A 54,126-nucleotide genomic window follows, 5' to 3' on the forward strand; every position below is an offset into this window, starting at 1 on the left:
GCGGGCGGTCCACGGACATCAGTTTAATCCCTGAGATATGCGCGGAGATGCACCAGTGGGCAGTGGCCTGCGCCTGAAGAAGGGGGGTGAACTTGAGGCACTCCGCAACGACGGCTGGTCCATCTCCGTCACCGACAGCGTCATGACCGTGACCGCCCCACGCCATGCGGAGTACAGGTATGAGATTCCGGTCATCGTCTCGTACCCCGATGGAACCCACGAAGCCACGGTGGTGGTGATGGATGTTGATTTTCTGGCGGACACCAGCCTCATCCTCCTGAGCGCCCGCGGACTCGGAAAGCTGTCTGCCTAACCGCTTTCCGCCAGGCAGACGTCATCGCAGTTTCCGCTGAGAAATCCCTCCGGAACGCACCTATCCTGGGTGATGCTGGCACCCGACCGGGCGCCCTACGCACATATCTGAAGGAGCATCGCCCATGAAGGCTGTCGTCCACACCGGTTACCACACGTTCCCCTCCCTCAAGGAAGTGGAGAAGCCGACTCCCGGGCCCGGTGAGGTGCTGCTCAAGGTCGCCGGTGCCGGCGCCTGCCACTCAGATGTGGCGATCTTCCATGAGTTCGACGAGGGCCTGAACCCGCAGATGGATCCGGAGTTCATCCTGGGCCATGAGAACTCCGGCTGGATCGAGGAGCTCGGCCCGGGTGTGCAGGGTTTCGAGATCGGCTCCGCCCACCTCGTCTACGGTCCCGTCGGCTGCGGCCACTGCCGCGCCTGCACCCGCGGCCAGGACACCTACTGCGAGAACGCCGCGAAGATGCCCTACGCCGGTATCGGCCTGGGGCGTGATGGCGGCATGGCCGAGTACGTGGTCGTCCCGGCCCGCAACCTCATTCCGCTGGGTGACGCCGATCCGATCAACGCCGCCCCGCTCGCCGACGCCGGCCTGACCCCGTACCACGCCATCAAGCTGGCCCTTCCCAAGCTCAACGGCGGCGGGAAGACTGCCCTGGTCATCGGCCTTGGCGGTCTCGGGTTGGTCGGTGTGCAGATCCTCAAGGCGTTGACCGGCGCCACCATCATCGCCACCGACATGAAGGAGGAGGCGATGGCTGAGGCCGAGAAGCTCGGCGCCGTTACCGTCCCGGGTGGCGAGGGCCAGGTCGAGCGCATCCGCGAGATCACCGGCGGCAAGGGCGTGGACGCCATCTTCGATTTCGTGGGCATCGGTGCCACCGTGTCCACCGCCATGAAGTCCGTGGCGCGTCAGGGCCGGGTGACCATCGTGGGCATCGGCAACCTCTCCCCCTACGAGTGGGCCTTCCTGACCACCCCCTATGAGGCCGAGCTGGTCAACACCTACTGGGGCACCGTCGAGGAGCTCCACGAGGTCGTCGACATGTACAAGGCCGGCCAGATCGTCCCGCAGGTCGCGACCTACTCCCTGGATGAGGCGCTGGAGGCCTACCAGCTGCTCGTCGACGGCAAGATCGCCGGCCGCGCCGTCATCGTGCCGCACCAGTAGAAGCGCGCCCATCGGGTCCCGGAATATCGCCCCCGGAACAGTCCCCTGGAGACGTCTCGGGAAACGACTTCGGGGACGGTTTTCCATCGCCCTCCCCCGCGCCTTCCCGCCTTCACAGACCGGGGAGGCGCGGTTGTTCGTCCTCACCGAGGACCAGGTCGAACGCGTCGGTGACGATGTGCTCCCGCAGATAATCCCTCATGTAGGGAAGCTCGAAATCAACGTAACCGGTCTTGACCGGCCGGATCATTTCGGCGTCCATCAGCCGCCGTCGGTACTGGTTGGCGTACTGCGGACTCACCCTGAGCCGCTCCGCGATGTCAGCGGTCCGGGATGGACCATCGTCCCTGGCCATGGCTGCCAGATACGTCCGGTCCACATCGGAGAGGTCCGCCAGTGCCGGTTCGTGCACGAGCTGGCCGAGCTTGCGTTGTGCCTTCGCGATTCCCCGCTCCGCGGCAGCAAGGTCAATCACGTCGCCCTGCGCGTAGTGGAAGGACCACTGCCCCACCAGCTGGATCATGAAGGGATAGCCGCCACATGCGGCCACCGCCGCAGCAACTGCCTCCGGCTCCCACGAACGTCCGGCATCTTCCACCGGTTTCACCAGGCCGATCGCCACGTCCTCATCCGATACGGCCCCGAGTTCCACCCGGTTCGCCCGGCGGAGGAAGGTGACCGGGTTCTGGGCCTCATTGCTGGCAAGCAGCGGTTTGATCGCCGCAGGAATCCCCGCCATCGCGACCGCAATGTTGGCGTTTTCACGCACCAGATGCTGAATCACGGTGCCGAAATCGATCACCTCATCACTGACTGAATAATGCAGTTCATCGAGGGTGATGAGCAGTCCGACAGGCTCCTGGTGGAAACGTTCATCCAACTGGTGCTGAAGATCGAGAAATTCTGTCAGCACATCACGCAGGGTCGTAGTGGGACGGTGAACTTCCGTGTCCTCCCAGTTCAACGCATAGCCTCCCAGGGTGATCGCGCTGAGCCGCTGCCGGTTCTCGCGGAGGTGACCAACCATGCGTCGATAAGCGGTGTCCCGGATGCGGTTGACGAAACCGGGCGTGGCGGTCTCGCTGATCACCCACCACACCCGTTCCTCCGCGGCATCCTCCAGTGCATTGAGCAGTACCGTCTTGCCGACGCCCCGGGCCCCGGTGACGAGGGTGACCCGTTCATGGAAACCCGGCCCCTCATCGAGCGCCAGAGCGAAATCCTCAATGACGTCAGAGCGGCCCACGAGTACCGGCGGGGTGGCGCCCAGCGTGGCGCGGAACGGATTCCTCCTGCGGTTCATGCCACCGATCCTAACCCGCTGAGGGTTTTATCATTTTATATCTTTTTTATTCTTTTTTAAAACACTCCTGCCTGCACTCCAGGTCCCGGAATATCGTCCCCGGAGTCGCTCCCTGCAGGCGCCGTAGGAGGCGACTCCGGGGACGATTTTCCACCGTTCGGCCCCACCATCCACCACGCATTAATGTATGACATATGAACCAGAAGGAACGTCAGGCCGCCGAGACCCGCCAGCGGTTCGTCGACGCCGCCTTCGAGCTGTTCTCCGGGCAGGGTTACGGGGCGAGCAGCATGAACCAGATCGCCAAGGCCGCCGGCGGCAGCCGGGCGAACCTCTACCTGCACTTCCGCAACAAACCCGACCTGGTGCTGACGAAGATGCGCGCCATCGAGCCGGAGATCATCGGACCCTTCCGCGAGCTTTTCGACGCCGCGCCGCACGACGCAGCGTCCATACGCGTCTGGCTGGAGCGCATGCGCGACCTGTGGCTGGAGATGCGCGTGGAGTTTTCCGCGATGGAACAGGCGATGTCCGAGGACAAGGAGGTCGCCACAGAGTGGCTCGGCATGATCCGACGGATGAGCCAGACCCTGCCCGGCCTGGCGGACAACCGGCAGCACCTGCAGGATTTCATCGCGCTGGTGATGAGCCTGGACCGCAACTACTACTTCCTCTACGTCCGCGGCCTGCGGGACCATGAGGACCTTGTGCTTGCGGCCCTCACCCGCCAGTGGCTGACGCTGTTCACTGATTAACGCGCCAGCGCCAGCTTCGGGCAGCCGCGGGAGGCACGGGAGACGCAGATCATCATGGTCTCGTTGGCCGCCTGCTCGTCCTCGGTGAGGATGGAGTCGCGGTGGTCGGCCGAACCGGAGACGATCGGGGTCTCACAGGTGCCGCAGGTCCCCTCCGAGCAGGAGGAGATCACCGGCAGGCCGGCCCGGTTTGCAGCGTCGAGAATGGTCTCCTCGGCACTGACGGTCAGAGTGACACCGGACTCGGTGAACTCCACCTCGAAAGGCTCATCGTCATAGTCGCGGATGATCTCCTTCGGGGAGAAACGCTCCAGACGCAGGGAGTTCTTCGGCCAGTGGGCGCTGCTGGATTCCACCGCCTGCAGGAGGCCCTCGGGGCCGCAGGTGTAGATGAGGGTGTCGGCGGGGGCGTCGATAAGCAGGCCGGCCAGGTCGATGTGGCCGAATTCGTCCTGCGGGACGATCTGGACCTTGTCGCCGTACTGCGCCAGCTCCTCGAGGAAGGCCATGGAGCCGCGGGTGCGGCCACCGTAGATGAGCTTCCAGGTGCGCCCGGCGCGCTCGGCCTCGCGGACCATCGCCAGGATCGGGGTGATGCCGATGCCGCCGGCGATGAACAGGTACTCCGGGGAGTCCACGAAGCGGAAGTTGTTGCGCGGCCAGGACACGGTGATGGTGTCACCCTGCTTGATCAGGTCGTGCGCCGCAGCGGAACCACCACGGCCGTCGACCTCCCGCAGGATGCCCACGCGGTAGGAATCCGGGTCCCGGTCATCGCCGGCCAGGGAGTACTGGCGGACCAGCTCCCCGCCGTCGGCGGTGGGGATATGCAGGTCGATGTGCGCGCCGGGCTTCCACTTCGGCAGCTCACCGCCGTCCGGGTGGACCAGGGTCAGGGAGATGACGCCCTCGGATTCGACGGTGCGCTGGGCCACGGTGAGGTTGAGGGTGCGCACGACCTGCTGCTTGGAGCGCTCGATGTCGGCCAGGTCCCAGGTCACCCAGAGGGAGCGGCGGGCCGGCAGGAGGGCGAAGCGGACGAAGTCGATGGCCTCCGGATCGTCGACGGTGACAGAGGGCAGGCGCTCGAAGAGCACCTTGAGGCCGGCGGCACCCTGGACACGCGCCAGCGGGTTGCCGAGGCACTTGTGGCGGCCCGTGGAGAAGGAGAGGTGGTCCTCCGGATCAGGGCGGTGGATGTCGAAGGCGAAGGGCTCCTCGACGTGCTCCGGGTCGGTGTTGGTGGAGGCCAGGGCGATCCAGACCATGTCGCCCTTCTTGATCTGTGCGCCGGAGAGCTCGATGTCGATCATGGACATCCGCGAGGCGAAGGTCGAGGAGGGGCGGCGGCGGACGGTCTCCTCGAAGACGCGGGCCCACAGCTCCGGTTCGAGGAGGGCGTCCTCCTTGGCCTCCGGGTTCTCCTGCAGGAAGAGCAGGGCGTTGGCCATGGCCTGGGCGGTGGTGTCGGTGCCGGCGGCGGCGAACTCGGTGAGGTGGATGGCGATCTGGTCCGCACCCAGGATGTACTGACCGTCCTCGTTCTTCTGGGAGGCCATGATGGAGATCAGGTCGCGGGCATCCGACTCGCGGCGGGACTCGATGATCCCGCGCAGGGTGAGGTTGGACTCGGTGTAGCGCTGCCACACGATGGAGCGCATCGGCTCCTCGAAGGGTTCCTGCGCGGAGGCCAGGACTTGGAAGAAGTCGTCGCGCAGCTGCTTGATGAAGTCGGCGTACTCGTAGCCCAGGCCCATGTGCGCCAGCAGCGTCTGGGTGGTCAGCTCCAGGCAGTAGTCCTCGAGCAGGTTGCCCTTGCCGTTGGCCTCGAAGGAGTCGATGATGCGGTGGGCGCGGGCCTCGATCTCCGGCTCGAGGGCGTCCATGTCCTCCTGGAGGAAGCCGAGCTGGGCGACGCCGCGGGCGATGGTGTGGCCCTGCGGGTCGGAGCCAACGAGCACCCGGGAGATCAGGTCCTGGGAGATGATGTGCTGGTACTCCTCCGGGACCTCGATCATGGCGGAGTTCGCGGCGGAGGAGAACTTCTTCCAGTCGCCGAGCACGGTCAGGGCGTCCTCGCGGCGGGTGATGATCCAGGCGTTGAGGTGCGGGTAGAAGAAGGTCGGGGTCTCGTCGCGGACGGAGGCGAAGTGGGCGGCCGGGTCGGCGAAGTAGTCATCGCCCATGGCGTCGAAGCCGTGGTTGAAGGGGCACCGGCCCGCGGGGCCTCCGGGGGTGGCGGCGGCAGCGGCGTTGACGGCCTTGATGGCTGCGGCGGTACCGATCTCGTGCTTGGTGGAGGAGCTCATGTCTCTCACTGCTTTCAGGTCTCAGGGGTTCAGGTCGGTCAGACGGCTGCGGCGACGGCCAGGGTGGAGAGTTTCTGGAAGCGGGCGACGTTGTCGCCCTCGTCCATCACGCCGGAGGACAGGAAGACGAAGGTGAGGTCGCGCTCCGGGTCGACCCAGAACAGGGTGGAGCCCGCGCCGTAGTTGCCGAAGGTGCGCGGGGAGGTGAAGGGGCCGAAGAAGTTGGGGGCGGTGCCGGTGCCCGACAGGGAGAAGCCGAGGCCGAAGTTGCCGGCCGGGGCCTCCCAGCCGCGCATGGCGGCGATGCCGGAGTAGAGATCGTTCGGCATGTCACCGGTCTGCAGGCTGGTGGCTGCGTCGATGACGGCCGGGGCGACGAGGCGGTCGCCGCCCAGCTCACCCTTGCGGCGGAAGAGCTCGGCGAAGCGGAAGATGTCGTCCACGGTGGAGGTGCCACCCACCCAGGGCATCTCGGCGTCCTCGGTGATGTGGTCGTTGAGGCACTCGATGTCCTCCGGGGCCAGCCAGCCGTCCTCGGGCACGTAGACCTTGAGCGGGACCGCGCGGTCGCGGCGGGACTCCGGGAGGCCGAAGGCGGTGTCCTTCATGCCCAGCGGCTCGAAGACCAGCTCGCGGGCCAGGTCGCGGAAGTGCTCGTAACCGTAGGCGCGGCGGACCATCTCACCCATCAGGGCGTGGTTGATGGAGGGGGCGTAGTTGAGGTTGGTGCCCGGCTCATTGACCACGTCCACGGCACCCAGTGCCTCGATGACATCGGCCAGGACGCCGAACTTGTCGGCCGGCAGGCCCGGGTCCGGGGTGGCCGGCATGCCGGAGCGGTGGGTGAGCAGGTGGGCCAGGTTGATCCTGTCCTTGCGCACCGCGCGGAAGCGGTCCCGGCCGAAGAACTCCGGGATGAGGTCGACGACGCGGGTGGACAGCGCCAGCTTCCCCTCGCCCAGGGCCCGGTAGGCCAGGGTGTTGGTGAAGGCCTTGGACATGGACAGGATGCGGTAGACGTCGTCCTGCGCGGTGGGGCGGCCGGTGGCGCGCTCGGCGAAACCGTAGGAACCCTGCAGGGCGATCTCGCCGTGGCGGGCGAGGATGAGGTTGACGCCGTCGTAGGCACCGCGCTCGATGTCGGCGGTGATCTCGTCTTCCAGGCGCTTGAGGGCGGTCGGGTTCATGGACATGCGGGGTTTCTCTTTCCGGGATGTGTGGATAGGAACTGGAGGTCGGGGCCTGGACGATTGATTCCTGGGGGAACGTCGGGTGGCCGACCTCCCGGCATGGCTGCGGGGAAATGTCACACGGGTGGAGGAAGCGAAGATGAGCGACCTGCGGAAAGCGCTCGCCTCCTACTGACCCCGTGTGGCACTTCCCTGCGTCTGATGTACCGCAGGAATCCATCACCTAGGTCAGCAGCGCGCCACCGGAGGGTGAGAAGATCTGGCCGGTGTAGTGGGCGCCGGCGTCGGAGGAGAGGAAGACCAGGGTCTCGGCGATCTCCTCCGGTTCGGCCAGGCGCTTGAGCGGCTGCATGGCCAGCAGGGCCTGGACATGGTCATCACCGGACTGGGTGAGCAGCGCGGTGTTGATGCCGGCCGGGGCCAGGGCGTTGACGCGGATGTTGAAGGGCGCCAGTTCACCGGCGACCGAGCGGGTCATGCCGACGACCGCGGCCTTGGAGGCCGGGTAGTAGGCGGGCATGGGCAGGGCGACCTGACCGGCGACGGAGGCGAAGTTGACCACTGCTCCCCCACCGGCGGCCTTGAGCAGCGGGGCGGCCGCGCGGATGGCGTAGAAGGTGCCGTGCACGTTGATCTTCATCACGCGGTCGAAGTCCGTGTCCGGGGTCTCCTCGAGGAACTCCGGGGCGAAGGGCTGGCCGGCCTTCATGTGCTCGATCATCGTGTGGTTGATGGAGTCGAGCCATTCGGTGGCGCGGCGGTTGGGGGTGTTCACGCCGGCGGCGTTGATGAGGATGTCGAGCCTGCCGTGCTCTTTCCTGACCTGGTCGAAGACCGCGGACACAGCCGCGGAGTCGGAGATGTCGACGGCAAGCGGGGTGACGGCTGTCTCCGAGCCGAGCTCACGGTCGAGGTTGTCCTGCGAGATGTCGAGCGCGTAGACGGTGGCGCCCTCGCGGACGAAAGCCTGCACGGTGGCCAGGCCCATGCCGGAGCCTGCACCGGTGACGACGGCGATCTTGTCCTGGAGAGCGGATCCTGCGGGGAGAGTCATGCCATACCCTTCGATTGATGTGTGATGAGACACATCATGCCCTTTCGGTAGACACCTGTCTAGTCACACCCCCGACTCCCCTCCCCGGGTGCCCTCAGAAAGCCAGGTCGGGAAGGGTTCCGGCCTGATAAAACTTCGGCCAAAACACCGGCGTCTCTTTGTTCCCCGGGGGTGGAGGGGCACAATTATCTCCATGACAACCGCATCCTCCACGACGCTCCCCTCCAGAGAGCGCACTTTCTTCGGCCAACCGTGGGGTCTGGCCAACCTGTTCGGGATCGAACTGTGGGAGCGCTTCAGCTTCTACGGCATGCAGTCGCTGCTGGCCTTCTACCTGTACTACTCCGTCACTGACGGTGGCCTCGGGATGGACCAGGGCGCCGCGCTGTCGATCGTCGGCGCCTACGGCGGTTTCGTCTACATGACGGCCCTGATCGCCTCCTTCGTCGCAGACCGTCTCCTGGGCTCCGAGCGCACCCTGTTCTACTCGGCGATCCTGGTCATGTTCGGCCACATCGCCCTCGCCGTCCTCCCGGGATACGCCGGGCTGGCGGTCGGTCTGGTGTCCATCGCAGTGGGCTCCGGCGGAGTGAAGACCGCTTCGCAGGTGGTCCTCGGCCAGCTGTACTCCAAACAGGATCCACGTCGTGACGCCGGGTTCTCCATCTTCTACATGGCCGTCAACATCGGTGGCCTGCTCGGCCCGATCACCACCGGCTGGTTGTGGGGATGGCAGGGCTTCCACTGGGGCTTCGGCGCGGCAGCCGTGGGCATGGCCCTCGGCCTGATCCAGTACACCGCCGGGCGCAGGACCACGATCGCGGCCGCGGGCCACCAGGTGCCCAACCCGCTGCCCCGCTCGCAGTACCTGCGGTGGGTGATCGGCGCAGTCATCGTGGTCGCCGTCGCCGTCGCGCTGATCGCCACCGGTGTGGTGCGGCTGGAATGGTTGTCGACGATCATCGCCGTCATCGCTCTCCTCGCCGCCGTGACCCTGCTGTGGCAGATGCACTCCTCGTCGCTGACCTCCGCCACAGAGAAGTCCCGCATCATCGGTTACATCCCGATGCTGCTGGTCTCCGTCGTGTTCTTCGCCATCTTCCAGTCGCAGTTCACCGTCCTGGCCGTCTACGCCGACCAGCGCACCAACCTCAACCTCTTCGGCCTCACCCTCACCCCGGGCCAGGTGACCTCCTTCAACCCGGTGTTCATCATCATCTTCTCCGGTGTGTTCGCCGCGCTGTGGACCAAGCTGGGCAAGCGCCAGCCGTCATCACCGGTGAAGTTCGGCATCGCCAGCATCATCATCGGTATCTCCCTGTTCTTCTTCCTGCCCTTCGCCGGCGGCGGAGCAAGCTCCACGCCACTGTTCGTGATCGTCTGGATCCTGTTCCTGTTCACGATGGGTGAACTGCTGCTCTCCCCGGTGGGCAACTCCCTGGCCACCAAGGTCGCCCCGGATGCCTTCCAGTCGCGCATGATGGCCGTGTGGCTGATGTCGTTGTCGATGGGCACGGCACTGTCCGGCACGCTCGGTGGTTTCTACGATCCCACCAGCGCCGACGCTGAGCGCATCTTCTTCATCACGGTCGGTGTCGCCGCCATCGTCGTGGGCGTGATCATCATGCTGCTGAAGAACTGGGTGCTGAAAAGGTTCGTCGACGTCCGCTGACCGGCTCCACCGATTCGACGCCTTGTGCGGTACACGATCCAGGAGGGGTGCTCCCGGCATCCGCGGATCGAGGGGGCGCTGAAGGGGCATGAGCATCACTGTGACCCCCAGTCAGTTCCGCAGCGAGCAGAGCCACTACCTTGAGGCCGCGCAGCGTGAACCAGTGGTTATTCTCAGCGGCGGGACCAGACGCCGTGCAGTGATCGTCTCCCCGGACTTCTATGACCGGGCGGTCCAGGCACTGGAGGACATCGAGGACATTCGTGCCGCCGCAGCTGCCCGTCAAGAGGCCGGTCAGATCTCCCATGAAGACCTCAAGGCCGAGCGCGGACTTTCCTGACCTGCTCGTTCATGTCGGCCTCATCATATTTGATCTCGCAAGAGCTTTCGGCTGCGAAAACGCTGCGCAAGCTGGATCGACAGCATCAGCGCACGATTGTCGACACCATCGACGCCCTGACCCATGATCCGCGCCCTGAGGGTGTGAAAAGCTGCAGGGTGGGGACAGAGAATACCGCATCCAGGTGGGGTCCTACCGGGTGATCTCCGATGACGTCAATGACGGCGAACTCATCATTCTCGTTCTCCATCTCGGTCACCGGAGAGACATCTATCGAACTCGCTGCCCATGGCCACAAGTGGGGTCCAAAAAGACCTGCCACATGATGGTGGTGCGTTGCTGGAATCTGCGCGCAGAGGCGGGTTTCTCTGCCCGGCGGTAGTTCCCGGCGTCGGGGGCTGGCACCGAATCCGGGCCAATCCTTGACGCCAGTCAACCTTCCGTTGTGCCGGCAGTCAGAAACCCCGCTCCCCCCAGGACCATCCCCACAGTTCCCGACAGAACTGCGCCGAAGCCACGACACAATCAGAGACACCTCAGGACTATGGGAGAATATCCCCATGCCAGCACCATCACGCCTTGCGGCCGAGAGCCTCTCCGGAAAGGTCAAACAGATCATCGTCGACCGCGTCATCGAAGGGGTCTACCCACCCGGCACCCACCTGGTCGAGCTCCAGCTCGCCGAGGAATTCGGGGTCAGCCAGGCACCGGTACGAGAAGCCCTCCGAGAGCTGTCCTCAACCAGACTGGTGGAAAACAGACCCCGTCGAGGGACGTACGTGCGCAGCATTTCTTCCGACGAGCTCGCCGAGATCTACATGGTCCGGGTAGCGCTCGAAGGAACGGCCGCCTTCCACGCTTTTCCGGCCCTCCACAAAGACCCCACCCCGCTGCGCGAAGCCCTGGCCGGAATGCGTGAAGCCGTCGCCCAGGGAAGCTCCCGGGGACTGGCCAAGTACAGCACCCAGTTTCACCGGGTGATTATCGAGGCCTCCGGCAACCGGCTCATGCTCGAGATCTGGGACTCGTTGTTTGTGGAGGTACGCACCATGGCCACGATCGTGCGCGGCCAGGTGGAACCCCGTGCCGCGGCGGAGGCTCACGCCCCCATTCTCGAGGCCTTCGAGACCGGGGACGCGCAGCTGTGCCAGAAACTGGTGGCCGAGCACCAGCAGGAGTACTCGCTCCTCCCCCACCAGTGATTTTCCCCGGCTCCCGGATGCTCCCCACCGGAGCAGCCAGGCGCCCAGTGCCAACCCTGCCGTCAGTGGCTACTGTCTTTTAGCTGCAGTTTTCTGAAGTGATCTAACTTACTTTTCCCAACCCCTTGTGGTCCATGTCGCCGTGGCCTAGGCTCCTAGATTATCGATAATCGTTAATCGATCTAAGGAGTCAGTTTGAAGTTCGTCACTTTCCGTCATGAAGGCACCACCCGTACCGGTGTCCTGGACGCGGATAACGCACAGATCACCCCCCTGGCCAACGGCGAGGGCCTGGTTGATGTCATCGAAACCTGGGACAACCACTCCCCGGAGTTCTCAAACTCCACCTTGTCGCTGGAGGAAGTGGAGCTGCTTGCCCCGATCCCGCGCCCGCGCCGCAACATCTTCTGCATCGGCCGCAACTACCTTGAGCACGCCAAGGAGTTCGCCGACTCCGGTTTCGACGCCACCGCCAGCGCCAGCCACATCCCCGACTACCCGGTGGTCTTTACCAAGGCCCCCTCGACCGTGATCGGCACCGAGGCCGAGATCGACCCCCACCTGCAGCTGACTGACGGGCTGGACTACGAGGCGGAGCTCGGCGTGATCATCGGCACCGGTGGGCGCAACATCACCAAGGAGGAGGCGATGAACCACGTCTGGGGCTACACCAACATCAACGACGTCACCGCCCGGGACATGCAGAAAAAACACGCCCAGTGGTTCCTCGGCAAGAGCCTGGACACCCACTGCCCGATGGGCCCGTGGGCCGTGACCCGCGACGAGGTCGGCGATGAGCCCCTCGACCTGCTGTGCACCGTCAACGGTGAGACCCGCCAGCAGGCCAACACCGCCGATCTGATCTTCGACATCCCCACCATCATCGAGACCATCAGCGCCGGCATCACCCTTGAGCCCGGTGATGTCATCGCCACCGGCACCCCGGTCGGTGTGGGCATCGGCTTCAAGCCGCCGAAGTTCCTGGCACCCGGTGACGTCGTCGAAGTGTCCTTCAGCAAGCTCGGCACGCTGCGCAACCAGGTCGGCCACGGCCAGTAACCACTGCTCAACCACCACTCATCTACCGACAGGGAGAACACATGACTGTCACCACCAGCCTGGCCCAGCCGACTGAGCTGACCAGCATCGGCACCAAGGATCTCTTCCTCGAAACCACCGGCACCGGCCCGGACGTCGTCCTGGTCCACGGCCTGGGAGGAGCGACCCCCTTCTACGATCCGCTGGTCACCGACCTGGCCGGCAATTTCCGGTTCATCCGCTACGACTTCAACGGCCACGGCCGCTCACCGCTGTCCGGCGAGCTGAGCATCGAGACCCTCGCGGAGGAGCTGGCCGAGGTCATCCGGACCCAGACCACCTCCAGCAAGGCCCACGTCGTCGGGCATTCCATGGGCACCCTGATCGTCCAGCAACTGGCAGCCACCCACCCGGAGCTGGTGGACAAGATCGTCCTGCTCGGACCCGTGCGGGCACAACCCGATCAGGCCAAGGCCGCCACCCGGGCCCGTGCTGCTCTCGTTCGGGAGCAGGGCATGTCGGCAGTCGCCGACGCTATCTCCTGTGGGGCGACCTCCGACCAGGCCGCCGGGCACAACCGGTTGCTTCGCCCCCTGGTCCGCGAACTCCTCCTCGGCCAGGACGCCGAGGCCTACGCCCAGGCCTGTGAAGCCCTGGCCGCAGCCACCAACCCCGAGCTTTCCGCCATCACATCCCCAGTCCTGCTGATCACCGGCGACGAGGACGGGGTCAGTCCCCCGTCCCTCAACGAAACCATCGCCGGGGAACTGAAAAACGCCCAACGCCACACCATCACCGACATCGGCCACTGGACACTGCTCGAGGCCCCCGACTTCGTCGCCGACTACCTCACCACCTTCCTCCAGGACACCTAAACCCCCTCCACCATTCAGGCTCGGACCTTTGGCTGTCCTCCAACCCCAGAACTTGCACCACCTGACCACGAGAAGCAATGCCACCACTGCCCCACACACCCACTCCCCGCGATGGGATGTGTTGACCCGACCCATCCACCTTCCCCTCCAGGGAACACACTGCAAGGAGCACGATCATGTCGAAGACCATCTTCAAAAACGTCCAGATTCTTGACAGCACCGGAAACCAGCCCTACCTCGGGGAAGTCCTCGTCATCGACGAACGCATCGTCGAGGTCAGCGCCGGTGTCGGCAAGATCAACGACCCCAACGCGCTAGTCATTGACGGCCGCGGCCAGACCCTCATGTCGGGGCTGACGGATGCCCACACCCACTTCACCTGGGACAACCGTCCCTTCGACAAGCTGGGTAACACCCCGGTTGAAGAGCACCTGCTCTCCACCATCGAATCCGCCAAGACCTACCTCGACTACGGTTACACCATGTGTTTTGGTGCTGCCAGCGCCAAGGCACGCCTGGATGTCGTTGTCCGCGACGCCATCAACGCCGGTAAAGTCCCCGGTCCGCGCTACCGGGCCAACGGCATGGAGATTGCCACCACCTCCGGTGACCTCGTCGACAGCATCACCCAGACCGCCGACGGTGTGGAAGGCATGCGTAAGATCGTGCGTCACACCATCGGCTTGGGCGTAGACAACATCAAGATGAGTATCTCCGGTGAGGAGGTCACCGGCACCCGCGCCGCCGAGGACACCTACATCACCGAGGAGGAACTGCAGGTCGCCGTCGATGAGGCCCACCGCCGCGGCGTCAAGGTCTGCACGCATGCGCGTAGCCGCGACTCGGTTTCTCTCTCCTTGAAAACCGGGGTGGACATGATCTACCACGCCTCCTACATCGACGATCACGGTATGGACATGCTGGAAGAGGCCAAGGACCGTGTCTTTGTCGCCCCGGCCGTCAACTGGCTGGTCGCCACCCTCTACGAAGCGGGCGAGTTCGGCTACTCCCAGGAGACGGCAGAAATGGCCGGCTACGCCAAGGAACTCGAGGTCGCTGTCAAGGGTGTTCAGGAGATGCGTCGTCGCGGCATCCGGGTGCTGCCCGGTGGTGACTACGGTTTTGCATGGACCCCGCACGGCACCTACGCCCGGGATCTTGCGCACTTCGTCAACCTCTTCGGCTACACCGAGATGGAGGCGATCATCGCCGCCACCGCCCTCGGCGGAGAGCTCTTCGACCAGGCCGATGAGCTGGGCAAGGTCCAGCCCGGCTACTACGCCGATATGATCCTTGTCGACGGCAATCCCCTGGAGGACATCACCATCCTGCAGGACATCGAGAAGATCACCGCGGTGATGAAAAACGGCGAGTTCCACCGCCGACCGCACGAGGACATGATCATCCCCAAGGAGGCCCACGAACCCGCAATGGCAACTGTGTAAGTCAATGAGGGAGGGCTCCGGCCGCCATGTATTCGGAGCCCTCACTGCGTTTTTCGCAGGATAAAACAAATGCCTGACGCAAGTTTCCTCATCACCTCCCCACAGAAATCCCTACCCTGGGAACCATGAAGAAACTCGGCCTCATCGGTGGCACCGGTCCGGAATCGACACTCATCTACTACAGGCGCCTGCATGAGAGCGTGCAGGCGGCCGCCGGGGAGACGGTCATCCCGCCGATGACCATCGAGAACCTCAGCGCCTTCACGGTCTTCGAGTACCTGGGGGACGGGGGCGTCGACAAGCTGCACGACTACCTGCTCGAGGGGATCAACAACCTCGCGGCCGCGGGGGCGGAGTTCGCGGCGCTGAGCGCGAACACCACGCACATCGTCATCGACCGGCTGCGGGAGACCTCCCCCCTGCCGCTGGCCAGCTCCATCGACTCCACCCGGCGCGCAGTCGCGGACGCGGGCGTGGAGTCCGTCGCGCTGCTGGGCACGGAGTTCACGATGGTCAATGATTTCCTCGCCGGGCCGTTGCGCGAGGACGGCGTGCACGTGGCGATCCCCGACCCCGACGAGGTCGCCTACATCCAGGACAAGATCGCCACCGAGCTTGAGCTGGGGATTATCCGGGAGGAGACGCAGGAGGGATTCCTGGGGATCATCAACCGTCTCATCGCCGATGATGGGGTGGAACTGATCATTCTGGCCTGCACGGAACTGCCGCTGCTCTTTCCGCAGGGCACCCTGCCGGTTCCGGGCCTGGACACCATCGACCCGCATGTCGAGGATCTCACCCGCGCGATCCTGGCGGACTGATCCTGACGGGGTAGCCAGGAGCGGCAACCGTGACAAAGATGTAGAACATGACCACGTTGACCGTCACCTGCCCGGTCACCGGATCCCACATCGGTGATGTCCCGGCCCACTCCCCCGCCGCCACCCGCGACGCCTTCTCCCGCGCCCGCCTCGCCCAGCAGAGTTGGGCCACCACGCCGGTGGCCGAGCGGAAACAGATCATGCTGCGCCTGCACGATCTGCTGCTGGAACGCCAGGCCGAGTTCCTGGACATCATCCAGGACGAGACGGGCAAGAACCGGGGCAGCGCCTTCGATGAGATTCTCGACGTCGCCGTCACCGCCCGCCACTACGCCCACGCCGCCCCGCGCCTGCTCCGCCCGCGCCAGGTCCGGGGTGCGGTGCCGCTGCTCACCCGCACCCACATCGAGCGCGCGCCTGTGGGCGTGGTGGGTATCATCTCGCCGTGGAACTACCCCCTCTCCCTGGCGCTTTCCGACGCCATCCCCGCCCTGCTCGCCGGCAACGCCGTCGTACTCAAGCCGGACGAGAAGACACCGTTCACGGCTCTGCGCGCCGCCGCCCTCCTGCAGGAGGCGGGACTGCCCAAGGACGTGCTGCAGGTGCTCACCGGCACCGGACCGGTGGTCGGTGACACCATCGCCCGGGAATGCGATTACCTCATGTTCACCGGTTCCAACGCAGTGGGCCGGGAGCTGGGTGCCGTCGCTGGGGAACGGCTCATCGGCTTCTCCGCCGAGCTCGGCGGCAAGAACCCGCTCATCGTCCTGCCCTCAGCGGATGTGGAGCGCACCGCCCGTGGGGCTGTGGCGGCGTGCTTCGCCAACTCCGGTCAGCTGTGCATCTCCATCGAGCGGATCTACGTGCACCAGGACATCGCCGGGGAATTCATCCCCGCCTTCATCGAGGCCACCGAGGCCATGCGCATCGGAACGGGCAGAGAGTGGACCACCGACATGGGCTCACTCATCTCACCGGAGCACCGCCTCAAGGTCACCGAGCTTGTTAGCGACGCCCTCTCCCGCGGCGCCACCCTCCTCACCGGCGGGCGCGCGCTCGATGAGCTGGGTCCTGCCTTCTACTCCCCCACCATCCTCACGGACGTGCCCACCGATGCCCGCCTCTTCGACGAGGAGACCTTCGGCCCGGTCGTGGCGCTGACCATCGTCGACACCGTCGACGAAGCCGTGGCCAGGGCGAACGAATCGGATTACGGCCTCAACGCCTCCGTGTGGGGTGCGGTGGCGGAGGCCCGCCGGGTGGCTTCCCGCCTGAACGTGGGAACCGTCAACATCAACGAGGGTTTCGCCGCCACCTGGGCCTCCCTCGACGCGCCCATGGGTGGCTGGCGGCAGTCCGGGGTGGGCCGGCGCCACGGTGATGCCGGTCTGCTCAAGTACACCGAGGCACGTACCGTCGCGGTCCAGCGCGGCGTGGCGCTCAGCGGTTCCCCGGGTGTGCCGCGGGAGCGCTACGCACAGATGGTGTCCACGGCCCTGCGCTACGGACGGGCGCTGCTGCGTTAGGTGACAGGGGCCTCCCGGCGCAGCAGGAAGAAGAAGGGTTCAGCCAGTCCCCGGAGGTCCATCACGCCGAGGAGGGTGTCGCCATCGAGGCGGCGGAAGTGGTCGTTGATGGGCTGGGCGTCGTAGACCATCGTCGCCGTGGATGCCCCGCGGTGGTCGACCATGCGCAACCGCGCCCCGGGCCGGCGGGTCCGTAGCAGGGACAGAACCTGCCGGGCCACGGCGGCGAGCACCGGATTGCGGGCGAGGCAGGGAAACCTCACCGCCAGCCCGACGGGAAGCAGAGCCGGGTTCACGGCGAACAGTGATCCGGGGCGCCCGAAGACGAGCGGATCCACCTCCTCCGCCGAGACGAAGCGCTTCCCGTACCAGCCGTAGGCCCCCAGCAACCCGTCGAGGGGGCTGCCGGTGGGCACTTCCGTACCGGCCCAGCGGCCGCTCAGCTCCTCGACCGCCACTGCCGGGAGGGCATCGAAGATCTCCAGAGCGCGGGCCAGGCCCACGCCCCGTCCCAGTTCAGCGGTGAGGTCGGCCGTCATGGGGGGATCCTGCGGGCTCAGCGCTCGAGCACCGCATGGTCGATCCGGGAGAGTCCCTCGTTGACCTGGTAGGAGGTGGCGGTAATGTCGGTGATGCCGAAGCCTGTCAGGCGGGCGGTGTGCTTCTCCACGTAGACCGCAGCACTCGCCGCATCCGCGAACAGGTAGACGCCGCCGGCGACCTGGCGCTGCGGATCCTCCGTCCACACCTTCCAGATCAGACCTTCCTGGCCGGCGATGTCGGCGGCCAGGTCGGCATAGGCGGCCTCGGCCTCGGCGCCGAAGGGTCCGGTGGAGGGGAACTCGAAAACCAGGAGCTGTGCCATGTGCCCAGGCTACGGGAAAATCAGCGTGCCAGACCCGGCGCGTCGACCGCCTCGACGATGCTGGCCGTCACCTCCCCGAGGGCGTCGATCTGCTGCGGGGAAAGGTGGTCGAAGACGTAACGGCGCACCGCCTCGACATGGCCGGGGGCGGCTGCGGCCACCTTCGCGATCCCGTCCTCGGTGAGCTGGGCGAGGGTGTAGCGGCCGTCGGCGGGGTCGGGGATGCGGCGGACCCAGCCGGCCTTCTCCAGGCGGGTGATCACCCGCGAGAGGTGCGGCAGTTTCATGTTGGCCACCACCGCCAGTTCACTGAGGCGGATGGAGGCGTCCGGTGCCTGGGAGATCTGGGAGAGGGCGTTGTACTCGGCCAGGGAGAGGCCAGCGTCCTCCCGCAGCTGCGCGTCGAGGCGGCCCGGCAGCCATTCCAGGACGGACCAGAGGGAGAGCCAGGTGTCCATCTCCTTCGGGTTCAGCCAGCGTGCGGTGTCAGCGGAGTTCATGGATGCCATCATAGTAGTCACTTTACACGTCAACTTGACGTGTAAAGTCATTCACCCTAGAGTGGGGTTTACACGTCAAGCCATAACAAACCTTTAACCCATAGGAGCCCCTGTGACTCTCAACGAGAACACCCCCGGCCTCGGCCTCACCGAACTTCCCGCCCCGGACGGCACCGTCCTCGTCGTCGGTGACGGCGGCCTGATCGGCAGCTACGCCGCCCGCCAGTACAGCCAGCTGGGCTGGCCGGTGCACGGCATCAGCCGTCGCGAGCTTGCCGACGCCGAGTGGACCCACCACAGCGCCGACCTCCTCGACACCGAGGCCCTCACCGAGCTCATCTCCTCCACCGAGGGCCTGAAGGACACCACCCACCTGGTCTTCGGCGCGTACATCGAGAAGCCGACCGACCCGGAGCTCATCGAGATCAATGACGCCCTGCTCATCAGCACCCTCGACGCCCTCAAGAACGCCGGTGTCCCGCTGCGTCATGTCACCATCTACCAGGGCGGCAAGGCCTACGGCCACCACCTCGGCTTCTTCAACACCCCGGCCAAGGAATCCGACCCGCGCCTGCTCGCCCCGCACTTCTATGACACCCAGGAGGACATCCTCCGCGAGCGGGCCGAAGAGGGCGGTTTCTCCTTCACCGCGCTGCGCCCCGAGGGGGTCACCGGCTACGCCACCGGCAACCCGATGAACCTGCTGCTGGTCATCGGCGTCTACGCCGCGATCTCCAAGGAGCTCGGCCTGCCCATGCGCTTCCCGGGTACCCGCGAGGCCTATGACGTCCTCTACCAGACCACCGACGCCGAGCTGCTGGCCCGCGCGACCGTCTGGGCCGGTTCCGCCGAGAAGGCGAAGAACGAGATCTTCAACGTCAACAACGGCGACCAGTTCCGCTGGGCCCAGCTGTGGCCGCGCTTCGCCGAGCACTTCGGCATGGACTACGCCCCGACCCAGCAGATGTCCCTGTCCGAGACCATACCGCAGCTCGCCCACGTGTGGGAGCGCCTCGTCGAGCGCCACGGCCTGGTGGACACCCCCTTCGACAAGCTTGTCGGCTGGGGTGTGGGTGACTTCCTCTTCCACCACGAGGCCGACAACATCACCTCCACCGTGAAGGTGAGGCAGGCCGGCTTCGCCGATGTGCTGGACACCGAGACCCGCCTGCTGCAGCTCTTCGACCGTCTCGTCGAGGACAAGGTGCTGCCGCCGTTCCGGGGCTAGAACGCACCCGCCAAAAAGTAGCCGCCGTCCCCTCGCTGGAACGGCGGCTCCGGCATTTCTAAGCCGACGGCCCCGGGTCCGCCTGCGGGTCGTCGCCGGCCTCGGCATCGGCCCGGTTGTCATCTCCGCTGCCGACGCGCTTGTCGGCGGCGTCCCGGATACCGGAGATGTGCCCGGCCTTGTCCTCCCCGAGGCGCCTGGTGGCCTGCTCCTCCGCCTTGTCCAGCAGGGCGTCGGTCTTCCCCTCGTCCTTGAGGAACTCGCCCGCCTTACCCTTGGCTTTATCCATGAAACCCATTTCCATCGGTCCTTCCGGTCGTTGATCACTGGTGCCTCCGACGGTACGCACGGTCGGGCCGACGCGCCGCCCGCGGGCGCAGGCGTGACCGGATCTTGACCCCTCAGCGATCGAAGAGCACCGAATCCAGCTCTCCGTGCCGGGAGCATTCGGCCAGCCAGCCGGTCGGCCGGACCTGGACCTTCATGCGTCGGCCGCAGAGCTGGCACCAGCGCGGCGGCTCCAGGCCCGCGGCGGCGCCGATCGACAGCATGCGCTCCGCGTCGACACCGATCCGCGCGCCGGTGTTGGGATGGAAGATGGGCCCCTCCCCCGCCACACACGCCGCAGCCAGTTCGCCCACCCTAGATCACCTGGCCGACGGCCTTGATCGGGATGCGCAGACCCTCGAGCATGTCGAGGTCCTTCTCCAGCGGGCGGCCCAGGGTGGTGAGGTAGTTGCCCACGATCAGGGCATTCGCACCACCGTTGAGGCCCTGCTCGACGCCGAGGTCACCCAGCGTCAGCTCGCGGCCACCGCCGAAGCGGAGGGTGACCTTCGGCATGGCCAGCCGCAGCATGGCGGTGGCTTTGAGGGCCTCGGCGGCGTCGATAAGCGGACGTCGTTCGAAGGGGGTGCCGGGGCGGGGGTCGAGGAAGTTGATGGGGACCTCCTCGGGGGCGAAGGCGGCGAGCTGGACGGCGAACTCGGCGCGCTGGGCCAGTGATTCGCCCATGCCGAGGATGCCGCCGGAGCAGACCTCGATGCCGGCGTCGCGGATCATCTCCAGGGTGCGGTGACGGTCGTCCCAGGTGTGGGTGGTGGCCACGCGCGGGAAGAAGGATCGGGCGGACTCGAGGTTGTGGTTGTAGCGTTTGACGCCGGCGGCCTTGAGGCGGTCGACCTGTTCCTGGGTGAGGATGCCCACCGAGACGGAGATGTTGATGTCCACCTCGGCCTGGACGGCGGTGATGGCCTCCTCGAGCTGGACCATGAGACGCTCGTCCGGGCCCTTGACGGCGGCGACAATGCAGAATTCGGTGGCGCCGGATTTCTGGGTCTGTTTGGCGGCCTCGACGAGCTCGGCGACGTCAAGCTGGATGGAACGCACCGGGGACTCGAAGAGCCCGGACTGGGAGCAGAAGTGGCAGTCCTCGGGGCAGCCGCCGGTCTTCAGCGAGATGATGCCTTCGATCTCGACCTCCTCGCCGCACCAGCGCAGGCGGACCTGGTGGGCGAGTTCGAGGAGTTCGGGGAGGTGGGTGTCGTCGAGTTCGAGGATCTCCAGGAGCTCGGGCTCGGTCAGACCTTCTCCCTGTTCGAGGACGGTCTGGCGGGCACGGTTGAGGATGTCGGGCATGTCGGCTCCTGTTATTGAACGGTGTTTAACGGAGCCAAGCCTAATGCGCCCCCTTGAACATCGTTCAAGGGGGCGGGGAACGGGGGTGGGGTCAGTAGCGGAAGATCGCGCCCGAGGCGTGGTTGCCCGGCAGTACAGTGACCACATCGATGCGGCCGCGGTTGGCCAGGGTGTTGGCGATGGCGGCGTCGAGCTCATCAGCCCGCGCGTCCTCGGTCAGCGCGCGCTCAGCCAGGACGAGGGTGTCCACACGGCCTGCGGCCGAATCGCTGCCGATCAGGCTGGTGTCATTGGTGGCCAGGCCGGTACCCAGCGCCTCGCCGAGACGATCCAGGGTGGCAGCGTGGCGGCGGCGCCCCTCATCGACCGCGATCGGCCAGGCCTTCTCGTGCAGCTGCTTCGGGCTGCGCTCAGTCGGGGAACCGGGTACGACCTCGGCCATCACCTTGATGGTCTTCATGTGCTCGGCCAGTGCTCCGCGGTACTCCTCGAGCGTGGCCAGGATCAGCGGGCGGCGGTCGTTGGTGAAGCGGGCCTCGACGGCCTTGCTCACCTGCTGGAGAAAACCGTTGAGCACGTTGTAGTCCCGCGGACCGTGGCCGTGGGCACCGGCGTGCACCGAGGACTGGTGCTGGAGCTGCGGCTCGCGGGTGTTCACACCCTCGGCCTCCTCATCCGAGGCAGGGATGGCACCCAGCGGGAGTTCCGTGATGGTGGCCCGGTCTCCCTCGAAGAGGCGGACCTTGTCGCGGCCGACGGCCAGGAGCAGGAACTCCTGGTCCTCGGTGAACAGCGGCAGGATGGGGCGCAGGTTGGGGTGGTCACCGACGATGACGCCGGGGGTGAAGTCGCGGTCGGTGCGGAAATGGCGGCCACCGCCCGGATAGGCGTAGATGGCCAGGCCGTCAGCCTGCTCCTGCCAGAAGCGGCGGGAGTCGGCGAGTGACTGGATGGGGGCGAGCAGCGAGTCGGCGTCGACATCCGGGTAGCGTTCTGCAAGCTCCTTGCGGGCCTGCTCGAGCAGCGGACGCAGGCGCTGGGAATCGGTGAGAGTCTCGGCGCCGCCACGGTGAGTGGGGATCACGATGGAGACCGTGGGGCCGGGCCGCGTGGCCAGGTCACGGAGATCATCATGACGGACAGGGTCTGAGGCAGTGATGATGTTCCGGGTATTCATGATTCCACCTTACGGATGAAACCTATCGGTCGCCGTGAGTTTCCCAATCCGTGACCTGCCGTTCTCCGGCAATCACCGGGTGCGCGCACATGACTAGATAGGTTGGAGTCCATGTCCCTCTACGACGAGACCCTCTCCCTGCTCCGCGCGCTCATCCGCAATGCCTGCGTCAACGACCTCACCCCCGCCTCGGGCCAGGAGGTGCGCAACGCCGACACCCTCGAGCTCTTCTTCGACGGCGTGCCCGGCGTGGAGATCAGCCGCTACGAGTCCGCGCCCGGCCGGGTGAGCATCGTGGTCACCCTGCCGGGCACCGACCCCTACGCCGAACCGCTCACCTTCCTCGGCCACACCGACGTCGTACCCGTCGACCGGGAGCGCTGGACCGTCGATCCCTTCGCCGCCGAGATCCACGACGGCCGCGTCTACGGCCGCGGGGCGATGGACATGCTCTTCATCACCGCGTCCATGGCCGCCGTGCTTCGCGACGCCGCCCGCACCGGCCGCCCCACCGGCACGCTCACCTTCGTGGGTGTCGCCGATGAGGAGGCGCGTGGCGGACTCGGCGCGAAGTGGCTCTCCGAGCACCACCCCGAGGCCTTCTCCTGGCGCAACACCGTCTCGGAGACCGGCGGCTCCCACCTGCCCATCGCCGATGGTTCCGATGCGCTGGTCCTGGTCGTCGGTGAGAAGGGTGCCGCGCAGCGCCGCCTGCACGTCTCCGGCGACGCCGGCCACGGCTCCAACCCCTACGGCCGGGACTCGGCGATCGTGAAGATGGCGGAGGTCGCCCGCCGCATCTCGCATATCGACATCCCCGTCTCCCGCGACCCGCTGTGGCAGGGCTTCGTCCGCGCCTTCCGCTTCTCCCCCGAGATCGAGACTGCGCTTCTCAGCGGCACCGACCCGGCCGCCTTCGAGCACTTCGGTGAGGACCTCAAACGCTACGCCCACGCCCTGTCGCGCCTGACCATCTCCCAGACCATCATGCGCGCTGGCACAGCCATCAACGTGCTGCCCTCCTCGGCCACCCTTGACCTGGACATCCGCCCCCTGCCGGGCACCAGCCAGGATGATGTGGACAAGATCCTCATCGAGGGCCTCGGCGACATGGCCGATCAGGTCCGCATCGAACACCTCATCTCGGAGCCGGCGACGGTCTCCCCCACCTCCGGCCCGCTCTACGAGGCGCTGGTGGCCACCTTCGACGAGTTCTTCCCCGGCGTGCCCGTCGTGCCCACCATCGCCGCCGGCGGCTCCGACCTGCGTTTCGGCCGTCGCCTCGGCGGCAACGGCTACGGCTTCGCGCTGCACGCCCGCGAGCGCACCCTCGGTGACGTCTTCTCCCAGCTGCATACCCACGACGAGCACCTGGACCTGGCGGACCTCGACCTCACGGTGCAGGCCTACCGCTCCCTGGTGCGGCGTTTCTGCGGGGTGTAGGAGGGCGTTCTCAGGGGACCAGGGAAAGAAGCGTGTCAACGCTGGCCGGAGAGGTCGGCGGTGTCATCCGGAAGCTGCATGATGTTTTCTCATTCGAGGATGGTCGTGCAGTTCAGGGCGTGGGCGGATCGGGGCCCGGTGGTGAACCCCTGAACAGGAACCGTTCCAAGGGGACCAGTCGCACTTTATCGTGCCTCCCGCACCCGCGTGCCGCTTTCGCGTGAGCAGCGGAAATTGCCGGCTGGCCGGGAGTGACCGCCCCCTACGGTCTCCTCCGGACGGTGGTTACCCCAGCAGGCTGGGGTGCACCGCAATCAGCGTGATGGTGACGATCGCACCCACCAGGTAGTTCAGCCAGAGGAAGACCCGCCAGGCGCGGTTGACGTCCTCGCACGTCTCGTCGGTGATGTTCCAGAAGCGCATGGTGTTGGCCACGTAGCCGAGTCCGGCCAGGCCGACGATCCAACCCGGGGAGGGCAGGGCGAAGATCAGCAGGGCGGCCACCAGGTAGGCACCGGCGGCCAGGCGGGTGGTCAGGCGGGCGCCGAAGGCGGTGGCGATGGAACTCAGGCCGCCCTCACGGTCGGCACGTACGTCCTGCACAGCGCCGAGGGCGTGGCTGGCCATGCCCCAGAGAAAGAAGGCACCCGCCGCGAACCAGAAATTCCCGCCCGTCGTGCCGGCGGTGATGGTGGCGCCGACGATCGCCGGGGTGACGAAGTGCGCCGAGGAGGTCACCGAGTCGAGGACGGGACGTTCCTTGAAGCGGAACGGAGGAGCGGAATAGGCGACGACCGCAGCCATCGCCAGGCTCAGCCAGGCGGCTGAGATCCACGTGCCGGCAGCGTAGAGCACCACGAGGAAAGGGATGGTCGTGACCGCGGAGGCCCACAGCAGCGGGGCGTGCATCGACCGGGGCAGGACCGCACCCTCGACGCCACCCTTACGGGGGTTGCGGATGTCGGATTCGTAGTCGAAGACATCGTTGATCCCGTACATGGCGATGTTGTAGGGGATGAGGAAGAAGACCACCCCGACCCAGAACAGCCAGTCCACTGACCCACCGGAGAGCAGGTAGGCCAGACCGTAGGGGAAGGCTGTGTTGACCCAGCTGACGGGGCGGGAGGCGGAGAGTATTCCGCGGATGATCCTCATTTACGGTCCTGCTTCCTGCCCGGCCAGAAGGCCGGGACGATGAGTGCGACGAAGAGCGGGTAGAAGAAGTCCTCGATCGGCACCAGCCCGATCTGCGGACCCAGACGCTGGGCATCGCCGTAGGCCACCAGCCCCGCCCAGATCATGAGGTTGTCGAAGACCGCCGTGAGGACGAGGAGCACCGCTGCGACGATGGCCGTCACCGCCAGCTGACGCGGGGCCTGGTTGCGGCGCACGACCCCCAGGACCACGGCAAGCAGGAGGAAGGGCAGGCTGATGAGCAGGTAGGTCATGAGGGCCTGCCTGGGGTGGAGCGGGCGTCGAGAAGCAGCCGGGTGCCGGAGGTGAGATTGATGGTCAGGTAGGTGAGGAAGAACAGGAAGAACAGTTCCTCCAGGGGCAGCTCGGGGGCGAGCAGGACACCCGTCATGTAGGGGGTGTCCCCGCGGAAGAAGGTGCCGGTGACGATGCCGAGGCCGTCCCAGGCGAGGAAGGCCGCGACGACCACCACGCTGAGGATGGTGGCGCGGCGCGGATGCAGGAAGAAGCTGAGTTTCCAGCGCCAGTCGCACAGCGCCATGCACACCAGCAGGAACAGGAGGATGGCCAGGTAGGTGAACTCAATCACGGGCATCACCCGGCTCGGGCAGCGGACCCGGACTCGCGTCACCGCGCAGGCGCTTGAGCACGTTCTCCGCGGAGATCAGGCACATGGGCACGCCGACACCGGGAACGGTGGTCGCGCCGGCGTAGTAGAGGCCGTCCACCTTCCGGGAGGCGTTGCGCCCGCGCAGGAAGGCGGACTGGCGCAGGGAGTGACCGGGGCCGATCGAACCGCCGCGCCAGGCATGGTAGCGCTCGGCGAAATCGGCCGGCCCCATCGTGCGGCGCACGACGATGCGCTCAGCCAGGTCAGGGATATCCGCCCACTCGGCGATCTCCGTGATCGCGGCCTCCGCGATGGCCTCCACCGCCGGGGAGGCGGAGTCGCGGAACGCATCTCCGTGGCCGACCTCCTCGGCCGCGGGCACGGGCACGAGGATGAAGAGGTTCTCGTGGCCCTCCGGGGCGGCCTCCGGGTCAGAGGCCGAGGGCATGGAGACATAGATGGAGTGGGAGGCTCCCAGCGGACGGGAAGGAACGGGACCGTCGAAGACGGCGGCGAAGTCCTCCGACCAGTCCCGGCTGAACAGCAGGTTGTGGTGGGTCAACTGCGGCAGACGTCCACGTACACCGGCCATGACCAGTACGGTACCCAGGCCCGGGTCCCGGGAGGCGAAGTACTTCTCCGGGTAGGTGCGCAACCGCTCAGGAAGCAGCCGGTTCTCGGTGTGATGGAGGTCCGCTCCGGAGACCACGATGTCCGCGGCGATCTCGCGCACGGTTCCGTCGGCCCCCCGCACCCGCACGCCGGTGGCCCGTTCGCGGCGGCCGGCACCTGCTGTGGTGATCGCGGTGACCTCGGTGTCGAGACACACCCGGACCCCCTGCTCGAGCGCCAGACGGTGGATCGCCCCGATGACGGCGGTGAAGCCACCGACGGGATAGCGCACGCCCTGGACCAGGTCGGTGTGGCTCATCAGGTGGTACATCGAGGGGGTGTCCTCCGGACGGGAGGACAGGAAGACCGCCGGGTAGGTGAGGATCTGACGGAGACGGCGGTCCTCGAAACGTTCGTTGACGTGGTCCTCCAGCGGGCGGGTGAGGAAGCCGATGAGCCGGCCCAGGCGCTCGCGGACATCACGGTGCAGCAGCGGCCCCGGGGTGGAGAAGGTCGTGTAAAGGAAACGCTCGATGGCGATGCGGTAGGTGTCCCCGGCGCTGTCGAGGTATTCGCGTAGTTTCTCTCCCGCGCCGGGTTCCAGGGACTCGAAGAGGCTGACCGCCTCCTCGACGCCACTCGGCACGTCCAGCGGGGCATCCCCCTCCGGGAAGAGACGGTAGGCCGGGTGCAGGTCAGCCAGCTCGAACTGCTCCTCGGTGGTGGTGCCCAACAGGCGGAAGAAGTGGTCGAAGGCATCGGGCATGAGGTACCAGGAGGGGCCGGTATCCCAGCGGAAACCCTCGTGCCCCGCCACGGTGAGGTCCCCCGCGCGCCCGCCGACGGCGTCGGTGCGTTCGATGACGGTGACGTCCACGCCCTCGCGTGCCAGGAGCGCGGCGGTGGCCAGGCCGGCGACACCGGCCCCGATCACCACCGCGGTGCGGGGCATGGTCTTCGTCGTCTTCGTCATGGTCGGGGTCCTTTTCTGCGGTTCAGTTGGGGCGCCTTGGCGACGGCCCTGGCAAGTATCGCCGCTTTCGCGGCGCGCGGCACGCTGACGCGGCGGAGCGTCAGTTCAGTGGCCGGGAGCTTCTCGATGCGGTCGGTCAGTTCGGCGAACAGCTCGGTGGCTGCCAGCACCCCCACCCGTGCCGAGACGGGCAGCATGGGAATGACGGCGCGGGCGTCGGCGAGATCGGTGCGGATGTCGGCGATGAGTTCTGTCTTGTGTTCCTCGGTCAGACCCTGCTCGCCGAGTCCGGGGAAGTAGGTACGGCCCAGAGCACCGGAGTCCTCGGCCAGGTCGCGGAGGAAGTTGATCTTCTGGAAGGCGGCGCCGAGGGACCGGGCCCCGGCCTCGAGCCGGGCGTGCTCGGCCTCCGTGACGGGATGGTCGACGAGGAAGGCTGCCAGGCACAGCAGACCGATGACCTCGGCGGAGCCGTAGACGTAGTCCTCGAAGCTGCGTGCGTCATGGCTGGCCTGGTTGAGATCGCAGCGCATGGAGGAGAAGAAGGCCACCACGTGCTCGGGGTTGAAACCGCAGCGCCGGGCGCTGAGGGCGTAGGCGTGCAGGACGGGGTCCACATGAAAGCGCCGGGCCGGGGCGGCGAGGACGGCGTGTTCGTAATCGTCGAGGGCCTGGCCCACCTCCTCATGGGACATACCGGCGGCCTGGGCGGTGCCGTCGACGATCTCGTCGGCGATGCGCACCATGGCGTAGAGGTTGCGGATATCGGTGCGCACCTGCTTCTCCAGCAGGCGGGTGGCCAGGGAGAAACTGGTCGAGTACGACAGAATCACCTGGTGGGCGGCGCGGACGGCAGCACGGTCATAGCGGTCCAGGAACTCCGCCCGCTGCTCAGGGGCGGGGGAAACGGGTTCAGACATGGGTGCGCAGCATCCTCTCGATCCGGTTGGTCACGTGGTGCAGCCCTTCCCGGATGCCGGGGGCAAGGTCGGTGTCGTCGATGAGCTGGCGGGCCTGCGCCAGATGCGCATCCCCTTCGGTGATGACCGCCCCGACGATTTCCGCGAGGTGCTCCGGGTCGGCGGCACGGTCCGCGTCCATCCGCATGGTCATCAGTGTCGCGCGTCCCTGCACGACGTCCCCGGCGGCCGTCTTACCGGTGAGTTGGCTGTCACCCACCGCGCCGGCGATGTCATCGGCCGCCTGGTAGGCGTTGCCCAGGGCGTGGGCGATCGGCTTCATCGGGGCCGGGTCACGTCCGGCGGCCAGGGCGCCGAGTTTCAGCGGGGTGCCGAAGCTGTACTCGCTGGTTTTGAGGTGGTTGCTCAGGCGTACCTGCTCCAGATCTGGCTCCGGGTCGGCCATGTGCGCGATGTCGAGGATCTCACCGGTGATGGTCTCGTGCGCGGCGGCGGAGAGCAGGCGCATGCTCTGACGGACGAGCGCATCATCCAGATCGGAGGTCAGCAGCAGCTGGAGGGAACCGTTGATGCCCAGGTCCCCGGCGACGATAGCCAGGGAGGTCCCGAGGTGGGCGTCACCGAATTCATCGCGGACGGCGGCGTGGACGGTGGGGTGACCGCGGCGCATGTCATCGCGGTCAATGATGTCGTCGTGGATGAGGAAGGCCCCGTGCAGCAGGTCCACGCACGCGCCGAAGACCGTCGCGGCGTAGAGCTGTCCGCCGGTGACCTCGCCGGCGGAGATGTGCACGAGCCGCGAGCGCAGGTGTTTGCCGCCGAGCGAGAAGGCGACGACGCCCTCGTAGGCCATGGCCAGCAGCCGGGCGCCGTGGGGCACGTGGTTGCGGCCGCGGTCGAGGAACTCGCTCAGCAGCTGTAGTGAGTCGTTGACCCGTTGGTCCAGGTCCATGCTCATGATGCCAGCACCTCCTGCAGGCGGCGCCCCAGCAGTCCGCGCTGCGCCAGGCGGCGGTGGGGCGGGTGGCGGCGCCAGTTGTGGAAGACGGTGTAGAAGCCGCGGCGGAAGCGCACCGTCAGCTGTCGCGCACCCCGCAGGGCGCGGTCATCCATGGCCAGCACGAGGTCGGGCTGGAACCAGACGGTCTCGTCCGGGCGTACCGCAAAGGACAGGTGCATGTCCTCGTGCACGTAGGGGTCACTGAAGCCGACGGTGTCGCGGACCTCGGCCCACCAGTCGGCGCGCACGGAGAAGTTGGTGCCGAAGAGCGGGTGATGGCCCAGGGCGGAGCCCACGGCCCGCTGGTAGGCGCCGAGGTAGAGACCACTGACGAAGCCCTTCAGCGGTGCCAGCGCACCGCCGAGTTCGAAGTGGGCGGTACCGGTCACCCCGATGACGCGGCGTCCCGGGGATACCTCGGCGGCGTCCCAGGCACGGTGGAGGCGGGCGATGTAGTCCTCGGGGGCGAGGATGTCGGCGTCGATACGCACGAGGATGTCACCAGTGGCGGCCTCGAAGCCGGCCAGGGTCGCCCACGTGATGCCGCGGCGCGGCTCGGTGACCACGCGTGCTCCGCCGCGGCGGGCGACCTCCGCCGAATCATCGGTGCTCCCGTTGTCCACCACGATGATCTCATCAGCAGGCACCTGCTGGGCGCGGAGGCTGTCGAGACAGCGCCGCAGGAGCACCGCGTCATTCAGGCACGGGATGACCACGCTGACCGTGCGCGGTCCGACGGGGTCGGGAAGATCCTTCATTGACTTCTTTCGGGGTGGGCGGTTGCGGTCGGGGTCGTGTGCGATCAGTGTTGTACAGACAGGAAATTATTATAACTAGACAAGCGTGTATTTTCCCGAGGTTAAGTATATGGGGCCCCTACCAAGCTCCCCTACCGGCTGACCGATGCCCCACCGGGTGGCCAGGCAGGAAGCAGAATGACCTTAGGTTTCACGTGAAACCATTGTCTTATGAAATGCGTTCAGCGCAACCCCACCTAAGCGGTAAAGAGCGCCTCAGGGGTGGCTGACTCCCCTCACCCCCTCACCCCCTGCCCCTCAGCGGCTTCCAGGATATTGCGCAGCATGACCGGGAAAATCAGGGCATGGAAAGGCAGGACGGACCACCAGTAGAGCCGTCCAGGCAGGCCCGTGGGCGCGAACAGGGCCCGCTGGACATAGGTGCAGCCCGGTTTTCCGTCCTCCCGCTCCCTGACCTCCATGACAAGCCAGGCGCGCCCGTCGACCTTCATCTCGGCGGCGAGCACCAGCCGCCGGGGCGGGTCGAGTTCAACCACGCGCCACCAGTCGACCCGGTCCCCCACCGCCAGGCTGCGGGGGTCCCGGCGGCCCCCGAGGCCCGGACCACCGATGAGGCGGTCGATGATGCCGCGGATGCGCCACAGCGAGCGGGCCGAATACCATCCACTGGACCCGCCGACCCCCTCCACCACCGCCCACACCTGCTCAGCCGGCAGATCGGAATCACCGGAGCGGACGTCCTCGTAGACGGATTCGCCGGACCAGCCCGGGTCGGTGGGCATACTGTCAGCGGCGTCACTGACCCGGTTCCAGCTCCGGTCCCAGGAGGTGGGCACCCCGCGGCCCCGTTCAGCCTTGACGGCCAGCTCCACCGCCCGGGGATAGTCGATCAGTCCCTGGGGCGGGTCGGGGATGATCTCGGCGATACCGTGCTCCTCAGTGACGGCATCCTCCGCCATGGACTGGGCCAGGGGAACAGCCAGCGTAGAAGGTACGGGGGTGACCAGGCCGATCCACGCGCCGGACAGGCGGTCCATGGGCAGGCTCAGCGGGACCGAGTAGATGTGCCGGCGCAGACCGTTGAGCCGACCATAGATGCGCAGCAGGTCAGCGAATTCGTAGGTCTGACCGCAGCCGATGTCGCAGGCCCGGTTCACGGGCTCGTCGAGGTCCGCCGCAGCGACGAGATAATAGAGGGCATCCCGGATGGCCAGGGGCTCGATACGGTTGGAGATCCAGCGCGGTGCCACCATCACCGGCAGACGTTCGGTGAGGTGCCGGATCATCTCGAAGGAGGCGGAGCCGGAACCGATGAGGGTGGCCGCCCGGAACACCAGCGCGGGGACCTCCCCCTCGAGCAGGATGCGGGCCACCCGCTCGCGGGAGCGCATGTGCCGGGACAGTTCCTCCAGTTCACGGCCGCGGGGATGCAGGCCGGAGAGATACACGATCTGCTGCACCCCGGCCCCCTTCGCGGCGCGGGCGACGGTGGTGGCGGTGCGCTTCTCCACATCCTCGAAGTCCTGGCCCTTGTCCCCCATCGAGTGCACGAGGTAGAAGACGACGTCCACACCCGCCATGATGCGGGTGACGTCCTCAGGGTCGGTGAGATCTGCTTCGACCAGGTCGACCTCGTCACTCCAGTCGAAGCGGTCCAGGCTGCCGACCCGGCGGGAGGAGGCCCGCACCTGAAAACCGGCGGCGAGCAGTTCGGTGACCAGACGGCCGCCGACGTAGCCGGAGGCGCCGGTGACCAGCACTGTCCGCCCGGGATGGCGGGCGGTGTATTCCAGGGTGGGAGGGACTGAAGGAGCCATGGGTCCCAGGGTAGATATCCGGGGGCAGGGACGGAGCCGAGAAGCGGCGCAGATACCAAACTGTGACAGCCACCACAAGGGACCTGAAAGATCCCTAAACTTGCGGGCAGGAGGTGTCACCCATGTCCCCAACCACCACAACGACATCAACCGCAACAACCACCACCCGTGAGAGCAGCTGGCTGCTACCCGTGGTCACCCTCCTCGGTACCGCCGTCGCGATCGCCCTCGCCTACCTGGGCAGCGGAGCGCACGGCGGCACCGCCGTCAATGAGGCTGCCGGCGGTGCCCTCTCCGCTGATGCCACGCCACTCGCCCCCGGGGGGCCGGCCTTCCGCATCTGGAGCGTGATCTACCTCGGCCTGATCGGTTACGCCCTCTGGCAGCTGTCGAAGACAGCCCGGACCTCGGAACGCCAGCGCGTGCTGCGCCCGTGGGCCCTGGCCTCCCTGCTGCTCAATGCCGCCTGGATCTGGATGGTCCAGCTTGACTCGCTCATCGGTTCCGTGGCGGTGATCGTGCTCCTGCTGGCGGTGCTCATCCGGATCATGTTCATCCTGGGCCAGCCACGCACCGGTGGGATCGTCGAACAGGTGCTCACCGACGGCGTCTTCGGCCTCTACTTCGGCTGGGTACTGGTGGCGACTTTCGCCAACACCTGGGCCTGGCTCGCCAACGCGGGAGTGGAGATCGTGCTCGAGGTTCCCCTGGGTGTCACCGGCATCATCGTCGCGGCCGTCGTCGCGGTGGCGGCGGCGATACTCGACGGCGGCCGGATCGCGCCCGCGCTGGCCACCGCCTGGGGCCTGGCCTGGATCGCCATCGCCCGCACCGAGGGCCAGTTCGAATCGCAGGCACTGGTCTGGGCCGGCGGCATCGCAGCGGCCGTCGTCCTGCTCTCCCCCGCCATCGGCCGCTTGCGAAGGTGACGTGCCCCCCTTCGCGCTGCGCGTCCGCCGGAACCGTGAGATTATTATTGACCGCCACCCGGCAGCACAACAGCCCCACCGATCAATAAAGGTGCCCGAACATGGTTTCCTTCCCCCGTCCCCGCTTCCGCCGCCCGCTGCTCGCCAGCGCCGCCGTCGGAGCCGCCACCGTCCTGCTCGTCGCCTGCGCCGAGCCCTCCGAGGATTCCGGTGCGGCGGCCACCACCGACGCGACCGCCGCCTCGGAGGTCACCACGCTCACGGTCTACACCTCTGAGCCGGAGGAGAAGGTCGACGAGATCAACGCCGCCTTCATGGCCGCCAACCCGGACATCGAGGTCGAGGTCTACCGCGCCGGCACCGGTGACCTCACCGCGCGCATCGCCGGGGAGAAGCAGTCCGGCGACATCGAGGCCGACGTGCTGTGGGCCGCCGACGCCGCCACCTTCGAGACCTACAAGGCCGCCGGCGACCTCGCGGAGCTGCAGGACGTGGACACCTCCGATCTCATTGAGGAGGCCGTCGACGCCGAGGGCTTCTACGTGGGCACCCGCATCATCCCCACCGTCATCGCCTACAACACCGATGTCATCGACGAAGCTGATGCCCCGCAGTCCTGGGCCGATCTGGTCGATCCGCAGTACGCCGGCCAGCTGGTCATGCCGGACCCGGCGGTCTCCGGTGCCGCCGCCTTCAATGCCTCGGTGTGGAAGAACGACTCCCAGCTCGGCGAGGACTGGATCAACGCCCTCGGCGAGAACCAGCCGATGATCGCCCAGTCCAACGGCCCGACCTCCCAGGAGATCGCCGCCGGCGGCCACCCGGTCGGCGTGGTCGTCGACTACCTGGTCCGCGACCTGGCTGGCGCCGGTTCCCCGATCACCGCGGTCTACCCGACCGAGGGTGCCCCGTACATCACGGAGCCGGCGGGTGTCTTCGAGGACTCCGACCAGAAGGAGGCCGCGGAGCGCTACATCAGCTTCCTGCTCTCCGAGGAGGGCCAGCAGATCGCCGTCGACCAGGCCTACCTGCCGGTGCGCGAGGACGTCGGCACCCCGGAAGGCACCCCGGCCCTGGCTGACATCGCCCTGATGACCCCGGACCTGCAGGTCGTCACCGAGGACAAGAACGCAGCCGTCGAGCTGTTCCAGAACGCCATGCAGTAGACATTAAACACATGCGTTCACTGTCCCTGATGCGCGTCGGGGTGTGGCTGGTGGTCCTCGGACTGTTCGTCACGCCCCTGGCGCTCGTCGTCGCCCTCGCCGCGGGCGGCAACCAGATCCCCACCCTGCTCGACCAGGGCCTGGGTGAGGCGGTGTGGAACTCGACCTACACCACACTGCTCTCCGCCCTCGGCGCCGTCATCGTCGGCACCGCCATCGCCCTGCTGCTCGACCGCACGAACGCGGCCGGCACCACGGTGCTGCGGCTGTTCCTGCTCTCCCCGCTGCTCATCCCGCCCTTCATCGGGGCGATCGCCTGGCTGCAGCTCTTCGGCCCGAACCAGGGCCTCAACCGTTTCTTCGGCACCGAGATATGGGACATCTACGGTGCGGACGGGGTGACCTTCCTGCTCATCCTGCATTCGTACCCCATCGTCTACGTCATCGTCTCCGCCGGACTGCGCTCCATCCCCTCCGACCTGGAGCAGGCGGCGCGGATCAGCGGGGCCGGCACCCTGATGGTGCTGCGGACGGTGACCCTGCCGCTGCTGCGCCCCGCGCTGCTCTCGGCCTTCACGCTGACTGCGGTGGCCAACCTGGCTGATTTCGGTATCCCCGCGCTGCTGGGTTCCCCGGCCCGCTTCGAGACCCTGGCCACCATGATCTACCGCTTCATGGAATCCGGCACGGTGGGCAACCCGCTGCAGGTGGTCTCCACGATCGGGGTGCTGCTGCTCGTGCTCGGCATCGGTGCCGTCACCGCCGACCATCTGGTGGCCAACCGCGCGGCCTCCAAGCTCCAGGACACCGGGCAGGCCACGCGCTTCGACCTGGGTGGTGCCCGGTGGCCGGTCACCGTCACCGCCTGGGTGCTGGGCCTGACGCTGACCCTGGGACCGATCCTGGGTCTGGCCTACCGCGCCCTGCTGCCCGCCCCCGGCATCCCCCTCACCCTGGACACCATCACGCTGGAGAATTTCCGCCGCTCGCTGGACAACCCGCGCGTCGCGGACGGCTTCAGCAACTCCGTCACCCTGGCGGTGGCCACGGCTGTGATCGCGGGCGTGCTGGGCTGGCTCATCGGCCTGCTGGTCACCCGCACGCGCTTTGTCGGCAACACCGCCCTGACGCTGACCGTGCTGCTGCCCACGGCGCTGCCCGGCCTGATCATCGGTGTCGGCTGGCTCATCCTGGGCCGCTACACCGGCATCTACAACACCATGTGGGTGATCCTCGGCGCCTATGTCTGCGCCTTCACGGCGATGGTGCTGCAGGCGGTGCGCGCCCCGCTGCAGAACACACCGCTCGCGGTGGAGGAGGCCGCCCGCATCAGCGGTGCCGGCCGCCTCCGGGCGCTGCTGAGCACCACCGGCGCGATGGCTGTCCCGGCGGCCTTCTCCGGGGCGGTGCTCGTCGCCGTCACCGCCGTGCGTGAGCTGACGGTGTCCATCCTCCTCATCGCGCCCGGCACCACCACCCTCGGCGTGCAGGTGTTCAACCTGCAGCAGGCAGGGAACTACAACCAGGCATCGGCGCTGTCGCTGATGTTCGCGCTCGTCGGCATCGTCGCCCTGGCGTTGACCGTGCGCTCCCCAAAAGTCAGGAGTTGACCGTGTCGGCCATCGACATCCACGACCTCACCGTCACCTTCCCGGACGGCACCACCGGCCTGGCGGACGTGAACCTCAGCGTCCGACCGGAGGAATTCGTCGCGCTCATCGGGGCCTCGGGTTCCGGCAAGACGACGCTGCTGCGCACCATCGCCGGTTTCCTCCCCGCCAGCCGGGGGCACGTGGCCCTCGGTGGGCAGGACGTCACCCGCGTGCCGCCGGAGAAACGCGGCATCGGCATGGTCTTCCAGCAGCATGCCGTGTGGCCGCACATGACGGTGGCAGCGAACGTGGCGTACCCGCTCAAGCGCAGGGGCGTCGCGAAGCAGGAGCGTGAGCAGCGCGTCACCCGCGCCCTCGAGCTGGTCGGGCTCGACGGCTTCGGCCAGCGCCGCCCGGATTCGCTCTCCGGCGGGCAACGCCAGCGCGTGGCCCTGGCGCGCGCCATCATCGCCGAGCCGACGGCACTGCTTCTCGACGAGGCCCTGTCCGCCCTCGACGAACCCCTGCGCGACAACCTCCGCCGCGAACTGGTGACGCTGACGCGTCGTGAAGCGTTGACCACCGTGCACGTCACGCACGACCGCTCGGAGGCATTGTCGATCGCGGACCGTGTCGTCGTGCTGGGTGCGGGGCGTATCCAGCAGATCGCCACGCCGCAGGAACTCGTGCAGCGTCCGGGCACCGCGCAGGTCGCTGCCTTCATCGCTGACGCGACGCTTCTCGACGCCACGTACGGCACCCGCGTCACCGCCGGCCCGCTGAGCTGGAACCGGGACGAGGTGGAGTTCCTCGGCACCGCCGACGCCCTGACCCTGGCGGTCCTGCCCTCCGCCGTGGAGGTCCTGCCCGCGGGCACCCCGGGTGCGCTTGCTGCCCGGATCCGTTCCGTGCTCTACGACGCCGGCGACTGGTCCGTCACTCTCGACGTGCTGGACACGGTCTTCCGGGCGACGGTGCGCGGCCCCCGCCCCGAGGTGGGGGATCCGGTGGGCATGCGCATCCACCGGCCCCTGGCCTATCCGGCCTGATTACCTGCCCAGTTCCGGGGCACCACCGATGTACTGCACCATGCCCACGTGCTGGAGTGCATCGATGAGGATGAGACTCAGACGGCCCTGGACCGTCTCCGGCTCACCCTTGAACTCACCGATGACCTTGTCGAAGCCGGACGGGTCCAGGGTGTCGACGTACCTGCGCAGGGCGTTGAGGGAGTCCCTGATGTAGTCGACCAGCATGTCGCGGTCCTCCACAACGATGGAGATCGCCTCTTCCGGGCTGTGGCCGAAACCGGTCTGCTCACCCGCCTCTCCCAGGTTGAAGCTGGTGCGGTAGTCCTGCTCCTCCCACACCTGCGGCTGGCCCGCGAGCGCCGAGGCACCCATCAGATCCAGGACGCGGCCGGCGTGCCAGAGGTTCCACGCGGCGGAGTTCGGGTGACCGCCCGGCTGGGTGTTCAGCTGGGCCGGGGAGAGCTGCGGGACACGCTCGAGGTTGGCTGTCGCGCGGTCGATGAGATTGAGGTATGCATCCTTGATGTCCATGAGACACAGGATACGCCTGGTGTTTTGCGAGGTTGCTGACATCGCCGGATGTTGAAACGCCACACGGGTCGAGAACGCCGGTGGGCCGGAACCGTCCCGGCGTGCGACATTTCAGACAGATCGGCGGATTTTGCCTGCAGAACCTGAAACGCCACACACCACCAGGAAGCCGGTGGCCCAGAAATCACCGGGCGGATGGCGTCTCAGACGGACCGGCGCGCCCGCAGCGCCCAGAGCTGCTGCACCACGATGAGGACAACCACCAGACCGGCCATGGCGGGCATCCCCCACACGGAGACCACCGGTCCGGCCACCACTCCCCCGAGCGCACCGGCGATGTTCATGCTGAAATCGCTGCGGCCCTGCAGGGCGGCCCGCAGTTCCACCGGGGCGGCTGCGGTGAGTTGGGCGGAGGAACCCACCAGGGTGGCCGACCAACCAACCCCGAGCAGAAGCAGCGACACCACGACCACCGAGTCCACCTGGGAGAAGGGCAGCAGGATCAGCGCCGAGATGAGCATCATCGCGATGCCCAGTCCGATGGTCAACGGGGTGCCTGCCTTGTCGCTGAGCAGGCCGAAGACCGGGGCGAGAGCGTACATGCCGCCGACGTGGAAGGAAATGGTCAGCCCGATCAGCGTCATGGATGCGCCGTGACCGTGCATGTGCACGGCGGTCATGGACATGATCGCGACCATCGCGAAGTGGGCGATCGCGATGGAGACGATCGCAGAGAACACCACCGGGTGCTCCGACACCCGCACCGGCCCCGTGGCCTTCCCGGCGGCGACCGGAGTGGGATCAGGCCGCAGCATCACCTGCAGGACGAGCACCGCGACCAGCTGCGCCACGAGGCAGACCAGGTAGGCCCCTGCGAAAGGCTGCAGGCCGAGCACCGCCCCCAGGGCCTCCGTCGGGGCGAAGAGATTGGGGCCGAGGATTGCCCCCACCGTGGTCGACCACACCACCAGGGAGATGTTGCGTCCCTGGTTTTCCTCGGTGAGATCGGCCGCGGCGAAACGCGACTGCAGGTTCATCGCCACGGCAGCGCCCAGGAGGAAGAAACCCAGGAGCAGGAGGGGGAAGAACCTGGTCTCAGCGCTGGCCAGCGCCAACAGGGCACCGCCCATGCCGAGGATCAGGCCGGTGCTCAGCGACGCCCGGCGTCCCCGCACGCCCACGATCCGCGCCAGCGGGATCGCCCACACCCCCGCGCCAACCGAGGTGACGGTCGCGGCCGAACCACCCCACATCGTCCCCGCGAGATCCGCAGCCAGCAACGCCCCCATGGAGAAGGTCACGCCGTGCCCCAGCCCGGCCATGACCTGGGCGATCATGAGGGCGGTGAGAGCGCGGCGCGTATAAGCAGGGGCGGGCATGAGTCTCAGCCTATGGCAGATCAGCTGATCAGGATCAGGATGATGCCGGCGACCCCGAAGCCGATCAGCGCCAGCGTCATGGTCACGACGGCACCCACCTGGGCACGGACACGACCCGCCACCAGACCCTGCACGGAGGTGTGGTGCCGGGCGCGCTGGGTGGCGTAGATACCGAAGGCCATCGCCACCATGAGCCCGATGAGCGCCACGATATAAAACCCATAATGGGGCAGCCAACGCAGCAGGATGGCGCTGCACACCGCGTAGGACACCGTCGTGCGGGTCCACGCGAGGGTGGTCCGTTCCGGTTGGAGGCCGGGATCATCATGGATGAGCGGGGTGGACATCAGAAGAGCATCACGATCGTCAGTACGCAGGCGCACACCGCGGCAAAGGACAGGAGCGGCACGATTGCGGGAATGGGCAGGGGCCGGCCGTGACGCATGGCGCGTTCCACCCGCAGCCACCGCATGGCCGCGCCCCCGGAGATCAACAGGCCGATGACGACCACGAAGATGGCCGTGAGGGTGCGGATCTCATCGGAGATCTGCTCCAGCGGGAAAGCCGCCAGGGCGATGCCGCCGGCCAGGAATGCGAGGGAGGTTCTCGTCCAGGCGAGGAAGGTCCGTTCGTTGGCCAGGGTGAAACGTGGGTCGGGTTCCTCTCCCCCACCGAGGACTCTGTTCTCCCAGTCCCGGCGTGCTTCGGGTTCCCGGGGCTGGGGGGCGGTTGGCGAGGTCATGGGTGTCCTTTCGGAGTGGTTTCAGAGGGTGGTGTGGGTGCTGAGGCGGGGAAACTCCCGGAGGGCGAACTCCTGGAGGGCCTCGAGACGGGCGTTTTTCGAGCTGCCCTTCGGATACACCAGGCGCAGGGAATTCTCGGGGAGTTCGTTGGCGATGTTGCGGAATACCAGTGGTAGTCCGTCGTGTGTGTCGCTCCTGCCCGGACGTCCCAGCACAATGTTGTACCCGAAGCCCCGCCCGACCAACGAGCGGAGCGTATCGACGTTGCGGACCTTCCACCTGATGTTGGGTGTGAAACCGGCGCTCATCAGGATGGAGTTGGCCAGGTTCAGGGCCGAGGTGAGGCTGAGCAGGATGGCGTCCTCCCCCTCGAGTTGTTCCAGGGACAGTTCCTCGAAGGCAGCCAGGGGGTGATCCGGCGACAACATGACCTGCGGCCGGAACTGGGCCACCCCCACAGACTCCAGATCCCGCGGCACCTGCAACTGGAACATGAATGCCGCGTCCAGCTGGCCCCGCTGGAGTTTCTCCTCCAGCTCTTCAGAGGATGCCTCCAGGACCTCCACTGACACGCGGGGATGCGTGCGGGAGAAGTACTCCAGGATCGGTGGGATCACCCAGGGGGACAATGTCTCGAAGCAGCCGACGCGCAGGGGTCCCACCAGTTCCCCCTGGATCATCTCCACCGCTGACTCGAAGTTCTGGGCTGCAGCCAGCACCTGGCGGGCGTGGACAACCAGTTCTTTGCCGGTGGCGGTGAGGTAGGTTCCTTTGGCCCGCTGTCTGACCAGGAGCTTCGCCCCGATGGATTTCTCCAGGTTGCCCAGGGCGAGCGACAGTGCGCTCGGGGTGAGAAAGAGCTGGTCAGCTGCTGCCGCGACGGTTCCGTTGTCCGCAACGGCGACGAAGTACTCCATCTGCCGGAGCGTCGCATTGGCAAACATAAATATTCCTTAGGTTTGAGTAAAACAAGATTTGCTTTTCAAATGTTGTGCTTCGGATCATACTGTACCCACTCAAGTAACTCAGGAGACAAAATGAACCTTCATCCTTATGTCGTGACCCTCGGCACCGCAGGCGGCCCCCGCTTCTGGGGCGCAGGCGCACAGCAGGGGCACCGCTGCGGCATCTCCACCGCCGTGGTGGTCGGTGATGCGGTCTACCTCGTCGACTGTGGCCGGGCCTCCGCCTCCCAGTTCGCCGCCGCCGGGCTGAACCCGAAGCAGCTGCGCGGCATCTTCATCACCCACCTCCACTCCGACCACACCGTCGACCTCCCGGGCTTCCTGCTCTTCGGCTGGATGATGGCCGGCCGGGAAGATAACCCCGTCAAGGTGATCGGTCCCGGCGACCGCGGAATGCTTCCCGCCATCAACCCGAACGCCTCCGGCCCCGTCAGCCCCCAGTTCCCGGATGCCCCCACCGCGGGGACGGTGAAGATGGTCGAGCACCTCTTCCGCGCCTACTCCACTGACATCACCGACCGTATGCTCGACTCCCTGCGCCCGTCGCCGTACACGGTCTTCCAGCCGGAGGACATCCAAGTTCCCGTCGAAACAGGTTTCCACCCCAACGACAACCCGACCCCGGACGATGTGGAGCCTTTCGTCATCTACCGCGATGACCTGGTCACGGTGACCGCCACCCTGGTCGCTCACCCACCCATCGCCCCGGCCTTCGCATTCCGCTTCGAGACCGCCGCCGGTTCCGTGACCATCTCCGGAGACACCGCCCCCTGCGACAACCTGGTCCGCCTGGCCACAGACACGGACCTGCTGCTGCATGAGGCGATCGACATGGACTGGGCCGCAGCCGCCTACTCTGATGTCTCGGCTGCGACCCGGGAGGCCACCCTCGAGCACCACCGCAAGTCCCACACCACCCCGGAACAGGCAGGTCAGATCGCCACCGCCGCCGGTGCCCACCGGTTGGCCCTGCACCATCTCGTCCCCGGCAACGCCAACCCCGAGGTGTGGGCGCAGGCCGGCCGACACTACGACGGCCCACTGCAGATACCGCAGGATCTTGACCACCTGAGCTTCGCCCGAACCCCGTCACCCGCCGCCCACCGGATCTAGACAGGAATGAGGAACCGGAAATGACACAGCAGAAACTCCTCCCAGGAACGGATCCCACGGTGACGAAGCCGGCGGGCCCGCATGAGGAAGGCTCGCTCAACACACCGCACATGCGGCGCATCCTCACCTCGAGCTTCGTGGGCAGCGCCATCGAGTACTACGACTTCCTCCTCTATGCCACCGCCGCAGCGCTGGTGTTCAACCAGGTGTTCTTCGTGGGCCTGAGCCCCGCGATGGCCGCCTTCGCCTCCTTCGGCACCCTCGCGGTCGGCTACCTTTCCCGCCCCCTCGGCGGCATGATCTTCGGCCATTTCGGTGACCGCCTGGGCCGGAAGAAAATGCTGGTCCTGTCCATGGTGATGATGGGCGTGGCAACCACCGCCATGGGCCTGATCCCCACTGCCGAGAGCATCGGCTCCCTGGCCGCCGTCCTGCTGATCACCCTGCGCATCGTCCAGGGCATCTCCGTAGGTGGCGAATGGGGCGGGGCGATGCTCATCGCCCTCGAACAGGCCCCGAAGGGTAAGCGCGGATTCGCCGCCAGCTTCGCCAACATGGGTGCCCCGGCCGGTGCCACCCTGGCCACCCTGGCCATGTCCGCGGCCACACTCCTCCCCGATGAGCAGTTCCTCTCCTGGGGCTGGCGCATCCCCTTCCTCATCAGTGCCGTCCTGGTGCTCATCGCCCTGATCATCCGCCTCCGCGTCCAGGAGTCCCCGCTGTTCCAGGAGCTGGAGCAGAAGGCCGATGACCGCCGCATGCCGGTGATGGATGTCTTCCGTAACAACCGACGTCAGCTGGCCATCGGCATCACCGCCGGTGTGGCACAGTTCACGATGGCGGGCATGGTCACCGTGTGGGCGGTCAACGAGGTCGTGGCCAACGGTGCCGACAAGACGGGTGTCCTCAACGCCAAGGCTGCCGGTGCCTTCGTCATGCTCGGCGCGACCATCATCAGCGCCCGCCTCTGCGACCGCCTCGGCCGGAAGAAGGTCCTGGCCGCCGGCATGATCGGCGCCATGCTCGCGGTCTTCCCGATCCTCTACCTGATCAGCCTCGGTACTGTCCCGGCCTACGCTGTGGCGGTGATCCTGGGACAGGGCCTGCAGGGCTTCATGTTCGGCCCCCTGGGCGCCTTCATCGCGGAACTGTTCCCCACCAAGGTCCGCTACACCGGTTCCTCGGTGGCCTTCCAGACCGCCTCCACCCTGGGTGCCGGCTTCAGCCCGATGATCGCGGCAGCCGTCATGGCCACCGCTGCCGGAACCGCCCTGCTGGGTGGAATCTGGATCGCAGTCCTGGCAGCCTGCTGCTTCGCGGTGCTCATCTCAGTGGAGGGCAGCAAGAAGAACCTGGCCCAGATCTAACAGTCTCTTCCGCCCGGACCAGGTGTTCGGGGTGAGACCGCAGAAAGAAACGCCGGCAGGAGTGTTCCTGCCGGCGTTTCTTTACTTCCCTGCCGTCCTGCATCCTGAACTGGATGAGCGACGTTAAAGCTCGAAATAGATCGGCGCGTGGAGCTCACACCCCGGGTTGAAGGGGTGGGCGCAGTTCGGACACGCTGCGGCCGCGGAGTACTCCGGATAACCCATCGTGTGTCCGCAGGCGCCGCACACCACGGAGGCCGGGGTAGTCAAGGGCATGCGGCCGAAAGGGTGGTCGGCCAGTTCGTGGTGGCAGGCGTGACAGGCCCAGTACTTCCCGCAGGTGGCGCAGCAGTTGCCAACCACATCGCGCAGCCCGCGGTAATGGGCGCACCGGCCCTGCCCATCGACGTTGACGCCCTGGATCTTCATGTCCCCGACCCTAATACGGCAATCCGCTCCCTGGCAGGGCGCCGATCCCGCTTGTCGACGCCCCTGCCCCAGTCCCTCACCCTCCCCGCCGCGGACGCCAGCAGATCACCCAGCCGGCAACTGGGGAGTAAATCCTTTACTCCGCAGGATTCCCCTTTGCGTCGGCTCCGCATCTAGGTTGAAAATAAATGACCTGGAGGAGATCACCGTGACACGTCTGTTCCTGCACATCACCCTGGAGAATCTGCTGGCCATCGCCATCTTCGGTGGCGGCTACTGGCTCTTCGGCCGGGAGGACACACTCAGTAAGGTCCTCGCGGTGATCGCCTTCATCATCGCCTTCCTGCTCCTGGTGCACAGCGTCATGTCGGCTGCCCGCGGCAAGGTCCGGACCCCGCAGGACTTCGGTGCCGGCCACCGGGTCCCCGGCACACCCACCCCGGCGGAGTGGAAGGCCGGGCAGAGGAAGTAGCCACTCTTCAGCTCTGCTGCCGCAGCGCAGCGAGGCCCCGGGCCGTCGCGGCGTCATCAGGCAGGTAGAAGCTCATTATCAGACCCGGCGCGCTCTGTAGTTCCATCGTCTCGAAGTGCAGGTCCAGTCTGCCGACCTCCGGGTGGTGGAAGCGTTTGATGCCGTTGGTGAGCAGGCTGACCTCGGCGGTCGCCCAGCGGCTGCGGAAGGCCTCGGACCTCTCGGTCAACTCCGCCACCAGGGATTTCAGTCGGGGATCCCGGGGATGGGCGGCGCTCTCCAGGCGCAGCTTCGCCGCGAACGCATCGGCGTAGTAGTCCGCGTCGATCCAGAAGGAACGGGCGTTCTCGGCCAGGAACACGTGGCGGGCGGTGTTGGGACGGTCCGGCAATGCCCGGTAGATGGGTTCATAGAGCACCCGCGCGGCCCGGTTCGTGGCCAGGATGTCCATGTATTCGTTGCGCACCCACGCCGCCCCGAGGGTGAAACCGTCAAGGATGCTCTGGATCCGACCCGTCACCCGCGGTTCCGGCTGAGCAACGGGGAAGGCCTCGACACCACGGCTCGCTCGCGCCAGGTTGTGCAGGTAGAGGCGCTCGGCGTCGGCGAAACGCAGGGCATCCGCGATACCCGCGAGCACCTGCTCCGAGGCGGTGCTCAGGTCACCACGTTCGAGGATGACGTAGTACTCCACCGAGATGCCGGCCAGCTCGGCGACTTCCTCGCGACGCAGACCCGGCACCCGGCGCGCCGTGCCGTCAAGGGGGAGGCCCACCTCGCCGGGTGTGAGGCGGGCCCGGCGGGAGGTGAGGAATTCCTTGATCTCGGACTTCAGTGTCTGCATTTGACTTCCTCCCCGCGGCTAAAGCCGGGGGATTCCTGGGCCTTGCGGCCGAGGTTTTCCTGTTTCATTGATGACTGCCTTCCTGCACTAGGTGCGGGACGGTCTCACACCATCTCCGCAGGCTGAAACCGCCAGTCCGACGGCCAAAATATTCTTCGCGGCATTGACATCCCGGTCGTGGATTTCCCCACACCCCGGACACATCCACTCGCGGATGTTGAGCGGCATCAAATCCTGAAGCATCCCACACGCTGAGCACTGCTTGCTTGATGGGTAAAACCGGTCGATGGCGATAACCTCCCGGCCATACCAGCCGGCCTTGTACTCCAGCATCGTGCAAAACTGTGCCCACGACGCATCCGAAATGACACGCGCCAGCGAGTGGTTTTTGACCATGTTCCGCACGCTCAGATCCTCGATGGCGATCACTTGGTTTTCGCGCACCAATCGAGTGCTGAGCTTGTGCAGGTGGTCGCGTCGCCGGTCTGCGATCCGGGCGTGGATACGGGCGACTTTGCGGCGGGCTTTGTCCCGGTTCTTGGACCCCTTCTGCCTTTTCGAGAGTTGGCGTTGTGCCCTGGCCAGCTTCTCCCGGTCCTTTTTCTCGTGCCGGGGGTTGGTGATCTTCTCCCCGGTAGACAGGGTGTAGAGGGTGGTGATGCCCGCGTCGATGCCGACAGTGGTGTCCGCAGGCGTGTGTGGAGTGATCGTGTCCTCGACCAAAATGGATATGTGGTATCGACCCGCTGAGTCTCGGGACACGGTGACCTGTGACGGGTCCGCCCCCTCCGGTAGTGGTCGGGACCACCGAATATCCAGCGGTTCTGACTGTTTCGCCAGCTTGATCTGCCCACTGCGGTAGGTGAAGCAGTTGCGAAAGTATGTCGCGGAGTCCCGGGTTTTCCCCTTCTTCTTGAACTTCGGGTAGCCGGTTTGCTTGCTCCAGAACCGGCTGTAGGCGTCCTGGAGGTGCCGCAGGGCTGCTTGCAGTGGCCCCTTGGAAGGTTCCGCCAGCCATACAGTGTCCGGGTCGCGCTTCCACTGGGTAAGCATTCGGTCGGTTTCTGCATGAGTGACGCGGCGTTGTTCCTGAGTCCAGGCGCGTGACCGTTCGGCCAGTGCCCGGCTGTAGACATACCTGACGCACCCGAATGTGCGGGCCAGCTGTTCGGCCTGCTCGGGGGTCGGGTAGAAGCGGTACTTGTACGCCCGCTTTACTGCCTTGTCTCTCATAATTGACGGTATAGCACGTTTGCCTGTCACTTGATGCGCTATCCCCATAGCTAAAGCAAGGGGCTTGCGCGCTCGACCCTTGGTCACTTCATATTCTAGGCCTGCTTATCAGTACCCCCGCGCGGCCACGGCCGGTTCAGCATCCCCTCCATGTCCTCATTGAAACGACGCAGGTAGGCGGTGAAGGTGTGGCGGTCCTCCGCCGACCAGTCGGCCACGACCCGGTCCACATAGGTCCTCCGCGCGGCAAGCTCCTCCTCGTAGCGACGTCTGCCCTCGGCGGTAGGCCGGTGTCGGCGAGCGGCTCCCCCGTCCGGGTCGTCGATGCGCAGGATGAGGCCATTCTTCATCGCGGCGGCGACCTGCCGGTGGATGGTGGAGACGTCGAGATCGAAGGCGTCGGCAAGCTCGGCGACCGTCATGGGTCCTTCGGCGACGAGGCGGGCGAGCAGGATCATGGCGCTGCGTTCGAGCGCATCGCGGCGGCCGTCGGGGTGGGTGCCGGTCACGGCGTACCGGGACATGAGCATGTACTCGTAGACGAGGTCGTCAGGGTGGTCGTCCATGGATCCTGGGTCAGTGATTGTCAGATCTCCTTTTCCGGCATATCATTTGCATTATACAAATACTTTTTACTGATAGGAGAATCTACTTGACGGCCCCTGCTGATGTTGAACAGCTGTCCCCCGCAGCCACCCGCACGCCCCGCGAACGCCTGATCACCCCGACGTTCGTACTGGCCTGGGTGGCCAACTTCATCCAGGCCCTGCTCTTCTACCTGCTGGTCACCACGATGGCGCTCTACGCCGTGCGCGAGTTCGCGGCCTCCCAGACCGCCAGCGGCCTGGCGGCCAGCTCCTTCGTCATCGGCGCGACCATCGCACGTATCTTCTGCGGTTACCTCATCGACACGATGGGCAAACGGCTGATCCTGCTCATCGCAGCCAGCGTCGCGACGATCGCCTCGGCCCTCTACCTTGTCGCGGACACCCTGCCGCTGCTGCTGGCGGTGCGCACGGTCCACGGCATGGCCTTCGCCTTCGCCAGCACCGCCCTGATGACGATCGCCCAGACAGCCATCCCCACCAGGCGTCGTGCGGAGGGCACCGGCTACTTCGCCCTCTCCACCACGTTGGCCACCGCGATCGGCCCGGCCGTGGGACTGTTCCTGGTGAACTCCTTCACCTACGAGATCCTCTTCATCGCCACCGCCGCCACGGCGGCACTCGGCCTGCTGCTCAGCCTCTTCCTCCGTCCGCCGGCCGCCCAGCGCAAGGCTGAGGCGGAGGCGAAGAAGGCCATCCGGGAATCGGGCGTGAAGCCGGAGCGTCCGCGGTTCTCCTTCCGCAACGTCGTCCACCCCGCGGTCCTGCCTATCGGCATTTTTCTCATGCTGGTGGGTCTGGGCTACTCCGGCGTGATCACCTACCTCAACGGCTACGCCGTCGAACGGGAGGTGGTGGTTGGCGCCAGCATGTTCTTCATCGCCTACGCCGTGACGATGCTGCTCATGCGCCCCATCCTGGGACGCCTGCAGGACCGGCGCGGTGACAACATCGTCATCTACCTGGGCCTGGTCAGCTTCATGCTGGCACTGGCGCTGCTGGCCGTGGCCAGCGCCGACTGGCACATCGTCGCCGCCGGCGTGCTGATGGGCCTCGGTTACGGCACGCTCATGCCCGCCTGCCAGGCCATTGCGGTCAAGTCCGTCCCCAGGGAGAGCCTGGGCACGGGCCTGTCCACCTTGTTGCTGTTCATGGATCTGGGCTTCGGACTGGGCCCCGTCCTCCTCGGTGTGCTTGTCGCAGCCACCGGCTACGGCACCATGTACGGCCTGCTCGCGGTCGTGGCCGTGCTCACCGCCGGCTACTACCACGCGGTGCACGGGCGCAGGCAGGTGCGCTCCTAGATTCCGCGCAGCGCCCCGCACAACTCGACCAGCGCCTCCCGGCTGATGCCGGAGGCGCTGGTCATTTTTTCGACCCGCTCATCCAGGTCCCGGAGGTACTCCCGGAGTTCCTGGTGCGTGTCCCGGCCGCGGTCACTGATGAAGACCTCCACCTTGCGGCGGTCGACCTGGCTGGCCTCCCGGTAGACCAGGGAGCCGGTGACCAGTTTGTCCACAGCGCGGGTCAGGGAAGCACCGGAACACCCGGAGGCCGTGGAGATCTGGGACATCGCGCTGCCGTCGTTACGCCGGATGGCGTCGAGCACCATCCACTCGTCGAGAGTAAAACCGTGCTCCCCCACAACCTCGGACACCATCGCGGAGAGATTCTTGGTAGTGTGCACAAGTACTGTGATCAGAGATACATCCCCCGCGGGAAGTGTGGCAGGACTCACTTCAGTAGCGTCCCTGAGACGATCCGAGATGGTCATCCGTGAGCCCCTTTGCACGTCATACTGACAGCTGTTGCCCTACAGCCTACTCGACGGGTCCCCTCTCAACCTCGCGTTGGGCAACTCCACCGCGATGACACCGAGGAGGTTCAGCCACCTCATGCACGGCGACCGCTACCGGATCGGCATGCTCGTCCCCTTCCAGGGCCCCGGCGGGATCTTCGGACCCTCCTGTGTGGCCGTCTCGGAACAGGGCCGCAACGAACTCAACCAGCGCTCCGGCATCGGGGGCCGCGCGGTCGAGCTGATCTACATCGACGCCGGGCAACGGCCCGAGCAGATTGTCGCGGAGGTCTCGCGGCTGGTGGATTCCCGGGGCATCGACGCCCTCACGGGCTGGCACATCTCCTCCATCCGCAAGCTGCTGGTGCCGGTGCTGCGCAACCGCATCCCCTACGTCTACACGTCACTGTCCGAGGGGGATGAACGGCAGCCCGGGGTCTACCTGATCGGCGAGGATCCCGAACAGCAGATCTTCCCTGCCCTGCAGTGGATGCGCGAGCAGCTCGGCCACCGCCGCTGGCATGTCGTGGGGGCGAGCTATATCTGGCCGGTGCGTTCCCTGCAGAAGACGGCCCTGGCGGCCCATGACCTCGGCCTGGAGCTGGTCGGCAGCACCCTGGTCGAGATGGGCCAGGGTGGCGATCCCCGCCTGCCCCGCGCGGTGGCAGCGAGCGGCTGCGATGCGGTCCTCATCCTGCTTGTCGGCCAGGACGCCGTGGACTTCAACCGGAGCTTCGCCGAGGCCGACCTGCATGAGACCGTGACGCGTTTCAGCCCCCTCATGGAGGAGAACATGCTGCTGGCCAGCGGGGCTGAGGCGACCATCAATCTCTACTCCTCCGCCTCCTATTTCCGCTCGCTGACCAGCCCGGCGGCCCTGGACTTCCTCGGCCGCTATGTCTCAGAGCACGGTGCCACGGCACCAGCGCTGAACAACATGGGCCAGTCCTGCTACCAGGGCATCTATCTGCTGGCGGAGCTGGCCCGGCGCAGCCGGAGCGTGCGGGTCGCGGATTTCAACCGCGTCATCGAGGACCTCAACTTCGACAGCCCCCGCGGGTTGATCACCTTCCGCAACCACCAGGCGCGGCAGCCCATCAACATCGCGCGGGCGGACGGACTCGACTTCGACGTGCTGGGTACCCTCCGCCCCTCCTTCACGTGAGAGCGGCGGTGTTTCACGTGAAACACCGCCGCAAAACCAGACCTCTGCAGGACTTTCCTCAGCCCACCGGAACCCGTACCGCTTCAGGGATGCGCACCGGAGCGGGAGTCCTGCTGCGCAGCATCACCGCCACCCCGACGCAGACGAGCACCGCGACGATCTGCACGGCCGCCACCAGCGTCACAGATGTGGTGGCCCAGGATCCGTCGATCATGAGCAGGCCCGGCACGGAGGCGGTGGTCACCGACTGCAGGACTGCCAGGGTTCCGGCCGCCTGCCCCGCCTCCGGACTGCCACCCACCAGCGCCAGGAAGAAGGAGAGGAAGAGCGCAGACCAGGCGGCCCACAGCCAGGCCATGAGCGGGTCCGCGGAACCTGAGAAATTCACCGTGGCCAGGACCGCGGCGATCATCGAGGCCCAGCCGCAGTACCAGCCGAGCGCGGCACCCGTCCCGACGAAGAGCGAATTTGCCCCGACGGTGAGGTAGGTGAAACCGAAGAGGAGGAAGCCCACCGAGCCGAAGGCCGCCGAGCGGAAATCAGGCGCCGGACCCGACAGGGTCACGGCGGGCACCAGCGCCGTGAGGACGAGGAGGGCACCCACGAGGAGGTTGACGGGGATGGCCGCCTTGGCGTCGACACGCCCGAGGAAGACGAGTCCGTTGACCAGGAGGACGGCGCCGACGAACAGGAGAGCAATACTGGACATGGTTGTGCTCCGGGATCTTGGAGTGGCAGTGGAGGGGAAAAACGTAGAGGACCCCGGTGAGCGGGTGTCACCAGCTCACCGGGGTCCTCCGAACACGGGGTGGTTCCGATCCGGTCTAGCGCGTCAGGGCGCGCGCCCCGACGGGCGCACGGCGGCCCTGCATCGGATTGGTGGCCTCGATCTGGGAGCCCACCTTGAGCACGGTCGCCTCGTCGAAGGCGCGGCCGATGATCTGCAGACCGACGGGCAGGTCATCGCTCAGTCCCACCGGGACGGTCAGCGCCGGCAGGCCGGTGAGGTTGCTGGGTCCGGTGAAGCGGATGAAACTGTCGATGAGGTCGGTCTCCGCGCCGTTGAGGTTGGCCACCGAGGAGCCGATGTCCGGGGCCATGACGGGCAGGGTCGGGGCGATGATGACATCGACGTCCTGCAGGGCGGCGGTGAACTCCTGCTTGATCTGGCGGCGGACCTGCTGGGCCTGGAGGTAGTCCACGGAAGAGAACAGTTCACCGAGCTCGAAGAGGAAGCGGATGTCCGCGCCGAGATCCTCGGGACGGTTCTGCAGGTCGTGGTGGTGGATGGCGGAGGCCTCGGAGAGGCTGGTGGCCAGCTCCGTCCACTCCGAGTAGGCCAGGGCGGGGATGGAGACCTTCTTCAGCTTCGCTCCCCTGCTGACCAGCTCCTCGATCTGCTTGCGCACCAGCTCCTCGATGGGTGAGTCGACGTCGCGGAAGAAGTAGTCCTCCTCGACGCCGATGACCAGGCCCTTCGGGTCCCCGCCGAGGGCCGCCGAGTAGTCCGCGACCGGCACGTCGACGGAGGTCGGGTCACGGTGGTCGTGACCGGCGATGGCCTGGAGGGTGGCGGCGGCATCGGCGACACTCTTGGACATCGGACCGATGTGGTCGAGGCTCCACGCCAGGGGGAAGCAGCCGTATTTTGCCACGCGCCCGTGGGTGGGCTTGAGGCCGACCAGGCCGCAGGCGGCCGAGGGGATGCGGATGGAGCCGGCGGTGTCGGTGCCCAGGGTGGTGAAGCTCATGTCGGCGGCGACGGCGGCACCGGAGCCGCCGCTGGAGCCACCCGGTACCTTGTCCAGGTTCCAGGGGTTGTGCACGGCGCCGAAGTGGGGGCTGTTGTTGTCGATGCCCCAGGCATACTCGTGCATGTTGAGCTTGCCGGTGATCACGGCGCCGGCCTCGCGCAGCTTCTTCACCACGGAGGAGTCGTCCTTCGAGACGAAGTCGCCGTGGATCCTGGAGGCCATGGTGGTGACCTCGCCGCCGATGTAGATGTTGTCCTTGATCGCCATCGGGACGCCGTGGAGGGGCCCGCGGTAGTTGCCCTGGGCGATCTCCTCCTCCGCCGCCTTGGCCTCCGCCAGTGCGGCCTCGTCACGGAAGCTGATATAGGCGTTGACGGAGTCGTTGAGCTCATGGGCGTGGTCGAGCAGGGACCGGGTCAGTTCCACGGGGGATACCTCGCGGCTCTCGATGAGCGCCGCGACCTCGGTCGCCGTCTTGTGCAGAAGTTCCTTAGACAATGTGATCACCACCGGGGATGTTGCGCAGAGCGATGTCCGCGTCATTGAGGTTCATGTTCTCCAGGCCCTGCTTCAGCTGCTGGATCTCCGCCCACTTCGCCTCGATCTTCTCGAGGTGTTCATCAGTGGGGTGGATTCCCTTCTGGGCCAGTACTTCCTTGACCGAAATACTCATCAGGCTTCCTCTGTCGTGGCGGGCATCTCGGTGGGTTCCGGATCCTCGAATCTTTATACCCACCCGAATTAGTTCCAAATGAACTAATTCCATAATGTAGATGATCTGCCTCACATTGGCAAGGGTTTGTGGCCTGCAGCGCTTAATCTTCCCGTTACAAAGCTTTTCGACGCCCACCCCTTCCGCGTCGCTCGTGATTCGTGACACGGCAACAGAAGTCTGTGAATTTCGTGCCAGTTTCCGCCCCTGCGCCACGGACGAAGCTGGCACTGAGCTGGAATTATGCCTATTTCCGCAAGACCATCACGCCCCCGGCCCCGATCTCCGGATAAACATCTAATCAAACTAGACCTTTGGACTTGCATACACCACGACGCATACGTAGGGTTCCGGGAATCAATAACGAAACGGTCACGATCCCCTTACGAAAGGGATTGGGCTGAGCCCGTACAACGGGCCCCACGACAGGAGTAATCCCATCTTCACCAAGCCTCAGCGCTCTACCGCCACTGAGCGCCGCACCATCTCCAACAACCGTTCCGCCCGCAACCGCGTCGCCTTCATCGCCGCAGCCGCTGGCGTAGTCTCCACCGCCGGCATCGGTGGAGCCGCCGCCGCGACCCTCCAGGCCGACTCCGTCGCCCCCTCCCCCATCCTCGACTACCAGCTCGTCAACGACTCCGAGCACGTGCTCTCCCCCGCCATGACCACCTCACCGCAGATCCTCGAGATCGCCGAGTTCAAGCCGGTGGACAACATGGAGGAGCAGCTGGCGAAGTCCACCCAGCTCGCCGAGGAGCGCGCCGCCGCTGAGGCAGAGGCCGCCGCCATCGCTGCGGCTGAGGCAGCTGCCCAGGCCGAGGCGGAGGCAGCCGCTGCAGCGGAAGCCGAAGCTGCTGCAGCCGCGGAAGCCAGCGCCGGTGTCGCCCGCCCCGCCGAGGGCGTGTTCACCTCCGGCTACGGCCCGCGCTGGGGCACCCTCCACGCCGGCATCGACATCGCCGCCCCGATCGGCACCCCGATCTACGCCATCATGTCCGGCACCGTCATCGATTCCGGCCCCGCCTCCGGCTACGGCCAGTGGATCCGCATCCAGCACGACGACGGCTCCATGTCCATCTACGGCCACATGTCCAGCCTGGGCGTGTCCGTAGGCCAGTACGTCACCGCCGGCCAGTACATCGCCGGCATGGGCAGCGAGGGCTTCTCCACCGGCTCGCACCTGCACTTCGAGATCCACCCGACCGGCAGCGGCGCCGTCGACCCGGTCCCGTGGTTCGCCCAGCACGGCATCTACTTCTAACCCGGGTCAGCGCCACCGCATCGCCCGTGCGCGTCTCGTCCACCGGGATCCGGTGACCGCGCGCGAAGGAACGGAGGAGCCCCACCACAGGCTCCTCCGCTTTTTCTTTTTCACCGGGGCCGTGCGTGCGGGGCAGGGGATTTCTCTAGGCTTAACATATGAGCCCCCTCGGAATCCTCAGCCGTGCGGGTACCGCCTGGCAGCAGCTCGACGCCCGCAGGCAGTCCCGCTACCGCACCATCGCCACCACCTCAGCCGCCGTCATCGGTACGGCCGTGATCGGTTCGGTGGCCACCGACACCTCCACCCCCTGGTACCGCTCGCTGACCAAGCCCGCGATCCAGCCCCCGGCCTGGGTCTTCCCCGTGGCCTGGACGGGACTGTATGCCAGCATCGCCGCAGTGGTCGGACGTAGTCTTGCTGACCTGCAGGAGCGTGACCAACAGGCGGAGCACGCCGAGCTGCAGAAGGCCCTGGCCCTGAACCTGGCGCTCAACGCCTCCTGGAGCATCCTCTTCTTCAAGGTCGAACAGCCCGGTCCGGCGACCATCGAGGCTGGCGCCCTGGCCGCCTCCAGCGCGGATCTGGCCCGGCGCGCCATGGCGGTGGAGAAGAGTCGCGGCGCCTTCCTGCTCCCCTATGTCGGATGGACCACTTTCGCCACCGTGCTCACCGGCGCAATCTGGTGGCAGAACCGCTGAGCCACGCACATCACTGCAGGGCGTAAACCGCCCCGAATTCATCGGGTTGTTCAAGTCGGTGAAGGTGGTCGCCGATGTTGATCTCGGTGCCCTCGACGTAGCCGGACACCCGGGCGGTCTCGAGCTGGCCGTCGACGTCGATGATGGCCACGCAGTAGGGTGCGCCGTCGAAGCCCTGGGGTGGGGTGCGCACGATGGTGTAGGTGTGGATGACTGCTGACATTTTCCTCATTCTCCCTCGAAGATGTTGACCACGCAGGTGCCGGCGGTGCCGCCCAGGTTGTGGGTCAGGCCGATGTCGGCCTGAGCGATCTGGCGTTCACCGGCCTGACCGCGCAGCTGGGTGACGATCTCGATCGCCTGGCTGATGCCCGTCGCACCCACCGGGTGGCCCTTCGCCTTGAGGCCGCCGGAGGTGTTGACGGGCTTGTCGCCCTCGCGGGTGGTGCGCCCCTCGGCGACGGCGTCGCCACCGCGTCCGGCCTCGAAGAAGCCGAGGTCCTCGGTGTTGATGATCTGCGTGATGGTGAAGCAGTCGTGAACCTCCGCCAGGTCGATGTCGGCGGCGGAGCGTCCGGCCTGAC

60 protein-coding genes (2 of these 60 only partly in view) are annotated in these 54,126 nt (G+C 66.6%); 25 read left to right on the top strand and 35 right to left on the bottom strand.

The genetic code is table 11. The annotated features are described in order from the left end of the window. Nucleotides 1–13 carry the 5' end (the start) of a Sir2 family NAD-dependent protein deacetylase gene (locus tag EAH68_RS06520; RefSeq protein ID WP_241228326.1) on the bottom strand. The gene continues 941 nt to the left of window position 1, outside the view, so 13 of the gene's 954 nt are visible here — the first part of the coding sequence; it begins with the start codon at nt 11–13; its stop codon lies off the left edge, out of view. 24 nt (nt 14–37) lie between these two features. Between EAH68_RS06520 and EAH68_RS06525 the strand changes: the two genes are divergently transcribed. Next, the gene (locus EAH68_RS06525; protein ID WP_126120518.1) at nt 38–313 is read left to right on the top strand and encodes a hypothetical protein; all 276 of its coding nucleotides are present in this window, start codon (nt 38–40) and stop codon (nt 311–313) included. A gap of 124 nt (nt 314–437) precedes the next feature. Then, nucleotides 438–1,484 carry an NAD(P)-dependent alcohol dehydrogenase gene (locus EAH68_RS06530; protein ID WP_126120519.1) on the top strand — a complete coding sequence of 349 codons (1,047 nt, stop codon included), beginning with the start codon at nt 438–440 and terminating at the stop codon, nt 1,482–1,484. Nucleotides 1,485–1,596: 112 nt separating this feature from the next. Here the strand turns inward: EAH68_RS06530 and EAH68_RS06535 are convergent, their stop codons facing one another. Next, nucleotides 1,597–2,787 (bottom strand): ATP-binding protein, encoded by a 1,191-nt coding sequence (locus EAH68_RS06535; protein ID WP_126120520.1) that lies wholly within the window; start codon nt 2,785–2,787, stop codon nt 1,597–1,599. A gap of 194 nt (nt 2,788–2,981) precedes the next feature. On the opposite strand from EAH68_RS06535, the gene EAH68_RS06540 reads away from it, so the two are divergent. After that, a complete protein-coding gene (locus EAH68_RS06540) occupies nt 2,982–3,542 on the top strand; it encodes a TetR/AcrR family transcriptional regulator (RefSeq protein WP_126120521.1) in 561 nt (186 codons plus the stop codon). Here EAH68_RS06540 and EAH68_RS06545 read toward each other — a convergent pair. From EAH68_RS06545 to EAH68_RS06555, 3 genes are all read right to left on the bottom strand, one after another. Next, nucleotides 3,539–5,851 (bottom strand): cytochrome P450, encoded by a 2,313-nt coding sequence (locus EAH68_RS06545; protein WP_126120522.1) that lies wholly within the window; start codon nt 5,849–5,851, stop codon nt 3,539–3,541. The genes EAH68_RS06540 and EAH68_RS06545 overlap by 4 nt on opposite strands. Nucleotides 5,852–5,889: 38 nt before the next feature. After that, nucleotides 5,890–7,044, bottom strand: a complete 1,155-nt coding sequence (locus EAH68_RS06550; RefSeq protein ID WP_126120523.1) for a serine hydrolase domain-containing protein — start codon at nt 7,042–7,044, stop codon at nt 5,890–5,892. Between the two features lie 220 nt (nt 7,045–7,264). After that, on the bottom strand, nt 7,265–8,095 hold the full coding sequence (locus tag EAH68_RS06555) for an SDR family NAD(P)-dependent oxidoreductase (protein WP_126120524.1): 831 nt from the start codon (nt 8,093–8,095) through the stop codon (nt 7,265–7,267). A 193-nt stretch (nt 8,096–8,288) separates the two neighbouring features. Between EAH68_RS06555 and EAH68_RS06560 the strand changes: the two genes are divergently transcribed. The 9 genes from EAH68_RS06560 to EAH68_RS06600 all read left to right on the top strand — a co-directional run bounded on the left by EAH68_RS06560 (nt 8,289) and on the right by EAH68_RS06600 (nt 17,014). Beyond that, complete coding sequence (locus tag EAH68_RS06560) at nt 8,289–9,767, top strand: peptide MFS transporter (protein WP_126120525.1); 1,479 nt, start codon at nt 8,289–8,291, stop codon at nt 9,765–9,767. Nucleotides 9,768–9,855: 88 nt separating this feature from the next. Continuing rightward, nucleotides 9,856–10,107, top strand: a complete 252-nt coding sequence (locus tag EAH68_RS06565) for a type II toxin-antitoxin system Phd/YefM family antitoxin (protein WP_126120526.1) — start codon at nt 9,856–9,858, stop codon at nt 10,105–10,107. A 199-nt stretch (nt 10,108–10,306) separates the two neighbouring features. After that, nucleotides 10,307–10,489, top strand: coding sequence for a type II toxin-antitoxin system RelE family toxin (locus tag EAH68_RS14945; RefSeq protein WP_241228327.1), 183 nt, complete (start codon nt 10,307–10,309; stop codon nt 10,487–10,489). Nucleotides 10,490–10,667: 178 nt separating this feature from the next. Then, a complete protein-coding gene (locus EAH68_RS06575; protein WP_126120527.1) occupies nt 10,668–11,309 on the top strand; it encodes a GntR family transcriptional regulator in 642 nt (213 codons plus the stop codon). A gap of 195 nt (nt 11,310–11,504) precedes the next feature. Next, on the top strand, nt 11,505–12,368 hold the full coding sequence (locus EAH68_RS06580) for a fumarylacetoacetate hydrolase family protein (protein ID WP_126120528.1): 864 nt from the start codon (nt 11,505–11,507) through the stop codon (nt 12,366–12,368). 41 nt (nt 12,369–12,409) lie between these two features. Further along, a complete protein-coding gene (locus EAH68_RS06585) occupies nt 12,410–13,222 on the top strand; it encodes an alpha/beta fold hydrolase (RefSeq protein ID WP_126120529.1) in 813 nt (270 codons plus the stop codon). A gap of 176 nt (nt 13,223–13,398) precedes the next feature. Beyond that, nucleotides 13,399–14,667: a metal-dependent hydrolase family protein gene (locus EAH68_RS06590; protein WP_126120530.1), complete on the top strand. Its 1,269-nt coding sequence runs from the start codon at nt 13,399–13,401 to the stop codon at nt 14,665–14,667. Between the two features lie 125 nt (nt 14,668–14,792). After that, the gene (locus tag EAH68_RS06595) at nt 14,793–15,488 is read left to right on the top strand and encodes an aspartate/glutamate racemase family protein (RefSeq protein ID WP_126120531.1); all 696 of its coding nucleotides are present in this window, start codon (nt 14,793–14,795) and stop codon (nt 15,486–15,488) included. A 47-nt stretch (nt 15,489–15,535) separates the two neighbouring features. After that, nucleotides 15,536–17,014 (top strand): succinic semialdehyde dehydrogenase, encoded by a 1,479-nt coding sequence (locus tag EAH68_RS06600; protein WP_164546417.1) that lies wholly within the window; start codon nt 15,536–15,538, stop codon nt 17,012–17,014. Here the strand turns inward: EAH68_RS06600 and EAH68_RS06605 are convergent. The 3 genes from EAH68_RS06605 to EAH68_RS06615 are packed head-to-tail and all read right to left on the bottom strand — an operon-like array spanning nt 17,011 to nt 18,379. Beyond that, entirely contained in the window at nt 17,011–17,553 is a 543-nt protein-coding gene (locus EAH68_RS06605; protein WP_126120532.1) for a DUF4334 domain-containing protein, read from the bottom strand. The two genes, EAH68_RS06600 and EAH68_RS06605, sit on opposite strands and share 4 nt — an antisense overlap. Nucleotides 17,554–17,570: 17 nt before the next feature. Beyond that, nucleotides 17,571–17,879 (bottom strand): monooxygenase, encoded by a 309-nt coding sequence (locus EAH68_RS06610; protein ID WP_126120533.1) that lies wholly within the window; start codon nt 17,877–17,879, stop codon nt 17,571–17,573. A 20-nt stretch (nt 17,880–17,899) separates the two neighbouring features. Further along, nucleotides 17,900–18,379, bottom strand: coding sequence for a MarR family winged helix-turn-helix transcriptional regulator (locus EAH68_RS06615; RefSeq protein WP_206436367.1), 480 nt, complete (start codon nt 18,377–18,379; stop codon nt 17,900–17,902). A 112-nt stretch (nt 18,380–18,491) separates the two neighbouring features. Between EAH68_RS06615 and EAH68_RS06620 the strand changes: the two genes are divergently transcribed. Next, nucleotides 18,492–19,607 carry an SDR family oxidoreductase gene (locus EAH68_RS06620; RefSeq protein ID WP_126120534.1) on the top strand — a complete coding sequence of 372 codons (1,116 nt, stop codon included), beginning with the start codon at nt 18,492–18,494 and terminating at the stop codon, nt 19,605–19,607. 58 nt (nt 19,608–19,665) lie between these two features. On the opposite strand, the gene EAH68_RS06625 is transcribed toward EAH68_RS06620, so the two are convergent. The 4 genes from EAH68_RS06625 to EAH68_RS06640 form a co-directional block, all read right to left on the bottom strand. Next, the gene (locus EAH68_RS06625; protein ID WP_241228328.1) at nt 19,666–19,896 is read right to left on the bottom strand and encodes an Rv0909 family putative TA system antitoxin; all 231 of its coding nucleotides are present in this window, start codon (nt 19,894–19,896) and stop codon (nt 19,666–19,668) included. 112 nt (nt 19,897–20,008) lie between these two features. After that, complete coding sequence (bsaP, locus tag EAH68_RS06630; RefSeq protein WP_126120536.1) at nt 20,009–20,248, bottom strand: biotin synthase auxiliary protein BsaP; 240 nt, start codon at nt 20,246–20,248, stop codon at nt 20,009–20,011. A gap of 1 nt (nt 20,249) precedes the next feature. Further along, entirely contained in the window at nt 20,250–21,245 is a 996-nt protein-coding gene (gene bioB / locus EAH68_RS06635) for a biotin synthase BioB (RefSeq protein WP_126120537.1), read from the bottom strand. 91 nt (nt 21,246–21,336) lie between these two features. Continuing rightward, nucleotides 21,337–22,422, bottom strand: a complete 1,086-nt coding sequence (locus tag EAH68_RS06640; RefSeq protein ID WP_126120538.1) for a baeRF3 domain-containing protein — start codon at nt 22,420–22,422, stop codon at nt 21,337–21,339. A gap of 111 nt (nt 22,423–22,533) precedes the next feature. Here EAH68_RS06640 and EAH68_RS06645 point away from each other — a divergent pair, with 111 nt between their 5' ends. Then, nucleotides 22,534–23,865: a M20/M25/M40 family metallo-hydrolase gene (locus EAH68_RS06645; RefSeq protein ID WP_126120539.1), complete on the top strand. Its 1,332-nt coding sequence runs from the start codon at nt 22,534–22,536 to the stop codon at nt 23,863–23,865. Between the two features lie 285 nt (nt 23,866–24,150). Here EAH68_RS06645 and EAH68_RS06650 read toward each other — a convergent pair whose 3' ends face one another. The 8 genes from EAH68_RS06650 to EAH68_RS06685 form a co-directional block, all read right to left on the bottom strand. Continuing rightward, nucleotides 24,151–25,020: a prenyltransferase gene (locus tag EAH68_RS06650; RefSeq protein WP_126120540.1), complete on the bottom strand. Its 870-nt coding sequence runs from the start codon at nt 25,018–25,020 to the stop codon at nt 24,151–24,153. After that, a complete protein-coding gene (locus EAH68_RS06655; RefSeq protein WP_126120541.1) occupies nt 25,017–25,313 on the bottom strand; it encodes a lycopene cyclase domain-containing protein in 297 nt (98 codons plus the stop codon). Before EAH68_RS06655 ends, EAH68_RS06650 begins: the two co-directional genes overlap by 4 nt. Beyond that, nucleotides 25,310–25,648, bottom strand: coding sequence for a lycopene cyclase domain-containing protein (locus EAH68_RS06660; protein ID WP_439647613.1), 339 nt, complete (start codon nt 25,646–25,648; stop codon nt 25,310–25,312). Before EAH68_RS06660 ends, EAH68_RS06655 begins: the two co-directional genes overlap by 4 nt. Next, nucleotides 25,641–27,254, bottom strand: coding sequence for a phytoene desaturase family protein (gene crtI, locus EAH68_RS06665; RefSeq protein ID WP_126120542.1), 1,614 nt, complete (start codon nt 27,252–27,254; stop codon nt 25,641–25,643). Before crtI ends, EAH68_RS06660 begins: the two co-directional genes overlap by 8 nt. Continuing rightward, nucleotides 27,251–28,174 carry a phytoene/squalene synthase family protein gene (locus tag EAH68_RS06670; protein WP_126120543.1) on the bottom strand — a complete coding sequence of 308 codons (924 nt, stop codon included), beginning with the start codon at nt 28,172–28,174 and terminating at the stop codon, nt 27,251–27,253. Before EAH68_RS06670 ends, crtI begins: the two co-directional genes overlap by 4 nt. Next, nucleotides 28,167–29,132, bottom strand: a complete 966-nt coding sequence (locus EAH68_RS06675) for a polyprenyl synthetase family protein (RefSeq protein WP_126120544.1) — start codon at nt 29,130–29,132, stop codon at nt 28,167–28,169. Before EAH68_RS06675 ends, EAH68_RS06670 begins: the two co-directional genes overlap by 8 nt. Continuing rightward, a complete protein-coding gene (locus EAH68_RS06680) occupies nt 29,129–29,932 on the bottom strand; it encodes a glycosyltransferase family 2 protein (RefSeq protein WP_126120545.1) in 804 nt (267 codons plus the stop codon). Before EAH68_RS06680 ends, EAH68_RS06675 begins: the two co-directional genes overlap by 4 nt. 275 nt (nt 29,933–30,207) lie before the next feature. Next, on the bottom strand, nt 30,208–31,749 hold the full coding sequence (locus tag EAH68_RS06685) for an SDR family oxidoreductase (protein ID WP_126120546.1): 1,542 nt from the start codon (nt 31,747–31,749) through the stop codon (nt 30,208–30,210). Between the two features lie 122 nt (nt 31,750–31,871). Between EAH68_RS06685 and EAH68_RS06690 the strand changes: the two genes are divergently transcribed. From EAH68_RS06690 to EAH68_RS06705, 4 genes are all read left to right on the top strand, one after another. Next, nucleotides 31,872–32,678, top strand: coding sequence for a TspO-related membrane protein (locus tag EAH68_RS06690; RefSeq protein ID WP_164546419.1), 807 nt, complete (start codon nt 31,872–31,874; stop codon nt 32,676–32,678). A gap of 101 nt (nt 32,679–32,779) precedes the next feature. Beyond that, nucleotides 32,780–33,844: an ABC transporter substrate-binding protein gene (locus tag EAH68_RS06695; protein WP_126120547.1), complete on the top strand. Its 1,065-nt coding sequence runs from the start codon at nt 32,780–32,782 to the stop codon at nt 33,842–33,844. Between the two features lie 11 nt (nt 33,845–33,855). Then, nucleotides 33,856–35,454 carry an ABC transporter permease gene (locus tag EAH68_RS06700; protein ID WP_164546420.1) on the top strand — a complete coding sequence of 533 codons (1,599 nt, stop codon included), beginning with the start codon at nt 33,856–33,858 and terminating at the stop codon, nt 35,452–35,454. A 2-nt stretch (nt 35,455–35,456) separates the two neighbouring features. Next, nucleotides 35,457–36,485, top strand: coding sequence for an ABC transporter ATP-binding protein (locus tag EAH68_RS06705; protein WP_126120548.1), 1,029 nt, complete (start codon nt 35,457–35,459; stop codon nt 36,483–36,485). Here EAH68_RS06705 and EAH68_RS06710 read toward each other — a convergent pair whose 3' ends face one another. The 5 genes from EAH68_RS06710 to EAH68_RS06730 form a co-directional block, all read right to left on the bottom strand. After that, on the bottom strand, nt 36,486–36,998 hold the full coding sequence (locus EAH68_RS06710; RefSeq protein ID WP_126120549.1) for a DinB family protein: 513 nt from the start codon (nt 36,996–36,998) through the stop codon (nt 36,486–36,488). It lies immediately after the preceding gene. Between the two features lie 203 nt (nt 36,999–37,201). Continuing rightward, nucleotides 37,202–38,377, bottom strand: coding sequence for an MFS transporter (locus EAH68_RS06715; protein ID WP_126120550.1), 1,176 nt, complete (start codon nt 38,375–38,377; stop codon nt 37,202–37,204). Between the two features lie 20 nt (nt 38,378–38,397). Further along, nucleotides 38,398–38,724, bottom strand: coding sequence for a DUF202 domain-containing protein (locus tag EAH68_RS06720; RefSeq protein ID WP_126120551.1), 327 nt, complete (start codon nt 38,722–38,724; stop codon nt 38,398–38,400). Continuing rightward, a complete protein-coding gene (locus EAH68_RS06725) occupies nt 38,724–39,119 on the bottom strand; it encodes a YidH family protein (RefSeq protein WP_126120552.1) in 396 nt (131 codons plus the stop codon). Before EAH68_RS06725 ends, EAH68_RS06720 begins: the two co-directional genes overlap by 1 nt. Before the next feature lie 21 nt (nt 39,120–39,140). After that, a complete protein-coding gene (locus tag EAH68_RS06730; RefSeq protein WP_126120553.1) occupies nt 39,141–40,064 on the bottom strand; it encodes a LysR family transcriptional regulator in 924 nt (307 codons plus the stop codon). 93 nt (nt 40,065–40,157) lie between these two features. On the opposite strand from EAH68_RS06730, the gene EAH68_RS06735 reads away from it, so the two are divergent. Together EAH68_RS06735 and EAH68_RS06740 are read left to right on the top strand one after the other, a co-directional pair. Further along, on the top strand, nt 40,158–41,198 hold the full coding sequence (locus EAH68_RS06735; RefSeq protein ID WP_126120554.1) for an MBL fold metallo-hydrolase: 1,041 nt from the start codon (nt 40,158–40,160) through the stop codon (nt 41,196–41,198). Between the two features lie 20 nt (nt 41,199–41,218). Then, nucleotides 41,219–42,565: an MFS transporter gene (locus EAH68_RS06740; protein ID WP_126120555.1), complete on the top strand. Its 1,347-nt coding sequence runs from the start codon at nt 41,219–41,221 to the stop codon at nt 42,563–42,565. A gap of 123 nt (nt 42,566–42,688) precedes the next feature. Here the strand turns inward: EAH68_RS06740 and EAH68_RS06745 are convergent, their stop codons facing one another. Beyond that, complete coding sequence (locus tag EAH68_RS06745) at nt 42,689–42,994, bottom strand: CHY zinc finger protein (protein WP_126120556.1); 306 nt, start codon at nt 42,992–42,994, stop codon at nt 42,689–42,691. A gap of 208 nt (nt 42,995–43,202) precedes the next feature. On the opposite strand from EAH68_RS06745, the gene EAH68_RS06750 reads away from it, so the two are divergent. Continuing rightward, on the top strand, nt 43,203–43,466 hold the full coding sequence (locus EAH68_RS06750; RefSeq protein ID WP_126120557.1) for a hypothetical protein: 264 nt from the start codon (nt 43,203–43,205) through the stop codon (nt 43,464–43,466). A gap of 7 nt (nt 43,467–43,473) precedes the next feature. Here the strand turns inward: EAH68_RS06750 and EAH68_RS06755 are convergent, their stop codons facing one another. From EAH68_RS06755 to EAH68_RS06765, 3 genes are all read right to left on the bottom strand, one after another. Then, nucleotides 43,474–44,310 carry a helix-turn-helix domain-containing protein gene (locus EAH68_RS06755; RefSeq protein WP_126120558.1) on the bottom strand — a complete coding sequence of 279 codons (837 nt, stop codon included), beginning with the start codon at nt 44,308–44,310 and terminating at the stop codon, nt 43,474–43,476. Nucleotides 44,311–44,397: 87 nt separating this feature from the next. After that, nucleotides 44,398–45,543, bottom strand: a complete 1,146-nt coding sequence (locus EAH68_RS06760; RefSeq protein ID WP_126120559.1) for an RNA-guided endonuclease InsQ/TnpB family protein — start codon at nt 45,541–45,543, stop codon at nt 44,398–44,400. Between the two features lie 95 nt (nt 45,544–45,638). After that, a complete protein-coding gene (locus EAH68_RS06765) occupies nt 45,639–46,109 on the bottom strand; it encodes a MarR family winged helix-turn-helix transcriptional regulator (protein WP_126120560.1) in 471 nt (156 codons plus the stop codon). 113 nt (nt 46,110–46,222) lie between these two features. On the opposite strand from EAH68_RS06765, the gene EAH68_RS06770 reads away from it, so the two are divergent. Beyond that, nucleotides 46,223–47,452: an MFS transporter gene (locus EAH68_RS06770; protein WP_241228334.1), complete on the top strand. Its 1,230-nt coding sequence runs from the start codon at nt 46,223–46,225 to the stop codon at nt 47,450–47,452. On the opposite strand, the gene EAH68_RS06775 is transcribed toward EAH68_RS06770, so the two are convergent. Beyond that, nucleotides 47,449–47,835 (bottom strand): MarR family winged helix-turn-helix transcriptional regulator, encoded by a 387-nt coding sequence (locus EAH68_RS06775; RefSeq protein ID WP_241228329.1) that lies wholly within the window; start codon nt 47,833–47,835, stop codon nt 47,449–47,451. The two genes, EAH68_RS06770 and EAH68_RS06775, sit on opposite strands and share 4 nt — an antisense overlap. A 235-nt stretch (nt 47,836–48,070) precedes the next feature. Here EAH68_RS06775 and EAH68_RS06780 point away from each other — a divergent pair, with 235 nt between their 5' ends. Next, nucleotides 48,071–49,111: a substrate-binding domain-containing protein gene (locus EAH68_RS06780; protein WP_126120598.1), complete on the top strand. Its 1,041-nt coding sequence runs from the start codon at nt 48,071–48,073 to the stop codon at nt 49,109–49,111. 58 nt (nt 49,112–49,169) lie between these two features. Here the strand turns inward: EAH68_RS06780 and EAH68_RS06785 are convergent, their stop codons facing one another. The 3 genes from EAH68_RS06785 to EAH68_RS06795 all read right to left on the bottom strand — a co-directional run bounded on the left by EAH68_RS06785 (nt 49,170) and on the right by EAH68_RS06795 (nt 51,538). Continuing rightward, a complete protein-coding gene (locus tag EAH68_RS06785) occupies nt 49,170–49,820 on the bottom strand; it encodes an AmiS/UreI family transporter (RefSeq protein WP_126120562.1) in 651 nt (216 codons plus the stop codon). Nucleotides 49,821–49,935: 115 nt separating this feature from the next. Next, nucleotides 49,936–51,363 (bottom strand): amidase, encoded by a 1,428-nt coding sequence (locus EAH68_RS06790; protein WP_126120563.1) that lies wholly within the window; start codon nt 51,361–51,363, stop codon nt 49,936–49,938. Then, nucleotides 51,356–51,538 carry a hypothetical protein gene (locus EAH68_RS06795; protein WP_126120564.1) on the bottom strand — a complete coding sequence of 61 codons (183 nt, stop codon included), beginning with the start codon at nt 51,536–51,538 and terminating at the stop codon, nt 51,356–51,358. The genes EAH68_RS06790 and EAH68_RS06795 overlap by 8 nt, the downstream gene beginning before the upstream one ends. A 478-nt stretch (nt 51,539–52,016) precedes the next feature. Between EAH68_RS06795 and EAH68_RS06800 the strand changes: the two genes are divergently transcribed. Together EAH68_RS06800 and EAH68_RS06805 are read left to right on the top strand one after the other, a co-directional pair. Further along, nucleotides 52,017–52,841, top strand: coding sequence for a M23 family metallopeptidase (locus tag EAH68_RS06800; RefSeq protein ID WP_126120565.1), 825 nt, complete (start codon nt 52,017–52,019; stop codon nt 52,839–52,841). Nucleotides 52,842–52,999: 158 nt separating this feature from the next. Continuing rightward, nucleotides 53,000–53,542 carry a TspO/MBR family protein gene (locus tag EAH68_RS06805; protein WP_126120566.1) on the top strand — a complete coding sequence of 181 codons (543 nt, stop codon included), beginning with the start codon at nt 53,000–53,002 and terminating at the stop codon, nt 53,540–53,542. 10 nt (nt 53,543–53,552) lie between these two features. Here the strand turns inward: EAH68_RS06805 and EAH68_RS06810 are convergent, their stop codons facing one another. Both EAH68_RS06810 and EAH68_RS06815 read right to left on the bottom strand, forming a co-directional pair. Next, entirely contained in the window at nt 53,553–53,765 is a 213-nt protein-coding gene (locus EAH68_RS06810) for an OB-fold domain-containing protein (protein WP_126120567.1), read from the bottom strand. Nucleotides 53,766–53,770: 5 nt separating this feature from the next. After that, nucleotides 53,771–54,126, bottom strand: partial view of a thiolase domain-containing protein gene (locus EAH68_RS06815; protein WP_126120568.1) — the end only. It continues 808 nt past the right edge of the window; the window shows 356 of its 1,164 coding nt (coding positions 809–1,164); its start codon lies off the right edge, out of view; it ends in the stop codon at nt 53,771–53,773.

Source organism: Corynebacterium hylobatis (genome assembly GCF_003955685.1).
Taxonomy (GTDB): domain Bacteria; phylum Actinomycetota; class Actinomycetes; order Mycobacteriales; family Mycobacteriaceae; genus Corynebacterium; species Corynebacterium hylobatis.

What these genes read in the sequence shown, in the direction of transcription:
- EAH68_RS06525 (WP_126120518.1), top strand. Translation starts at nt 38, where the DNA reads ATGCGCGGAGATGCACCAGTGGGCAGTGGCCTGCGCCTGAAGAAGGGG.
- EAH68_RS06530 (WP_126120519.1), top strand. Translation starts at nt 438, where the DNA reads ATGAAGGCTGTCGTCCACACCGGTTACCACACGTTCCCCTCCCTCAAG.
- EAH68_RS06535 (WP_126120520.1), bottom strand. Translation starts at nt 2,787, where the DNA reads ATGAACCGCAGGAGGAATCCGTTCCGCGCCACGCTGGGCGCCACCCCG.
- EAH68_RS06540 (WP_126120521.1), top strand. Translation starts at nt 2,982, where the DNA reads ATGAACCAGAAGGAACGTCAGGCCGCCGAGACCCGCCAGCGGTTCGTC.
- EAH68_RS06545 (WP_126120522.1), bottom strand. Translation starts at nt 5,851, where the DNA reads ATGAGCTCCTCCACCAAGCACGAGATCGGTACCGCCGCAGCCATCAAG.
- EAH68_RS06550 (WP_126120523.1), bottom strand. Translation starts at nt 7,044, where the DNA reads ATGTCCATGAACCCGACCGCCCTCAAGCGCCTGGAAGACGAGATCACC.
- EAH68_RS06555 (WP_126120524.1), bottom strand. Translation starts at nt 8,095, where the DNA reads ATGACTCTCCCCGCAGGATCCGCTCTCCAGGACAAGATCGCCGTCGTC.
- EAH68_RS06560 (WP_126120525.1), top strand. Translation starts at nt 8,289, where the DNA reads ATGACAACCGCATCCTCCACGACGCTCCCCTCCAGAGAGCGCACTTTC.
- EAH68_RS06565 (WP_126120526.1), top strand. Translation starts at nt 9,856, where the DNA reads ATGAGCATCACTGTGACCCCCAGTCAGTTCCGCAGCGAGCAGAGCCAC.
- EAH68_RS06575 (WP_126120527.1), top strand. Translation starts at nt 10,668, where the DNA reads ATGCCAGCACCATCACGCCTTGCGGCCGAGAGCCTCTCCGGAAAGGTC.
- EAH68_RS06585 (WP_126120529.1), top strand. Translation starts at nt 12,410, where the DNA reads ATGACTGTCACCACCAGCCTGGCCCAGCCGACTGAGCTGACCAGCATC.
- EAH68_RS06590 (WP_126120530.1), top strand. Translation starts at nt 13,399, where the DNA reads ATGTCGAAGACCATCTTCAAAAACGTCCAGATTCTTGACAGCACCGGA.
- EAH68_RS06595 (WP_126120531.1), top strand. Translation starts at nt 14,793, where the DNA reads ATGAAGAAACTCGGCCTCATCGGTGGCACCGGTCCGGAATCGACACTC.
- EAH68_RS06600 (WP_164546417.1), top strand. Translation starts at nt 15,536, where the DNA reads ATGACCACGTTGACCGTCACCTGCCCGGTCACCGGATCCCACATCGGT.
- EAH68_RS06605 (WP_126120532.1), bottom strand. Translation starts at nt 17,553, where the DNA reads ATGACGGCCGACCTCACCGCTGAACTGGGACGGGGCGTGGGCCTGGCC.
- EAH68_RS06610 (WP_126120533.1), bottom strand. Translation starts at nt 17,879, where the DNA reads ATGGCACAGCTCCTGGTTTTCGAGTTCCCCTCCACCGGACCCTTCGGC.
- EAH68_RS06615 (WP_206436367.1), bottom strand. Translation starts at nt 18,379, where the DNA reads ATGAACTCCGCTGACACCGCACGCTGGCTGAACCCGAAGGAGATGGAC.
- EAH68_RS06625 (WP_241228328.1), bottom strand. Translation starts at nt 19,896, where the DNA reads ATGGATAAAGCCAAGGGTAAGGCGGGCGAGTTCCTCAAGGACGAGGGG.
- bioB (WP_126120537.1), bottom strand. Translation starts at nt 21,245, where the DNA reads ATGCCCGACATCCTCAACCGTGCCCGCCAGACCGTCCTCGAACAGGGA.
- EAH68_RS06640 (WP_126120538.1), bottom strand. Translation starts at nt 22,422, where the DNA reads ATGAATACCCGGAACATCATCACTGCCTCAGACCCTGTCCGTCATGAT.
- EAH68_RS06645 (WP_126120539.1), top strand. Translation starts at nt 22,534, where the DNA reads ATGTCCCTCTACGACGAGACCCTCTCCCTGCTCCGCGCGCTCATCCGC.
- EAH68_RS06650 (WP_126120540.1), bottom strand. Translation starts at nt 25,020, where the DNA reads ATGAGGATCATCCGCGGAATACTCTCCGCCTCCCGCCCCGTCAGCTGG.
- EAH68_RS06655 (WP_126120541.1), bottom strand. Translation starts at nt 25,313, where the DNA reads ATGACCTACCTGCTCATCAGCCTGCCCTTCCTCCTGCTTGCCGTGGTC.
- crtI (WP_126120542.1), bottom strand. Translation starts at nt 27,254, where the DNA reads ATGACGAAGACGACGAAGACCATGCCCCGCACCGCGGTGGTGATCGGG.
- EAH68_RS06670 (WP_126120543.1), bottom strand. Translation starts at nt 28,174, where the DNA reads ATGTCTGAACCCGTTTCCCCCGCCCCTGAGCAGCGGGCGGAGTTCCTG.
- EAH68_RS06675 (WP_126120544.1), bottom strand. Translation starts at nt 29,132, where the DNA reads ATGAGCATGGACCTGGACCAACGGGTCAACGACTCACTACAGCTGCTG.
- EAH68_RS06680 (WP_126120545.1), bottom strand. Translation starts at nt 29,932, where the DNA reads ATGAAGGATCTTCCCGACCCCGTCGGACCGCGCACGGTCAGCGTGGTC.
- EAH68_RS06685 (WP_126120546.1), bottom strand. Translation starts at nt 31,749, where the DNA reads ATGGCTCCTTCAGTCCCTCCCACCCTGGAATACACCGCCCGCCATCCC.
- EAH68_RS06690 (WP_164546419.1), top strand. Translation starts at nt 31,872, where the DNA reads ATGTCCCCAACCACCACAACGACATCAACCGCAACAACCACCACCCGT.
- EAH68_RS06695 (WP_126120547.1), top strand. Translation starts at nt 32,780, where the DNA reads ATGGTTTCCTTCCCCCGTCCCCGCTTCCGCCGCCCGCTGCTCGCCAGC.
- EAH68_RS06700 (WP_164546420.1), top strand. Translation starts at nt 33,856, where the DNA reads ATGCGTTCACTGTCCCTGATGCGCGTCGGGGTGTGGCTGGTGGTCCTC.
- EAH68_RS06710 (WP_126120549.1), bottom strand. Translation starts at nt 36,998, where the DNA reads ATGGACATCAAGGATGCATACCTCAATCTCATCGACCGCGCGACAGCC.
- EAH68_RS06715 (WP_126120550.1), bottom strand. Translation starts at nt 38,377, where the DNA reads ATGCCCGCCCCTGCTTATACGCGCCGCGCTCTCACCGCCCTCATGATC.
- EAH68_RS06720 (WP_126120551.1), bottom strand. Translation starts at nt 38,724, where the DNA reads ATGTCCACCCCGCTCATCCATGATGATCCCGGCCTCCAACCGGAACGG.
- EAH68_RS06725 (WP_126120552.1), bottom strand. Translation starts at nt 39,119, where the DNA reads ATGACCTCGCCAACCGCCCCCCAGCCCCGGGAACCCGAAGCACGCCGG.
- EAH68_RS06730 (WP_126120553.1), bottom strand. Translation starts at nt 40,064, where the DNA reads ATGTTTGCCAATGCGACGCTCCGGCAGATGGAGTACTTCGTCGCCGTT.
- EAH68_RS06735 (WP_126120554.1), top strand. Translation starts at nt 40,158, where the DNA reads ATGAACCTTCATCCTTATGTCGTGACCCTCGGCACCGCAGGCGGCCCC.
- EAH68_RS06740 (WP_126120555.1), top strand. Translation starts at nt 41,219, where the DNA reads ATGACACAGCAGAAACTCCTCCCAGGAACGGATCCCACGGTGACGAAG.
- EAH68_RS06745 (WP_126120556.1), bottom strand. Translation starts at nt 42,994, where the DNA reads ATGAAGATCCAGGGCGTCAACGTCGATGGGCAGGGCCGGTGCGCCCAT.
- EAH68_RS06755 (WP_126120558.1), bottom strand. Translation starts at nt 44,310, where the DNA reads ATGCAGACACTGAAGTCCGAGATCAAGGAATTCCTCACCTCCCGCCGG.
- EAH68_RS06760 (WP_126120559.1), bottom strand. Translation starts at nt 45,543, where the DNA reads ATGAGAGACAAGGCAGTAAAGCGGGCGTACAAGTACCGCTTCTACCCG.
- EAH68_RS06765 (WP_126120560.1), bottom strand. Translation starts at nt 46,109, where the DNA reads ATGGACGACCACCCTGACGACCTCGTCTACGAGTACATGCTCATGTCC.
- EAH68_RS06780 (WP_126120598.1), top strand. Translation starts at nt 48,071, where the DNA reads ATGCTCGTCCCCTTCCAGGGCCCCGGCGGGATCTTCGGACCCTCCTGT.
- EAH68_RS06785 (WP_126120562.1), bottom strand. Translation starts at nt 49,820, where the DNA reads ATGTCCAGTATTGCTCTCCTGTTCGTCGGCGCCGTCCTCCTGGTCAAC.
- EAH68_RS06795 (WP_126120564.1), bottom strand. Translation starts at nt 51,538, where the DNA reads ATGAGTATTTCGGTCAAGGAAGTACTGGCCCAGAAGGGAATCCACCCC.
- EAH68_RS06805 (WP_126120566.1), top strand. Translation starts at nt 53,000, where the DNA reads ATGAGCCCCCTCGGAATCCTCAGCCGTGCGGGTACCGCCTGGCAGCAG.
- EAH68_RS06810 (WP_126120567.1), bottom strand. Translation starts at nt 53,765, where the DNA reads ATGTCAGCAGTCATCCACACCTACACCATCGTGCGCACCCCACCCCAG.